Below are 57,671 nucleotides of genomic sequence, written 5' to 3' on the forward strand. Positions count from 1 at the left end.
TGAACTGCACCCTGTCAAGTAGACAGTGGAAATAATAAAAACTACTTAAGCGGCTAAAGCCCTAAATTCCAATGGGCTTAGGCCGTTTAATCTTTTTTGAAGTCTTTTAGTATTATAGAAGATAATATATTCATTGATTGCATTAGTCAGTTCTTCATATGTATGATATTTATGCAAATAGTACCTTTCACATTTAAGAGTACCCCAAAAAGCCTCCATTGGTCCATTGTCAATACATTTGCCCACACGTGACATACTTTGTGTCATTTGAGCTTCATCTAGCTTACGCTTAAAACCATAAGATGTATATTGAAAACCACGATCGCTATGAAGCATAGGGCTTGCGCCCGGATTAGCCGATAAGGCTAGGTCTAAGTTACTAAAAACAAGATCATTATTGTTAGAATGGTCAAGAACATATGCGACAATAGAGTTGTCATATAGATCAAAAATGGCACTTAAATAGGCCTTCTGAGAGTTACCGTATTTTAACTCAGTAACATCAGTAAGCCACTTCTGATTCAGCCTATCGGCTGAAAACGTACGATTTAGTAAATTTTCTGCTACCTGCTGCGGAGCAGACTTGACATAACGTTTCTTCTTTCTGCGAATTACAGATTGTAACGATGCCAGTCTCATAAGTCGATAGATGCGTTTATGGTTAAAGTTTTTATTTAGCCTATGATTTAAGTTCAAAGTCATTCTTCGATAACCATAGATACCATCTACTTCATCATAGATTTTAACAATTTCTGCAGTTAACATCGTGTTTTCAGTCTCTTGAACGCTTTTTTCACGCTTTGTCCACTTATAGTATGAAGAGCGTGGAATCATTGCTATTTCGCATAATAAAGATACAGAGAACTTCTCTTTTTCATGGAGCATTGAAATTGCAATATACTTATTTTCTTGTCTTATACGGCTTAATACCGCCTCCTTTCTAGTCCCTCCAATTTTTTTAGGAATGCATTCTCCGCCCTTAATTTTTCATTTTCAGCCTCAAGCCTTTTCATTTCAAGTTTTATTTTCTCTTCGGGTGTAAGCTCAGTTTCATTCTTCTTACCACGTCTATCCTGAAGTGCATTTTCTCCACCAAATTCATATTTTTTAACCCATTGATATACTTGCTGATAAGAAACATTATGCGTCTCAGCAGTATGCTGATAGTTATTTTTATGATCAATACAGTACTGTACAATTTCAATTCTTTCTCTAAAAGACGTACTTCTTCCTTTTGCCATAGATTTTCTCATTCCTTTCGGTATTGCCGTTACTTCTCTATGACTATTATAATTGTTTATCCATCTTTTCAACACTGATTTATCTGTTAATCCATATTTATTCACAAGTTCTCTTTGTGAATATTTTCCAGATAGATATTCAAGAACAACTTGTTCCTTTAGTTCTCTTGAATATTTCTTGTAAGTTTTTGACTCTCTCAATCCATCTACTCCATACTTCTCGTAGTTGTATCTCCACTTATAAAAAGCATAGGTACTAATACTGTAATTAATGCAGAGTTCTTGTATTGAGCTAGTTCCACTCTCATAATCCATTAAAATTTCGTACTTTTCCTCTGCTGTATATTTAGTTCTTCCGGACAAAAAAATACTCCCCTTTCCAGCAACAGATTTTTATTTTTTAATCTGTCTACTTTAAGGGGAGCATATCATTTCTGAATAATACGGTGTTTTAAATAATTATTAAGTTTTTGTTGTTTTGACGTTAAAAAAGAAATTTGTTTCCTAAATGTCTATGAGCAGTATATTTATTCTCAGTATGATTTAGCCTTTGTTTTATAAATTTTACACTATATTCATTTTATTAAATTATTATGTCCCAGTGCTTGAATATTTTTTTATATTATGTTTCCATACAGATATTGATATTATTAATGTAATACAGCATACTATAATTGATAATATATACAAGTATTTTTGGTCATACATTAATGCTTTAGCTGGATAATAGCTTATAAATGAAAATGGAATTATAATTGTAACTATGCCTTGAATAATTCTTGGGAAAATAGTTATTGGATATTTTACAACTTCTGAAAAACTAGTTACAAGTTTAATTGCCATCATTACTTCAGTGTACTTAAAACTAAAAGAACATATTATTAAACTAAAGGATGCTATAATTAAACAACCAATAATTGCTATAAAAAAAGAAATAGCAGTTGCTATAATTATATTTAAGATATTTAATTTTAATAATATAATTATTAAAATTACTATGTTAATAATAAAATTAGGAATTTCTGATTGGTTAAATGTTTTACTTATTATAAAAAATAATTCATTCACTGGTTTTATTAGAACTATATCAAAGTTACCTTTTTTCACATGATATTCTGGGGATGATACAAATGCACTAAAAAACAAGTTATAAAGACTTTGAGATAAACTTACCATAACATATAAGTATCCAACTTGATATGCTGTCCAGCCGTTTATATTGTTAATTTTATCGAATATTGTGAATATAAATGTTAGATTAGTTATTTGTAAAAGAAAATGAGTAAAGAGTTGCTAAATACATTCACGATAAAAAACTAATTTTACCATTATTTTGATTTCCTGCAGATTATTCTCGAGTGCTTCTCTAATCTCTATCATTGCTATCCTCTAATTAGATTATATAAATAATTTTTATTTCATAATAGTAATCAACAATGAGATATCCCAACATTTTTATACTAATTTAATTTTAATATGACCTTTAGCTTTTTTTCCAGTAGTTTCAATCCTCACATTTTTACTATCATTATTTGAAATTGATATAGTTTCAATAACACTTCCACTTTCTTCAAATAATATTTTATTATCGTTATAAATTTTAATATTCAAATCCCCACTCTCAATATTAGAGTCAATTTTCATGTTGTAAGTAGATTTTAAAGAACTTATCTCTCTTAAATCTGTTCCCTCAAGTACTTGAAATTTAACATCATAAATGTTATCTTGGGTATTATCAGTCCACCAATTTGCCGTTTCAGCATCCCAACTTACTTGACTTATCTTAAAGTTATTCTTTTTATTAATATTTACATATGAATAAATCCCTACAATACCAAATAAACAAATTAGTATACATCCACTTATAATTTTTTTCTTTTTTGTCATTGCTAATACTCCCCCTTATTAAACTTTTTTAACATTTATTTTAAAATTTTCATTAATTATCCTTAATTAAATTATAACAATTATTTTATAAATAATAAACAATTATAATATTTTCAAAATTATTTATTAAACCTCTCTTGTATGCTCTAAAATATAATTTTCTACAGCTTGTCTATATTCTGAGTTTGTTACATCATCAATAATATAAGTTTTATTTGTTTTTGGGTTCAATCCTCCATTCCTTATTCTTTCAGAAGCTATTCTTACAACTACAACATTGTAATCTTTTACAAAAAATATGTGTAATCCTGTGTTATCAAGTCTTACGTATAGTTACAAATACTAATACGACCTGAATTTTTGTATTAAAAAAGACACTAATTACTTAATGTCTTTTCTTTCACTTATGCTTTTTCTTAATCCTATAAGAACAATGTGATTTAACTACAACCGTTAATAATTCTTATTCTTTCAATGATGTAATTTTTGTTTATAATTTTCGTAGAATATATTTAGTGAAATCTTTTACTATATTATCATCAATTTGGTTTAAAACTTTGTTTTTTAAGAACAATGATAAGATTAGCAACCCACTAAAAATATTAATATATACATCTTTTAAGTCAAACGTAAAAAAATCATTTACTAATATGTAATCTAAACTACCGTTCCAAAAAATCTTGTCAATTAATGAACACATAGCACCAGAGAATATAAAAGCATACATAATATTAATAATTTTATTAGTCCCAAATTGCTTATTTAGATATTTATAAAACAGATATATTAATATACTCATAATTGCTACTAGTAAAATATGTGTATATTTACCAACGCCTAATTGTAACATAGAATTAAGCCATGAATATTGCCTATTAAACATAGGCTTAAAATATAGCAACGGAGGTAATATGGGAGATATTTTGTCAAAAAAATTGTTGTTAATTACTATTTTAATAACCTGATCTATTGTTACTAAAATAAGCACTGCTAGATATGTCTTTTTGTTTTGAATTTTCAAATTTATTCTGCACCACCTTATATAAATAATCTTCGCATAATTTAACAATTTCTATTTAAAATTGACTAACATATACATACTATAACATATTTTCAAATTCCAAACTATTAAGTTTTATAAGAAAAGTGCGTAGTAAAATTATATGCTAACGTTTTTTGTTCAAGACGCCTAGAAGCCTTGAACAACTACACTTGGCTTCTCAGGTGTGCTTTGCAAGCTTTTCATGTAAAGCAGATTTGAACAATTTATTAGCCAAAGTCCGTTACCATTATACTGGAATCTTTTAAAACCCCAAACCTTTCCTGCTCATTATAAGATGAAATAGATAGATTATGATTAGTTTTTAGTTTTTTTATCTAAGAATTCTTTCATCAATCCTCCTAAGAAAGCTATACGTGTAACTATCAAAATATTTTCCCCAAAATCTTAATGCAGTCGGATTAATCGCTTCATAATCCACCCCTAAACGTTTTATACCATCATTCTTAATTTCCAAATATCCTATTATTTAATTTTCAAAGAACATTGTTTGTATTTTTAATTTTTAAAATTATGTAATCTAATTTAAAATAGTTGAAGGTACAGCTTAAATTGCAAACAAACAAATACCGTAAAATTCATTTCTGAATAATACAGTATTTTCACATCACATAAGTGCTTTATATTTAACTGTATAATTGTTTTAACAAATAATATTAGAACTTTCCAAAAATTTCTCAGCTGTCATAACATCTGCAAACATCCCATGAACAGAGGCCATATATGTTGCATGTACAATTTTAGCTGGAATAGTATCTCCTTTCCATATTAAATCTTTTGTAGTGCAAGCATCTTCTATTAGAGTTACAGCAAGCCCTAGGTCCTTTGCATATCTTACTGTAGTATCAATGCACATATGCGTCATCATTCCACATACCACAATATGATTAATATTATTATCAGAAATAGTTTTAGCCAATCCAGTGTCAAAAAAACTATTAGGAACATGCTTTATAAAAACTTTTTCATCTTTATTTGGAGTCACAAGAGAATTGATTTCTACTCCAATACTTCCTTGTAAAAGGAATCCAGCTTTATTATCTAGATTTATATGCTGAACATGAAAAACAGGTAGATTTTTTTCTCTAAAGAAGTTAAGTATAGCCTTAGCATTATTTGTAGCTTCTATAGGGTGATTTAATTCAGACTTTCCACCCTCAAAATAATCGTTTTGAATATCAACCAATATTAATGCACTTTTCATTCTTATTACCCCCTATCATTAACTACATTATAGTAGTATTAGCGACAAAGTAAATTACTTACTTTTTTGTGGGTAATCAGTAGAATAAACGATTCCCTTTTCCTCTAAAAAAGCTGTCATTCCATGCTCAACCATATAGTCCACACCTATACTTTGTAATATTTCTAAAGCAGGTATAATCTTTTTTCCTCTCTCCTCAGTAAGAAAGTACTCTACATGTAATGGGTATCCATTAAAGTTTACTTTATCAACAAGACCAAATTCTTTCAGCTCTTTCAATTGTTCCAATAGCATTTTCTGACTAATACCTGATATATCATGTTCCAACTTAGAAAGGGATGTAGGTCCATATTTCAATTGCCACAGAATTATTGACTTCCATTTTCCTTTAATTATATCGTGTACTACTTCTAGGGGACATGTATACTCATCTCTTATTTTCAATTTATATCACCTCTAATAGAAAATCATTTCTTTATAGCCAACTTATAATATATAAGCCCATATATTATATTTATTTCAATCTTATCTACCATATTATCAATTTTTAAAGAAGGTTTCATATTTTTTCTTGGCTAAATTTACATAGTGAGACTTAATTTTATTAGTTATGTCACCTTACACATATTTTATAAAAAATATGTGTAAACCTATGTAATTAAGACTTTACATGTATTTACACGCAGTACCAAATACTAATACGACCTAAATTTCTGTATTAAAAAAACACTAATTATCTAGTGTCTTTTCTTTCTCTTATGCTTTTTCTTAATTCTTATATTTCTTCATTCTATATAAGAATATTCCATATTTATAACTTAATATAATTAGAACCCGCATTCTTCATTAACGATGAACAACTTAATTCTATCATTATCTGATTGCCCTTGGATTATTGAAAGACTATTGCAAACTCTTTCCTTTGATACACAATCTATGCACTTATTTAATGTTACACAGGGAGGATTAAACCCTGCCCGTTTTGCATTTAAAGGACAGGATATATTTTTTACTCTTCTTATTGCTTCGTCTACTGTATCTACAACCTTATTCTTTCCGATTACAATTATTACTTTATCTGGTCCAAAAGTAATTGCAGCTACTCTATTCCCACTATGATCCATATTAACAATTCGCCCATCAATGGATATAGCATTCGAACCAGTAATATACCAATCCCTTGTAAGTGCCTTCTTCTTTAAGGCTTTGCATTCCTCTCGATTTTTTGCAAGTTCTTTATCATATACAATATTTCCTCTTTCTATTAGAGAATTTGTAATATTTATCTTTTGGAGTGTAATTGAGTGTCCAATTCCAATAGTAGATTCAATAGGTACAGTATTTAATATACATGATTTAGCATCTTCTAAAGTCTCAAAATACTCTACTTCTATATTTCTTAATTTAAAGTTTTCCTTCAATCTATTAATCTTTTCTAGATTCATCTCTATCCACCACCTTTCATTTACTGCGCTATCATTTACTATTACAGTTTAAAATTTACTAATATATACATATTATAACACATTTTCAACTTCCTCCAAAACCTCGGGATCTAATGCTATATTTAAATTCTTTTTCTATTGTCCTTTTGTAATAATTTACATATATAATTCATGAAGAAGAAAAAGATATAAAAAGGCGAATCCTTGTTATAACAAGGATTCGCCTTTTATACAACTATATTTATTTTTTACTCTGCTACTAATCATAGTATCTGGTATTAAAATTTATGTATAGTTTGGTTCAAATTACTACTTTATTCATATCTTAAAGACTCCATAGGATCCAGCTTCGCTGCCTTTGATGAAGGCATGAATCCTGCTATTATACTTACAACCACACTTACAGATATACCGATAAGCATAGTTTGACCAGTTAGATCAATAAGCTTTGCTCCAAAACTATTGAACAACATACTATTTCCAATTAGGCTTACTATGATAGCACCTGTCACAGCTATTAAACCACTAAATAAACCAAGTAAAGCAGATTCGGAGAAGAAGATACGTTTTATATCTTTTTTCCTAGCTCCAACTGCACGTAAAATTCCTATTTCCTTTGTCCTCTCTACTACACTTATATAGAGAACCACTAGAATCATAATTCCCGACACAATAAGGGAAATCCCTGAAATTCCAGCAAGAGTTGCAGTAGCCATATTTAAATATGATGTAACTTGTTTCAGCATTTCCACCATTTGTGAACTTGCAAACCCTTTATCTTTTAATGTAGATTTAATATTTTCTACATGTTCTTTTTTATCAGTAAATGCATTTATTTGTGTTGGATTTAAAGTCAATCCCTGCTCTGAATATGTATTTTCTAAAGTTTCATATTGTACATAAGCAATAGTCATTCCCTGGGGTCCCATACCTTCTGCTTCATATATACCGGATACTTCTAACTTTTTTTCAATAATAATAGGTTTATTGTCTCCATTTACTTCATTCACATAAACACTTATTTCTTTACCAATCAAGGACTTGTATTCTTCCTCACTGGTTAATGCTTTCGCTAGACTTGTTGTTAACAGAACTTCATTTTCATTTGGAAGGTTTCCTTCTTCTAACTTGTCCTCTTTAACCGATTCTGTCATTGTAATAAATTGCATGATATCTGAACGTTTGTCCTCATATCCTGCACTACTTTTCATAGTAAAAGATGATACTTTCTCAATGCTGCTTACATTGTTGATACTTTTAATTTGATCAATATCTGATTGGTTTAAAGGTGTTCCTTCTGAGAACATAGACATTTGAGGACCTTGACCATTCGCTCCCTCCTCAGCATTTTTAGTAACCTCAATCATTAAGGGATTCATACTAGAACTGATTTCGTCATTAATAAAGCTTGTTACTCCACTACCTAAAGACAACATTAAAATTACGCTTAATATACCTATGGAACCACCTAAAGCTACTAATATGTTTCTTTTTCCATTCAATTTCATATTCTTCAATGCAAGCTTAAATGAAGATAGATAACTTAGACTTTTTGAACTCTCCTTTTGTACCTTTTTAGTAGATTTATAACCTTTCTTAAGATTAATGTCTTCTAAAATTATTCCATCATCAACTTTGACAATTCTACTACCAAAATCGGCAACCTTTTGAGAATGGGTTACTGCTATAACTAACTTTCCTTTTTTTGCTATGTTATCTAATAAATCTAATATTTGTTGACTCGTCTCTTTGTCTAAAGCACCTGTGGGTTCGTCAGCTAAAATGATTTCTGGTTCATTGGCCAATGCACGAGCAATTGATACACGTTGTTTTTGTCCTCCAGAAAGCTGATTTGGTCTTTTTGTCATGTGATCTTTTAATCCCACTTCAGTTAAAAGTTCTTTTGCTCTTTCGTTTTGTTCTTTTTCACTTTTACCAGCTACTTGCATAGCAATTGATACATTTTCTAACACGCTGAGGTGAGGTATTAAATTAAAGCTTTGGAATATGAACCCTATTTTACTTTTTCTGTAATCATCAAGTTCACTTTCCTTCATATTTTTTATATCCTTTCCTTCTACAAGGACCTTTCCCTCAAAGTCAGAATCCATCCCACCAATGATATTCATTAAAGTTGATTTACCACACCCTGATTCACCAAGTATGGATACAAATTCACCTCTATTAAAAGTTAGATTTACATCGTGAAGTATTTTAGTTTTTTCCTGTTTATAAATCGTATAAGATTTATTGATATTTTTGATTTCTAATAAATTCATTGTTAATCCTCCCGACAAAGCCCTTTTTTGAGCATATTAATTTCTAAAGTATAGTTTTTTATGGATTCCTCAAAGGGTAATTCCATTGCGAAATTTTGAATAAGATTTTGAAACGTCACTGCCATGATAATTTTTAAGACATGAAATATTTCTTGTTCTTTTGTAACGTTCAAATTTGTTGTATTTATTAATCCAATGATTTCTGAAAATTGATCATTGCACATTTTCTCGTTCACATTATGGGTCAATGTATTTTCTGTTTTATAGTTCATATTCAAAAAAATGTTTTTAAAAAAGCTGCGGTTTTCTTGGTTTTGAAAGTTTTTCATCATAGATTGAAACATTTCAATAAATGTCTCGAATATATCTCCATCTACTTTCTTTAAGCTCAAAATAAAATTCTTTTGCATTTCTTTACAGTGATTATCCAATAAAAAGTAGAATGCATCTTCCTTATCATCGAAATATTGATAAAAACTCCCTCTTGGTATCCCAGCTGACCTAACAATATTAGAAATCGATGCTTCAAATAATTGAACTCTTGAAAATTCTTTCATAGCCGCATTAATTAACGTTTCTTGTTTACCTACAGATAAATTAAAAAAGGTTTGTTTAGGCATTATTTATCCTCCAATCTAATTAACAAGTGACAACGTGTCGTAAACTAACTATACATGACAGTGTGTCATGTGTCAATAAGTAATATGACACACTGTCACAATATTTTTTATCCTCCTTGAGTTTCCTAAGTTTTTTACTGGAAATATAACCAATTTCAGATGAAAAAGCCTTGAATATAACTTATTTTACTAAGGTTATACTATAAAAAATAAGGTGTTAATGTATGATTAAAAAAATAAATTAATAGTAAAATCTAATTGCTTCCTATAAGTTATTCTTAGGGAAACAGTGTTATATATATTTTTTTTGACTTCAATGATTAATCCTAATGATAAGAAATTTAACCCTTATAGATTTTCAATTAAGGAAAAATTTATCAAGTTTTCACCTAATCAAATGGTAAGTTTTGAAAAAATTAAAGAAGATCTTAAAGTTGCAAGTATTAAATTCATAATAAAGCAAGCTGAAAAATCCGGTGATGAAGATAAATAAAAAACCTGTATCATATTGATTTGTAGAAAATCTTAATGATACAGGTTTTTATTTCTATTTTTTAGTTTTTTAATTTCCTCTATACCTAAGTCAGTTTTTCAAGCTATTGTTTCATCTCATTTTTTATTATTAACTATAAATATTTTTTAAATCCTCTTGATATATCACCATTAAATCCTAATGATTCATAAAATTTATGTGCTCCTTTTCTATCTACACGTGATAAAAGCATAAGAAATGAACATCCTTTTTTCATTGCTTCATTTTCAATATTATCCATTAGCATTTTTCCTATCCCCATGCGCCTACATTCATTTGAGACAATAACATTTTCTATTACCATGAATGTTTTGCAGTCCCTTATAAATTCTTTACATATAATCCCCATAAGTGAGCCAACTATATACCCATTATATTTTGCACATAAAACCATATAATTTGGATTATCTTTCATCAAATCATAGGTTTCATTCATCTTTTTGAAATCAGTAGCAGCTCCATCAAATCCATTATCATAAAGTATTCTTAATTCTTCTAAATCTGCTTTGCATATTGGCATAATAGTTATCATTTTGCCCCCCTAAGTATTGTATATTTCTTTTATTTCTAAAAAATTTAAATATTTAATTCTGTACCCGTTCTAATATATATAATCTTACTACCTAAAACATTTTTCAATTTCTTAAATGCTTTTTCCCCAGTACAATGACCTGTATAAACTTTTTCTATGTTTTCATCTAATATCTTATTTATAAGTGTATCAATTTCATTTTGTGATGCACTTGATGCCTTTATTAAAGGCATTCTAACTAAATGAAAACCACCTATTATTGCTTTTATTTTTAAATTTGGAAACCTATTTTGTACTGTTTCAATCATATTAGCTGTACCATTATGTGAACATCCAGTAAAAATAATTAGTTCATCATTCTCCTTGACAACCATAATTAGTTCATGTTGAAATGTATCCCTAACTACTTTATTTCTGTCTCTAACAAACAGATATTTATTTCCTTCTGGAGCTTCATATGGTTTTTCTATATCAGAAACAATATATATGTTATCCATTATTTCTGTAAATTTATCAACATATTCAAATCTATTTGGATATTGTGTAAATACTTCCTTGTTGATCCTAACACTTTTACTAAATAACATTGTACGAAAATAATAATCTTCATCTATATATCTTTTTGCATATACTTTTGCTTTATCATTTATTTTTAAGAAGGATAAAAGCCCCCCTCCATGATCACCATGACCATGTGAAATAATTGTAGCATCGATTTGCTCTAAATCTATTCCTAGCTTTTTTGCATTAATTATAAAGTTATTAGTTCTACCTGTGTCAAAAAGTATGCGTTTACCATTTGTTTCTATATAAAGAGATAATCCATGTTCACTAGTTAAATTCTTTGAACTATCTTTAGTATTTTCTATAAGTGTAATTACTCTCATATCTTATCTTTCTCCTTTTCAAGCCATGGGTTTTCCATTAAACATCAAAAATTCTTATAATTACTTTAAACTTTCTTGTAATTTAATCTTTTCGTGCAAGATATAATTCTACTGTATCATTAATAATTATTTCATCCCCTAATTCCTCAATAGTATCCCTAATAGCCTTAAATAATGGTATTCTTATTGATTCATCTAAAGCTATATGATCTGAATACGTGTTTAATAATTCTATATATTCAACTCCAGTCATTACTCTAGTATTGTGGTATGTTTTAAACTCAATATCAATAAATCCACACTTTTTTATTTCATTTATTATACTTGAGTACAAATATTTATCTTCATTATTAATTGCTTTCTTACTCCATTGTGGTAGGAACTCATCATAAATAGATTGTATATTTCTATGTACTATGTTGTCTTTATTCTTTACAGATGCTTTATTCCAAAACAAAGCCAGTGCTCCACCACTTTTTATTATTCTATATGATTTTTTATATCCAATTTCAGCTGGTATCCAATGAAAAGCTGTTGCCGAATATAACATATCAAATTTATTATCATCAAATTTGTAATCTTCAAATGCTGATATAATAACCTCTAGATTTGTATAGTCTTTAAATTTTTTCTTTGTATACAAGCCAAGATTTTCCCCTAATTCAACTGCTGTTATTCTACACTGTGTTTTTAGAAAAGGTTCTGTAGCTTGTCCAGTACCACATCCTACTTCTATTATTGATTTATCTTTAGTAAGACCTGAATAGTTTATAATATCTTGAAATACTTTACTTCCATAGTTTGGGCGTCTCTTTTCGTAATTTAAAACTATCTTATCAAATAAGTATTTTTTATCCAAGCTATCCTCTCCACTCCTCATAAAATCTACTTTATTAATTATCTAACCACTTATAGCTTATAATCTTTTTTTATTATGGCTAACATAACATCATCCACAACTTTCCCCTTCATAAAGGTTCTTTCTCTAGAGATACCCTCTTGAACAAAGTTAGCTTTCTTTAAAGCTTTTATAGATGCATCATTACCAAGAGTTACAATAGCTTCTATCCTATTAAGACACATAATCTCAAATCCGAATTTCACTAAAGTTTTTATAGTTTCGGTTGCATATCCTTTATTCCATTCACTACACTTAAATCCATATCCAATCTCACTTCTTATTGAATCATCATCAAAGTCACCTAAATTGCAATAACCAATGATTTTATTATCATCCCTTCTTGCCACACCCCATGTAATCTCTTCTTTATTTTCAAATTCACTTGTATAGTTATTTATTATAGAAAGTGCTTTATCCCTAGTGTTAATTGGTTCATACCAATCATACTTAGCAACTTCAGGATCACTATAAATTTTAAATATATCTTCTAAATCTTCTGAATTTACCTTTCTATATATCAATCTTTCAGATTCTAATTGTGGAAATTTATCAAAACAAGATCTGTCTATTTTCATATCCTTATTTGTCACTTGCTTACCACTCCTCTCAATCTTTAATTTAAGATTTACCCAAATATTTTCTTAAATAGTATCTCTTATGCCCTAATGGATAATCATCTAATATCCCATCTATATGGTATCCATGCTTAATATAAAAACCTTATTCACCTATAAACTTTTCAAATCCATTAGCATATTTAGTAGGTAAAAACTCAACTATTTCGTATTCTGCAATTTCTTTAATGTAAAATGGATCTTCTTTAATTATTCTTTCTACTTTTTCTCTATTGTTTTCCTTACAAAGAATTACTCCACCTGTCCTTGGATTTCTTCTGCCAGAACAAATAAATTTTTGTAAAGCATAATACTTTTCTAAATACTCTACATGTGCCTTTAACTCCTTCTCAACTTCCTCAAGTGGTTTTATATATTTTAACATCAAAATAAACATTATCAATTTCTCCTTTTAAATACTATTGTATATATATTTTTTGAATTGCCTTTTGTGTCAAATTAAAATTTATTTTTTCTTCATCTAAAACACCATACTTGTTTCCTAACCTGTGAGTTTTTACAAAATAGTTTATTTTCATTTTTTGTCTTCCCTCTTATTATGCTAATTCTGCTTTATAATAATATTATAGTGTGAATCTTTACTTTTTTTATTGCCTTTACTGCTATAAATATTGCAAAGATGCTCACAAGTAATATATGTACATAGTACTTGTGAGCATACATGTATAAAAATCAAGTTTAATTATCTTACATACGCCTTCATTATACGCTTGATAAACTTAATTGTACGACATAATAGTTATCTATCGTATACTCTTCAAAACAAAAATATCAACAAAATTATAATTATTTATCAAAAATAACCCATTCATCTGCTAACATTGCATACTCATATGTGTCATTCCAAATAGGATTTCTCTTTTCATCATATTTAAAGAATATATTTTTAAATAAATGTCCTTCTCTACGCATATTTAACCTTTCTAACACTTTCCATGAAGCTGTATTTTCTGGATTACACATAGCGATTATTCTACGTGCTTTTAATTCTTCAAATCCATAATTTAGAATTGATTTACAGCTCTCTGTAGCATAACCGTTTCCATAGTACATAGGATTAAAAACATAACCTATTTCCCATGTAAGAAATTCTTCAGGCTCCTGTTTCTGAAAATACACATTACCTATTAATTTCTTATTATCTTTTAAACAAACCGCCCAAAAGGCATCTTCTTTCGAACGATATAATGCCTCTTGTTTGCATTCATCTTCTGTTAAAGCATTATATGGTTCATATTTAACCACTATTTCTTGTGAAAGATACTCATGCAAACCTTTCCAATCATCTTCTGAGAATTTCCTTAATATTAATCTTTCTGTCTCTAAAATCTTCATCACACCACTCCTTAAATTCATTAGATTGATTTTTAAGTGAATTTAACTCTTATCATTTATTACTTCTTAAATTCTGTGTTTATCAAACCATACACATACATATCTTTACATTCCCCAGTAACATTATGACATTCAAACTGTCTTAAATATCCTTCTTCTTTAAAGTTAAACTTTTTTAAGATCTCTTTCGAAGCTATATTTTCTTCACATACAAAGGCTTGAATTCTTGTTAAACCTAATCTTTCAAAACCTAATGATAGTATTCGTCCTATTGCTTCTGACATAATTCCTTGACGCCAATAATTTTCTGATAATTCATATCCAATCTCAGCTCTTTTACCTTCAAATTCACTTAAGAAAATAGTTCCTATAATTTTATCTGTTAATTTATCAGCTATTGCAAAACGAATAATCCATCCACTAATATATCCTTTATTCCATATGTCTATAACTTTATAGCTTTTCTCTGATGTCTCAGGTCCATTCCAATCAAGATACCTATATACGTTTTCATTTGAATAATATTTTAATAATTCATCAGCATCTTCTTTTTTTAACTGCCTTAATCTAATTCTTTCAGTTTCTATTACTGGAAACTCTTTTAATATTTTTGTGAAATTCATTTTATTCTCCTAACCATATATAAAATTAATTATTTAAATTTAAACTATATAATAATTCATCATCAATAATTTTACCTGTATCCTTAAATCCAAAAGTTTCGTAAATATGTTTACCTATTTCATTTTCAGGATCAAAAGATAAAAATATTTCATTGCAACCTTTAAACCTTTTCATTTCTTCAATAATTCTCGCTAATGCTGCTTTTCCATATCCTTTTCCTTGATACTTATAATCTATCATAAGTCTACATATCTCATAAAAGTTATCTTCATGACAATATCCATACATTGTAAATCCAATCATCTTATCTTCATCATATATTGCTTTAGTAATCCAACCTTTTTCTACTTTTGATTGAGCTAGTGACAAAGCATTTGATGCCACAAACTCTTCACAAAGAGAATGCTTGTTTTCTTTATCGGTAGTCAAAAATATGCACTGAATCCAATTTTCTTTATTAATATCTTTAAATTGTATATTCATATTTTACTTCCTTTCAAATATATCTCGTGTATATAACTGGCAAGATACGTATTTATAATATTTTATACATAGACTATATATAAACAATGTAGTCTACAATTAACTTGTTTTATGATTATAATTAGTAAACAATTTAAGAATATTGTGTTTGTTAAAATTAATGCAGATTATGATTATTTTATTGGCTTATACCTGTCACCATATTTTTCTTTTGCCTTTCCTGTATATTTTAAAATAAAATCAGATTTTGCGTTTGTATAGCCATCTCGGTCATGCTCATATTTCTCTATCAGCCCTAATTTAAGTTTACCATATTTATCAGCAACTTCTTTATGCTCTACAAGGTAATCTCTAAAATATAATTCATTCCAATTGCCGTAGTAACGAATATGCAAATGATATACTTTTTCAGCAAATCCTTTTTTTGTATACCCTTTACAGAATGATAGTTGGCTGTAGGGATTTTTTTGAGAGGACATCAATCCCCAACCGTTTTGCGTTAGAATACTTGTCAACTGTTCAATGTCTGTTTTATTATCTATTTCTAATAAAATATCTACTGTTGGTTTAGTGATCAAACCTTCAACTACACTGCTTCCTATGTGATTAATTCGCTTAATATTTTTTATATCAATATAATTTAAAAGTTCTTGTTTTTCAATTTCATACCAGTCTTTATAGTGAACATTATGTTCTTTTAAGATGATAGGAAATAATTGCCACAACTCTTCCAGTGTCATTTCTGACAGTTCCTTTCCCATATATACCTCCATTATAAATAATATTTTACTTAGTTTGCATTATTGTATTTATTAACTTATATCAAAATAATCATTTTCTAATATTGCATACCAATATTCATCTATCCAACTTCCATTATGAAAATTACCTTTCCTAAAGACAGCTTCCCTTTTCATATTTAATTTCTCTAATAAATTAGAGCATTGATTATTTCCCATCACAGTAGTAGAAAAAATCCTGTGTAGCTTCAAGGTTTCGAATCCATATTTTATTAAAGCTTGTCCTATTTCTATGGCATATCCTTTCCCCTGATAATTTTTATTAATTATCCACCCAAGTTCATATACATTATCATATCCATAAGGATGATATATAACATGTCCTATGACTTTGTTTGTTGAATTTTCTACTAATGCATATACCCTTGGATTTTCACAAGAAATTTTATTAATAAATTCTTCAGTTTCTTCATATGTAAATGGATCTTCAATATATTTCATTACATCCTTATCACTTAAATATTCATATACATCTTTGCAATCACCTTTATAAAACCTACGCACTGTTAGCCTTTCAGTGTGAATTTGTTCAATCATAGTTTTACCACAACCCCATATACATTATTTTGAATTTAATGTTATAATTAGTATATAGCTAAAGCATAATTCAGTAAATACTTTTTAAATTTGAAAATTAATTTTGAAGGCATATTCTATATGAAAAATAAAAAGACTTAAAGAAATCAATAAATACTATTGTCTCTTTAAGTCTTTTTTATTTGTTACCACATCTATATTATTAATTTTGATTAATTTCTATATTTCCTGATCTAGTCTCTACATTTATTTTCTTATATGGTTCGTTTCCTATCTTAGCTGTTGCTTCATTTCCCTTTTTATTTTTATAGTTTACATCAAAATCTGTATCTATATTTCCTGAGGTACATTGTCCATAAAACTCAAAGCTTATATCTTTTGGAAGATTTAACTTTATATTTCCTGAACTTGCATTTGCCTTTAATTCTTCCCCTACTTCTCTGTAACCTATCTTTATATTACCTGAGCTTGCATATACTTCACCTGAACCTGAAAGTGTTTTTATATCTACGTTTCCAGAAGATGTTTTTATTTTATATAATTTAGTTATTAGTGTTTGTGCTTTTATATTACCTGAACTAGCTTCTAAATTAACTTCATTAGCAGTTATACTTTCTTTACTATTGAAATTACCTGAACTTTGCGCTAAGTTTACCTTATCTAAATTCATGACATCTTTTACGTCTATATTACCTGATCTAGTCTTTACTTCTAAATTCTTATTATATTTCTTTGGTATAAAAAGCTCTATTTCATTGTTAAAACTTCCAAAGTTAAATATACCAAATTCATGTTTTGATTTACCTTCTTCGATTGCAATAGTATTATCATATTTTGAAAAAGAAAACTTTTCTTCCTCTTTTAATGTACTACTAGATTTTTGAACAACCCTAAGATTTTCATCATCTGTGGATGATATCACCACATCATAACTAGAAAAATCTAAAGTAATATTTTCACATTTATCAAGTGATATATTATCTTCCTTTTGCACAGTAGTTTTAGTATTTCTTAAATTAAATACCAAGAAGTTTCCACTCTCTTCATTATCATTTACAATTGCATATATAAGAAAGATTGTAAGTGATATTGCAATAATTCCCCATATTGCAATGCTTATTTTCTTTAATTTTTTATCCATAATATTACTCCTTCATCTGGAAAATCAAAGTAATTATTTTCTCTATTGCAGCTGATATAATAAATATAATCCATGAATATCTCCAACTATTAAATCCAAAACTTATAAGAAGGTATATAGCTACAGTAATTGTCCACATTATAGATTTTATCGATGTCATGATTTTCTGTTTCTCTGTATTTGTAGATTTCCATTCTTTAAAATCTTCTACTAAAGTATCATCTGATTTTACATATTTAGTATGAGATTTAGAATTATATATTATAAGCCCCGTTGCTATAGCAACCATTGTAAGCATAACGCATACCGATATCTCTCCTGAAATATGGAAAACTTCAGTAAACAGTATTAGAATTACAACACTCATTATATATAAACCTACTGAAACAGATAAAATCAAAGCAGATTTTTGTTTATCTTTTTTCATTTCTTCATAGTTAAAGACATCATTTTTTCTAAGTGCACTTATAAGTTCATCTACATCTCCAACCCCTGCAATAGCCTTTTTAATAGCTTCTTCTTCACTTTTTCCTTCAGATATTAAATCATTATATCTATCTATAAGATTTGCTAGAACCTCTTCTTTAAGTTCATTTGCTCTAGCCGTCCTTGGTGCATCTTTAAAAAGCTCATCTACCTCTTTACGTAATTTTTCATACATTTTTAACTCACCTCATTAATTAATTTGTCTATTAATTCTTTTGCTTCATTCCAATCAACCTTGTTTTGTTCTAATGCCAAAAGTCCCAATTTCGTTATAGAATAGTATCTCCTTCTAGCTCCAGTTGTTTCATCCCCCCAATATGAAGTTATCATAGAAGCCTGCTCAAGCCTTCTAAATGCTGAATATAAAGTAGCTTCCTTCAATTCATATTTATTGTCTGTCTTCTTTTGTATTGCTTTGTTAATTTCATAGCCATAACTATCTTTTTCAGATAAATTTGCTAAAATTATAGTTTCTGTATGACCTCTTATTATGTCCGAAGTTATAGACATTTTACCACTTCCTAATTATATTTCTTTATTTCCCTATTTATGTATATATTACTCTATATATACCTCGCCTGTCAATGTATATTTTTTAAAAATGTATCTTTAAGAGAGAAGTATATTTTTTATCTAATGACTACCCCCTAGATGAACTTACTTTCAACATTATTTGTGAAATTATTCAAGCTGAAATAATAATCAAATAAAAAATACTTAATACATGACCTTATTAGTTAAATAAGATTATAGTATTAAGTATTTTACCTTTTCATTTTATTCTAAATAGTTTACCTTTTTACCTATTTTTATGGCATAGTCTATTTCGCTTTTTGTACTTTTCCCTATATATCCACCTTTATTAATTACAAATATTTCATCAGCCATATCAATTTTTCTCTTATGCATATCATCAAGCATTATTTTTATATCAGTAGTAATAATATTTTCATAATCACCATCAGCATGTCCAAATAATCCTACTGAAATCACTATGTTTCCTTTTAGTGTTAATTCCTTTTGTACTTGTAAAAACTCTGTCTTAAACTTTGTACTTCCACAAAGAGTTATTACTTTATATTTTTCCACCATTACTAACTCCTTTTTTCTCTATTATTTAAATAGTATTATTACATTCTAAAATGAAATCACCAAATTGTTCCATCTATATTGTTGCCCAATTTTTGTAATCGTTTATTGTTTTGTGATAATAATTTATCTGCCATTTTAGATATAATAGTTTTTTAAATTTATAGCTCTAACAACTCATTTAATGACCTAATTATAGGATATTTGCTATTAAGGTCTTTTCTATTATACCTATCAATTAATATTGGAACCATTCCAAATTCCTCTGCTGCTATAAGATTTGATTCACCGTCATCTACAAATATCACCTCTTCAGGCTTAACATTTAACTCTTCAACAGCTATTTTAAACAAAGTCTTTTCGGCTTTATACGAACCATAAATAGATGACATTATAAAGGTTGAAAAATATTGTTTTAACCCCTTATTGATAAATACTCTTTCTAATGATGGCCATGTATCTGAAACTACGCCTAATAAATATTTTTCTTTTAAATTGATTAAAGCTGGTTCCACATCATCAAAGAACAAAAATTTTTCATCATTATATACATTGTCCCTTGCTAAAAGCTCAATAATCTCTTTATTAATATTAGGATAATTGAGCTCTTTTAATACAATTTCATAAAACTCTTTAAACATAGAGAATTCATGCTCTTCAGTTTCAACTAATAGAATTTTATTAATATGATCGTAAGCTTTTCTCATTGCCTCATACATCTCTTCTTCAGTGCAATGAAATTGTGAATTTTTAATAATATTCAAAAAATTAGGTGTAATAAACCAATGTCCTGTTCTCGGTACGTTTAGAGTACGACCTGAATCAAATAAAATTGCCTTTATGCCATTAATATTCATTATATTTCCCCCTTAGTTACTAACCTTATTACACTTATTGTAATTCATTTTTTTCATACAATTGTGTAAATTAACTACCACTACAAGCTCTACCTATAATTTTAATACAAATTCATTTCTTTCTAAAATTAGAGTATTACAGGCACACTGTATAAAAGGGCCTAAATTTTTAAGCCATTTTTTATTTTCATATGATTTGGCAAGTATAGGTGACTGCCGTATTTCTACTGCCTTCTGTAGAGTGTCACTCCAACCATAATTACAGTTATCTATTATCCATTTTGCAGAATTCGTCTTTCCATTAATTTCTAATGTTTTAAGCCAATAAATTGATTGGCTTATTAAAAATAACCAATCTACAGAATGAATATCTTCATTAGCAACTTGTGCATATTTTATAATTGTTTCTATCATGGAATCTACCTGAGACAACATTTCTTCATCTCTTGGATATGGTAATTCTTTTCTTAAATCTTTTCCATAAATTAAATACCCTTTATTTATCAGCCCTCTTAATGAAAATCCAGATAATCCATACTTTTTATTCAACCTATCTTTTGATGTACCCCAATATATTACATTGGATTCTATATCATTTTTAATTGAATGTTGAGAAATTATTTCTCCTTCTAATACAGAAAAACAAGGATGCTTTGAGGCCTTTAGCTCAGTTCTCCATGATGAAAATTTTTGAAATTCCTCTTCACTTATTATTTTATTAATGATAATAAAAAAGTCCAAATCACTATATCCACTATGAAAATCATCATAAACCGCTGAACCAAAACAATAAGCAGATAATATACTATTGTTTAAAATCATATTTGATTTATTTACAAATTCTTTAAGTGATTTTATTATTAGATCATCCATTACTCAACCTCCCTAAACCTCATCACTCTTTACTTAGTTATGTTATATACCAAGGCAAATAAATCTAATTAAATCCACTATTTAACTTTTTATAATTTCATTTACTATAGGAATTTTTTGTTCAATTCTCAATTTACTTTGCGAAATATAATTTTCCATCCATTGATTCATATTAGAAAAATCAACACTACGTTGCAATCCTATATAAACAATAAGCTCTCTTAGTTGAAGAAAAATAGGTATTTGTTTTAACCAATATTCATCTATATAATTTTCTTTATAGTAACCCTTCATGAAATTTTCCATAAAACCATATGTTTGAGCTTGTCTCTCTTCTATGCTATCATCTAAAAATACATAAATAATATAAAATAATTGAATAGCTATATCTTCTACAAACCAACTATATTGGCACTCATCAAAATCAAAAATATTAATTACTTTGTCACTTAACAGAAAATTTCCAACATTAATGTCTCCATGTATAAGTCCAAATGAATCTGACTCTTTATTGAGCTGATTAATTCTATTTACTATAGACTCATAACTTTCATACACCTTATGCTGGTCATCAGGAATATATTTCTTTATATTTTTCAAATAGTAATTTTCTCTCCATTCATGTCTTTGAATTTCTTTTGATGATGGTCTATATTTCTTAGATAAGAAATGTATTTTTCCTGTTGCTCTACCACATTCCTCAAATAATTCGTCATTACTAAGACATTCAGGATATCCAATCTTCTTGCCCTCAGCTTTTTCAAAAGAAGTAGCAATAAAATAGGAATCATCTATATCAATTTTCTCTGTTAATTTGCCATGTATGGAATAGACAGGCCTTGAAGCTGATACTCCATTATTAACTAAATATAAGATCCAATCCAGTTCACCCTTCACAAGGTCCTCTTTTCGGTGTGAGCTATGAGTTAACCTTAAAATATATGATTTGTTTTGTCTTTTATATTCATAAACATAATTTTGGAAACTTCCAAGTAAATTTAGTGTAGAAGTATCTATACCAAATCTACTTGCAGATTCTTCTAAAATTTGTTCATTAAATAAGTTCTTTACTTCCTTCTCCAAATTCTCCACTTCCTTATTAAAATAATCAGGTTTTTAACACTAAAATTTTCAGCAAAATTTTTAAACTCTAATCCTTTTTTACAATGAATTTATCTAAAAATTCTGATATATAGCAACTTAAAATAACTAATAAGATATCACTTACAATCCTTATAATAGACCCAATTAAAGTCCCTTTAAAAATAAATGGTATAAAGATAATAAAAACCGTCCAATTAACACCAAATATTATAATTCCAAATTTTGTTGCACTCAAAAAGGCTGATGATGATTTAGTTACTTTACCTAATAACAGATAAGTTACTCCTATACAAGCACCCATTAATAAAGTCCAAATAAAAGTAAAGTATGGGCTTGACTGATAACCAGATTTTATAATATTTGTAAAATAGCAAAGGTAACGTCCAACTAAAAATACAGTAGAAAAAATAAATATAGATAAAAACCTTCTATTACTACTAACTGTATTTTCAATGTTATTTTCTTTAGTTGTGAATTTCCCCAATAATAATCCCATTAATAAAATAGGTATAGCGTCACAAATACCAGTGAAAAACTCATTTATTAAAAGATTACCTGAAAGAGAAACTCCTTCTATCATACCTCCTAACCAAAGAATACTAATTGAAATACCATAACGTAAACCCTTTATGCTACCTACTCCTGGAAGCCTATCTTCAAACCTATAAAAAATAAAAGCAATACTACCAAAAGCAATTAAATACCATAATATTAGTGTTAATGACAATCCTAAAAACTCAACAAAAAAACTCCAGTTTGCTACTTTGGGAGTAGTGCTATAATTTGATGCCATTACATGCAAGGTCATAGAAAGTATAATACTAAAAAAAACTATAAATATATATTTAACCTTTTGATTACACTTCATTACCAAAATCCCCCCATTAATACACAGCATGTCGATACGTAATACAATTGAAAGAACGAACTTCTAAAACAATTTTTTTATGTGGATATAGGTTTTTACACTGATTCTTTACTATTTTCATTAATGTCTTTCCTAGTCCTTGTCCACATAGACATGTTTTTAGTCCAATCCCAATAAGAATATACTCATCTTTATTCATTAATCTCATATATCCACATAAGCAATTACAATCATCAACTACAGAATAAAATTCATTTTTTCTCTTTTGTTCTATTGTAATACTCCTTTTTTCATTAGATATTTGTTCCCATGATGGGTAATTGTATATACAATATTCCCCTTTATATCCCCAGTTACAAATTTCTTTTGCATGTGCTTCTGTAAGCTCTTTTACACTTAAATTCATTGATACACCTCTACAATATACTTCTCTTAATTTTTTTATAACTTTAGATATTTTATCTTAGTTTCAACGGTGTATTTTACAAAGAACAAATCAAACCATACCACATTATACCATTTTCCATTTTCATACTTCAAGTTTCCATGTCTATAAAAATCATTAAACACCTTTTTTATTTAATGTTTATTAATCTCTTTAGTATACCAACTTTCATATATTATAATATATTTAATATAAGGTAACACTTAAACTAAAGAAAAAATATAGAATATAACTTTCTATAGGGGTTGAAAATTATAATATTGATAATAAAAATGTGACAGCAGCAATATTTTTACTTGACCAAAAAATTGATGCATTAGAATTTTTACAAAGAATAAAAGCAATAGCTTTATTTTTCCAAGCATTAAGTGATACGGAGATGAAAGCTATAAAACATTGGATTAAAAATACAACACGAGAACAATTAGCAGATTCAGCTATTAAAATATTAGATGCTAAAAAGGAGGTAGCAACTGTTGTTAAAACAATAACAAAATGAAGAAAAATTAAAAGCTAAATATAAAACTGCTGGTGGTCATATAAGATATATAGAAAAACCTATAAAAGAATTATCAATGAAAGGAGATGAGAATAGTGAAAATAACAATGAAAGCAATATTAATAAATGAAACAGAAGAGCAAAAACAAATTATTAACAGTATGATGTTAGTATTTTGCACTGCTATAAGGTTTTCTTTTAAAAGACTATTAGAAAATAAAAGAAATGCTTTATTAAGTAAATTAGATAAAAGACAAAGAAAGGCTAATTATTTTAAAAAATTCATTGATACAAATACTGTTCCACCAGTAACTTTCGGTACAAAAGAAATGTTTATTAGAAGGTGTAAAGGCTTAATATCTAAAGAAGAATGGACTGATTGTAGAAATAATAGATTTTATAGCCGTGGAGATAAGAGTAAAAATGGCAATCCAAACTTAAGAGTTATTATTAAAAATGAAATTAGTTATTTGGAAATATCTACGTTTGAAAAAACATCAACTAATAGAGCAATTAAAATACAAGTTCCAATATATTTGCCACAAAAATTATCTAAGAAAACTGGTAAAGTGAATGGAATAAATTACAAAGAAATATTTTTAAGTCATTTAGCTAGTGGTGAAACTTATCAAGTGAAAATATTGAAAAGAAATAATAAATATTATTGTCATATCACTTTTGAAATGCTTAAAAAAGAAATTATTTATACATGGCATAATGGGATTATAGGAATAGACACCAATCCAGATGGTTTTGCTTTAACTATGATAGATAACAAAGGTAATTACAAATGGCATACTTATTTAAAACAGCATGAATTGTCATATGCTAGAGCAAATAGACGTGAAAACCTATGCGGTGAATTAGCAAAACAAGTTATATTAATAGCCAAAATTTATAACTGTGGAATTGCTATAGAGGATTTAAAATTCAAAAATGACAAAGATATTCATGGTAAATTTGCTAGAATAAAATATCAATTTATATATTGTAAATTATTAACTATGCTTGAAAGTGCTTGTATTAGAGAAGGAATAGAGATAATAAAAGTTAAACCTCAATTTACAAGCAAAATAGGATTATATAAATATTGTCATCAATATGGAATGGTAGTTCATAATGGTGCTAGTATGGTTATAGCAAGAAGAAGCTATAATTTTAAAGAAAGAGTACCTAAGATTTTAAAAGATAAATTAGTAAAAGATTTAGATAGATTTAATAAGAAAAATGAATGGTCAAAATGGAATGAAATAAATAAAAATCTAAAAAGAAAGGTAGGTGAAAGACCTGATTTATGGTTAGTAAATAGGAAGAAAATACTTGGAGTAGTAAGTTAATAATAACTTTAATATAGATTTTAACTGCCAAAGTACACCTAGTAGGAAAGGCTTTGGTAGATTACAAATATTAGGGGCTGAGTAACACTCGCAATTCTGTTGTACTTTATAAGAGGATAAAATTATAAAGGCTAATATGGAATTTTAGTATTATGGTACTAACCTAAGTAGTTGAATCCTGTGATACTACCGCTTTATATAGTTAATAAAGTGAAAAATCATACAGAATAGTTAATGTTGCTATTTGTCATGATTTTAGAAATCAGGATGTGGAGCTAATGATTGCTAGTAATGCTTTTATATTAGATGAAATGAAAGAAAAAGCTAGAAAAGACGGTATTGGCCAAGGTCTTAAAGAAGTCATTGAAAAAGGTATTGAGCAAGGTCTTGAAAAAGGCATTGAGCAAGGTTCTCACCCAAGGTAAAAATTTAGGTAAAGCAGAATTACTTATAAAGCAATTAAGAAAGAAATTTAAGTCTTTACCTAAAGACTATGAAGATAAAATAATAACATTACCAGAAAATATACTAGAAATAATTGCTGAAGAAATATTTGGTATGGATAATGTAGAAGATTTAGAAAAGTATTTCAAATAAAATATACTATCTTACAACAAGAACAGTCCATATATTTTGTATGCCAAAGTATGTGGACTGTTCTTTAATTAATAATCATATATCTTCATTCTAAATTTAAAATACAGTTTTTCTAAATTCACTTTGCCTTTTAATATGACTACTTTCAACTTTTTTTAATACTCAATATGTGTTGGTTCGTATAATAAAAATGCACATTGAAACTTTACAATACTTGTACATATGTGTGCTCTGCAAAACAGGCAATATCAACAAAATTATTTCTTTCATATAATTTTTTAGCACCAACATTTGATTTTGCAACTCGAAGCCTTATATTTTTAATTGATTTGTTTAAGTTCATATTTCTAATACAGTGTGCTAATATATAACTTCCATATCCTTTATTTTGAAATATCGGCTTCACAACAATATCAGTAATGTAGTTCTGTTCAAAAATATATGCACCTACCAATTCATTGTTTAGCCAAAATGAACGTACTTGACTAAATTTATTCAATTCATTAAGTTCTTGATGAAATTTCTCTTCATTTACAGCATGGCTATTTATTTTCCAACCGTTATCTATATTTAACTGATAGTATGAACTATCAAATAAATCAACAAATTCTTTTGACATACTGCTTTCAAAGCCTTTATCAGTCAAGTTATAATTATTTAATTGTGGCAGTTCTTCACCAATATATTCAAGGTGGTATCCTTCCATATCTGCTTTAAAACCTAATTTTCTTACTAAATTAATTATTTTTAGATTATTTCCATATACGTTAAAACATATTTCTTTTGACTTTATTTTAGAAACATATTCTTTAGTTTTATTATTTATTACTTCTAAAATTTGTTCCACATTATTTTCGTTAAGAAAAGAAGCATAAAAAATGCAACAATCATCATTGTTAACTATTATAAATACTCCCTTATTTTGCTCTGTTGATATGGAGTATAACACCTCAACTTTATTATTTTCAAATGCTTTGTCTACATAATCTTTTGCGTGAGGAGATATATTTTCTATTAACATTAATATTTCTTTATTATACATTCTATCAATCCTTTCATATCATCTCTGATTATTTATGATAGTTCCCTTATCTTATGATGAATGCCTCCATCTAAATAACAATGTTTACATGATTGGTTACATCCGTGTGTTATTTCGAAGTATAACGTCCTAATTTTTAAATTCATCCTCTCCTCCTTTTGGATATTTTTTATTACATTAATTATATTTATTTATCCCATACATCTTTTGTTATCTCCAAATATATATCATTTTGCTCAAGAAATTCAGGTCTTGGTTTACTTATAAAACCAAGTTTTTTATAAAGTTTCCACGCTTTTTTGTTTTCTGGATTAGGTTCAACATAAGCCTTAGTTGCTAAATTATTTTCAAACACTTTATTAATTGCATAACTTAACGCATACTCAGCAATGCCTTTCCCCTGTGCTATAGGAAGTAGTTTTATGTCAAGTGTGGCTAAATCATGTTCAAAATCAATAGAGTAATATGTTTCACCGCAATAACCAGTATTCTCAGCATAAATACTATAATGGCGACAACTTTCATTTTTATTAAATCGATTTAACCATTGTTTCAGTTGTTCAATGGTAACATTAAAACCCTTAGGAAAACCAACATAAAACATTACCTCACCATTATTCCAGAGATTTATTATATTCAACAAGTCATTTTCATCCGTTGCTTTAATTGTTATTTTACCTTTATACATAATATGTCTCCTATTTTTTATAAAGACTAAAGTTTAATTTCTAAATGGACACAGTAAATATTACCCCTTCATATTCCCCCTGTTAGTTGTTGAAAATCCTATTTACTCATTTTAAATAATATTTCATTATTTTGTTTTGATATTTTTTATGTTCCTCTTATATTTTTGTTATGCTTCCAATATATCCTCTTGAGCCATCACTTGCTGTTGAAATAAATAATAATTTAGGATTTGGAACTTGTGAAAAATGAGCAATAACTTTGTCAATTTCTATAGTTTTATTTAATCTTAATTCACTCCCCCTCTTCTTACTAGGTGAGGGACATATGTTTTTTATTTTAAATGCTTAAATCTATTCCAAAATACTTCTTTATTCAATTTAAAAGTTAAATTATCATACATATTTCCTCTAACTTCTCTAAAATTAATTTCTCTGTCTACCAATTCAAATCCACACTTTTCAGCAAGGTTTATCATCCTATCGTTTCCCGACCATGTTTGTGTGTATATATCTAACATATATTCAGATTTTAGCAAATAGGATATAAATAGTGAAACTGCTAATTCACCTAATTTTTTACCTCTGAATTTATTATTTATAATATCAATTCCTATTGCAAACTTTTCTTTATCTCCATCAATATAATATGATGAAACCCATCCCATATGAATTCCATTTACATTACATATTTCTAAACGTTTACGAATTATAGGTAATTCTCTATTTAATCTTTGAGATAACTGTTTTTTTAATTCTTCTATATTTTCATTTTCTTCTTTTTCCCACGGAGCATCCCAATCTTGCCATTCAATCTCAGTCGTATTCCAAGCTATATAATCATCAATATCTTCACTAATCATATCTCTCAAAAGTATATCTTGATTGTAAATTTTAAATACATTTTCACTAAGTTCATTTTGCATATTAATATCCCTCATTTTTCACTTATTTCAATACCCAATATAAGAATACTGTGAACCATATTTAATAAAGATAATATCCATACTCTTTATCATTTGGCCAAAATACTCGCTATGATATCTGCTAACGCCTCGTGGTTTTCAACCATTGGCATATGACAGGAATCCTCAACAAATCTGAAGTCTATTTTTGCAACAATATCATCATCAAGGCACAAATCATTAATCCTATTGTCATAGCATTTTTCACCTCTATCTCCATATATTCCGTAAACTTTAGAATTTATTTTCCTAATATAATCTGTATAATCAAAATCCTCCTGCAATGTTTTCTTTAAACTATCACTATAGTACTTTGCCTCTCCCTTTATCATGGAAATAATTTTTTCACCATATCTCTCCATGTTGGAGGGAAGCATCAAATTTCGATAAAAGTTTTTCGCAGGTTTCAAATTTGACTCTATAAAAATCACTTTATCACATTTTAACTTGAAATCTACAACTAATTCTAATCCAATAATTCCACCCATACTATGTCCGAGAATAAAATCGAACCTTTCTTCTCTATAAGTTGCATATATCCACTTAGTAATATCTGAAACGTTGTTTGCTTTTTCTGTAATATTATGCGGATATTCTACAAATGTAACATTATGTGCTGTTAATTCACTCTTCAGTGTATCCCAAACATCCAATGTACAGTTTGCACCATACAAAATCAATCCTCTCATTAGAAACTCCCTCCTCAATTCATAAATCCTCTTAACTCCGTCTTATAGTATGATCTAAATATTTTGTCCAACACCCTAAGTCTAAAACAATAACATTGTTTCCTAATGGACTTTTAATAACTGTTTCGTCATTAGGTTCAGGTAACCCAATAGTCAAATATACTTCAACTCTTTCCAATACCAATCTCCAATTTTGAAAGAGTATATCCCAAAGTTCTCTGTTAAAGGGTTGAAAATCCACCAAGCACTGCTTAACTTCATCATAAAGCCTTTGAACATTTTCTATATTGTCAGATGATGGCTTGTTAAAAATATTTTTACCTTTAAACTCACCTTGACCAACAGTCTAATAAATCCAATGGTTCTTGAACTTATCAATATTTTCCCCAGCTAAATATGAATCAATAATTTGTGTTTCCAAATTCATTTTATCACCCCAATCAATCTACTATTTTATATTCCAACGCATAATCAGGAACAACATAATCTGTACACACTCTTTTTTCATCATTTAGATACAGAATTTCTATATGTGGCCATCGCTCACTATATGGTATCTTTAAATCATCATCATATCCCCAACTATCTAAAACCCAAAATCTATGCATAATCTCTCTACCATTAGTATCAATATAAAAATCAGATACTTGTCCATCACAAGCTATTAATACTAACCGTATGGTATCAAAAGCTCTTTCACCTATAACAACTTTATATCTACCAACAATATCATAAGTGCCAGGTGTTATTTGTTTGGTTCATTTTCTTTTCAAACAACACTATATTCACAGAACCAACCATATATTCTTTTAAAATAGTATATCCCACTTTTTTATAAAAATAATGATTTCTCTTTTTATCCGCAGGTGTTTCCAAAGTCCAAATAGTTGCACTTGGAAATTCACTTTCAACAAACTTAATGGCTTCTTGTCCTATTCCTTTATTCTCATAATCTGGTATCACACAAATACCACCAAGATAATAAGTGCTATCATGATTATCTCTAACAATAATGTTACCTACTATTTGATTATTACAGATTATTTTATATGTTATCCTATTTAAAACAATACGGGTCATACTTTCTTTAGAATGATTATACCCAGGACATTGGCCATATTTAACGTAATCTACATAAAAACTTTGATTTTGTACATCAATAAGCTTATCAACATCATCAACTGTTGCCCTTGCAAATTCAATTTTCACCATACAACATCCTTTCACCGTATTATTCATTTTCCAACGTAGCATCCCAATCTTGCTATTGAACCTCAATTGTATTCCAAGATATATAACCATCAATATCTTCATATATCTTGATTGTAAATTTTAAATACATCTGCACTAAGTTCATTTTGCATATTAATATGCCCCACTCTCCACTTCTTTCAATATACAATATAGAAAGAATACTAATTTTTTTATCTACAGATTATGTTCATAATCTATATTTTCCATTAAAAAATAATGCCAAATTTCTTGAGCCTTTCATAGCCTTTATGTCATCCTTAGATGGAATATTATTAGTATTATGGCTATAAACAATAGGTGCAATATCTCTGGAGTTCATATGGTGTAAAATTGTGCATGCTGTCTTATAAGCATTTTTAGTACTTCCATCTCCACCACCTACTAATATAACTCCACCTTTTTTTTCATTCCTAATAGGCATCTCATTCCTAAAAAATCTTGCACAAAAATAAGTTTGCAGTCTACTTGTAACTGCCAACAACTGCCCTGTCAGTTCAGAAAAATAAAGCGGAGATGCAATTAAAATATTATCGCATTCTTGGATATAGTTATAAACCATCTGCATTTCATCATTTACACAACACCCATCATTCTCCCAGCAATATCTACAATCAATACAAGGCTTGATGTTGCATTCATAGGCGTCTATTATTTTATATTCACCCTCTAAGTGATTAATAAATTCATTTACTAAAGCCATAGTATCACCATTTTTTCTTGGCGAACCACTAAAAATAAGTGTTTTCATTAATTGTTCTCCTTCATTTAATAATTCGTAGCGTTATTTGTTTAGAAGTAAATATTTATATAATTATGAAAATTAATAATTCCTTTTTGTTTTAATACACTTTATAAATAAATATAAAACTATCTTTTTTAATAAATTAATATTGTTGTTACGTTAAATAAGAATGTATCTCTCAACTATAATATTACAGATTAGATTTATTTTACTTATAAAATCTATACTTGATATACTACTTCAAAATCTTCAAAAATCACTGGCATATCATCCCTAAACTCATACCCAAGTTCCTTTCCTTCTTCTTTGAAAAAATGCATAGTTCCTACACGCCAAGATTCCAATGTATCATCTTCACCCTCACGCTTACAAATATCATAAGTAATATCTAAAAATGGAATAACTTTTACTGCAGTCGTTTCAATAACACATCGTGGTACCCCTTCCCAATCAGTGACAATGCTTAAATCACCTAACTTAGGCACACGCTCACCTTCAATTTCATATCTCCATAGACTACTTGCTGTAGCCTTCTTTTCGCCAATTAACACCAAATTCAATAATTCATTAGCCCACTTTTCAGTTAATTCAAAATGAAATACCTCTAAATACTTTGTTGTTTTATCTCTGTTAGTTTCCCCTAAAAAATTCCCCCAAAATATATCAATTTTTTCTTGTGAATATTTTTCATTTTCCATTACTGGTACCTCCCTCAAATTTTATACTAGATATTTCATATTATATAAATAATCTTCACTGCACATAATTTTACTATTACACATTAACCTTTTATTTGTATTGCCACATAAAAATAACATGAAACTTATTTTTCAAAGAACGTTATTTTCATATTTTAAAATTCATTAGCTAATCCTTAATATATGTTATTTTGATTACAAGTTAAAAGCAATCTGTTTTTCCTTAATGCAGTACTCTTTCTTTAATATGGAAAGCATCATCATATCATGGCAACTACTTCTCCAATAACTACGTTCTCTTAAAATGCCCTCTTTAACAAAACCTAACTTTTCTAATACTCTAATTGATGCATTGTTTTTAGTATACACTGCAGCTTCAATTCTATTAACATGAAGGGTTTGAAATGCAAAATCAATTATTGCATTCAATGTTTCAGTCATAATTCCCATATTCCAATATTCAGGTGTTAAATCATATCCTAAATCTGCTCTTACTTTGGGAATTTCAATTTCACACTTACAGAATCCAATAATTTCAGGCTGATTTTTTAAAGAAATTCCCCAGAATATGGCTCGTCTTTCTTTAAATTCATTATTAAACCATTTGAGTATATCTTCTGCTTGCTTTATATTTGTAAATAGTTCAAACGTATCATGTTTTATAACTTCAGGATTACTTAAAAGTTTATATATACTTTCTGCATCTTCCTTTTTTATCTCTCTCAAATTCAACCGTTCTGTGCTAATCTCTGGAAACACATTAAATATTTCATCTTCCATAACTTTATATACCTCTACCACTTAATATAAATAAGATAAATCATTTAATTTTCTTATGATTTTTATGCCATTATCATTTTTCTTAAGGAAAGAAACTCCCCCAGATATTCCTTGAAATTCTATATTTTCTGTACTACTTATATCATTATTGAACCACATGGTAAAAAGCATACTCAATGTTCCTCCATGTGCTACAATAATTATATTTTCTTCTGGTGAATTTTCAATTTCATTTACAAAAGGCAAAAGTCTATTATACAAATCTCGTTTTGACTCTGCATCTGGTAAGCATTTAAAATCAAGTACTGAAATATCATTAGAATGTTCATTTTGGTTCTTATGTAACCATTCAATAGATTTTCCAGTTGCACTTCCTAAGTTTATTTCTCTCAATTCTTTTCTATATATAGGGGTTAACTTCAAATGCTTTGCCACAATTTCAGCGGTTTGTTTTGCTCTCAATAAATCTGAAGAATACATTGTATAGTTTTTTGTATCACTTAATTGTCTGTTTAATGCTTTACCAATAGCATCTGCTTGTTGTTTGCCTAAATCACTTAACTCCCAGTCAGTCCAAGCACCAATCATTCCATTTGTATGATGTATAGATTGTGTGTGTTGAATTGTGATAATATTTTTCATTTTTCTCCCCCTGTTATATTGATAATCTTACAAAATCATTTATTGTTTTGCACCCATATCCTAGCCTTTTTATCTATTTCTTTTATATAATTATCTTTGCCATCGCAATATCCATCAATATTATATTTAAATTTCACAGCTAACTCCTTCTTTAAATCTCCATAACATTCTGCTTCATTAGGATGAGCTATCATGTAATCTCTAAAATTTAAATGTCTTTCTATTTCAGGATTTCCTGTCTGAAAAACATGGATATGATGTGTTCTATTGTATAACCCCTTCATAAAAAATCGTCTACCCTCTATTCCAAAGCTACCTTTTGCTATATATCCTATATCCTCCATATCTTTATTGTAAATATCTACATTTTTTATATCATTTACTTCAATTAAAATATCTATTACTGGCTTTGCATAAATTCCTGGAATAGATGTACTTCCTATATGATGCATTTTAATTATTTCTTCATTCATTATATTTCTAATTTTCTCAGCCTCTTTTAAGTATTCTTCTTTCCATTTAAAATCATATGAAACTACTTCTATTGTTCTAATTTGCTTTTCTTTATTCATGTATATTTCCCCCTTTATCTGATGAATCCCACTTGTAACATCCTAATCCTCTTTCAATGTGTTTTCATATACAAATTTCATTATAAGTAATTCAATTCTCTTAATATCTGTTCTTCATTCTGTATTATATTCTCTTTGAAAACTATGCTATCCGCATTACTACCATACCATTCAAAAGCCTTTTTTAACCCTATTTCAAAATCAGTCTCAATATTATAAAGTTTATTTATTTTTGATACATAAAGTACATTATCATAGTTATATTCCACTACTATAGGTTTTTAACCATTATCAAACATGGATTTTCCTTTCCCCATATTTCATTTATCTCTTCTAATGGATAGAACCCAGCATTCTTATAAAACTCTCTCGTAATTTTATAGTTTTTATCTGAATGTGATTCACCTAATGTTTTCACCATTAGAAATCTAACTTTATTTTTAATTAATTCTTTCTGTGATACCTCTAATAATTTTTTACCAATTCCTAAATTATGATTTTCTTTTAACACTCCAATAACATATATCTCTGATGTATATTCATTATTTGATTTTATACTTATAAATCCAATGGGTTTGTCCAAATGATATGCTACATAGAAATCAGTATTTCTCACCCCATTAACATATTCTACTATTGCTTCTTCAATGCCAAACCATTGAGGCAAGTTTCTTAATATTTCATCTGCAATCTTTAACTTTTCTTCATCATTTAATAGCTTTTTAAAAGCAAACATATATCTTCCACCTACTTATTAAATATAAATTAAAAATCATCTTTTCTTTGCATTTTGTATTCTACACATTAACCTATTTAATTAAGATTATTAATAAATTCAATTACATAAGGCATCTCACTATATTCAAAAAACTCTTTTTTCTTAAGCATTCTTTCTACCTCATGCAAAGATACCCATTTTATTCCACTTACTTCCTCTACCTGTAATACTGCTGATGAAAGATCAAATTCCTGTAAAACTATATAGTTATCCATAATTACCTTTTCACCAACTATTCTAGTTAATAGCTTCATATCTTTAGGCTGTATCACAATACCAATTTCTTCATATGCTTCTCTTATACATGCATCTAAACTATTTTCTCCTGTACTTACGCAACCTCCATGAACTGCCCATATATCAGGATAAGATCTCTTCAACTTAGATCTTTTCTGTATTAATATTTCAAGATTACTATTAATAATCCAAACATTTGTAGCTAATTGGTATTGACCCTTTTTTAAAGCTTCTCCTCTAAAAAACACTTCTCCAGTTTTATTACCACTAACATCATAAACATCACATAATTCAGCCATTATATCACCCTATCCTTTACATGAAATTAATCTTGCGTTTAAAGTCTTTTTACTTAATGTTTTTATATTCTTTTTTATAATTCCTATTTATATTCTTCTCAAATTTCCTCATATATATTTCTGAAAATTCCTCTGCTGATATATTAAATCTATTGAGAACATCCATAAAATACATAATTACATCTCCCAATTCCTCTATAAAATGTTCTCTTATCTCTTCTTCATCCATTATGCTTTCTTCGCCCTTTTTCTTTATGATTACAATTGCTTCTCCTATTTCTTCAATCATATAAAGTATAAATGTCTTACCATACTGTGGCTCCATAGGTGACCAAGAATCTTTATGCTTATCCCATAATTTATATGAAAGTTCTAGCATTTCTGAAACTCTTAAATCAGTTTTATTTGTGTCCATATAATAACCTCTCCTTATGTCTATCATATGAAAATAGTTCATCATCTCCTCTTTTTATTAAAGTTACACCCTAAAATATATCTTTTTTGAAATATTCTTAGAAAAATTCTTTAATTTTCTCTAGATTTATCATTTCTCTCCACTCCTTTAAACCTTAACTTGTACCAAAATCAAAAAATTATTTTCTTACAACAAAGTGATGATATCCATCTGAGCTATTTTCTCTTTCAACGGAAAACTTTACATAATTAAGCAATTCTCTAACTCTTTCAATAGTTGGATAATAATGATATCCTCCCTCATGGGCATGTTCTCCTTCTATAACTGGTAGTCCCATTTCACTACCTATTCTTAATGCCTCTTCTCGTTCTTTCTTATCAATTATTTCTACTGTAAAATATAAATATCCATCTTTTCGTAATGCTTTATAGAAATTTTTAAGAACATTAATCCAATCCTCAGGAAACACATTCTCCATTGCATCTATACACATAATTCCGTAGAATTCATCATTGTAATTCATTTCCTGAAGTCCTAACTTTTTAACATCTATATTAGGATACTTATAAATTGCACTATCTATCATTTTCTGTGACTGATCAATTCCCAAAATGTGAAAACCTTCTGATATTATTATTGACCAATACTTACCCGTTCCACATGCCGCATCTAATATTTTTGTTTTTTTAGGAAGCAATTTTAGAAAATATAATAAATTATCTTTGTGCTGCTCCTCCATTCCTCCCCATTTATCGTCATAATCAATTGCAAAAATAGCATCATATCTTTTTTCTGCCATACTTCTTTTTTCTTTTAACCACTGTTCTCTATCCATTTGTTTCCTCCTTTAATAACTTTTATTGATCTATTACCAAAATAATATTTTCAAATTTCAAATTTTCAATCTATTCATTCTATTATAAATCAAAATATAGAATACCTTCCCTCATTATTGGCATTGATTTTATAATTTCTCCATTAATATTAAATACAGTAGCTCCACCATAACACTTGTAAAAATGATTTTTAGAACCTATATAATTAGTCATAAATGTAGTTTTACCAATATGCTTTATCCTCTCACTATATTCCTTTATCTCATTTTTCCATTGAAGATTCTTATCAATACTATTATTATCAAATGATATAGCAACTGGATATAATAAATAGTCAAATTTAACCTTTTCTAACCCACTTCGTATTTTTTCATAAAATAAATCTCCGCATATCAATGATGAAAATACTCCAATATCAGTATTAAATAATTTATAATTTTGTCCACATTTACATATATTTCTATTATTATCCCATAAGCTAATTCTTCTATATTTGCTTTGCAATACACCATTTTCATTTATAAAAAACAAACTATCATAAAATATCTTGTCCTTATTTTCTAATACTCCTATTGCAATATTAATTTTATACAACTTTGCAAGTCTACATAAACTTTTTATAAATACATCATTTTCTGTATTTGAGTCATTATAATAGGTACTATCGTTATATTCTTGACCTATTCCATTTACAGTACATTCAGGAAATAATATAAGTTTTGCTTTTTTCTTATATGCCTTTCTTACAAATGAAAGTATTTTTCTTTTATTTCTATGTATATCATTTGTTATTTTAGGAACTATTAATGCTATTTTATACATATCTACACACCTACTTTATAATATAAAGAATTTAAAAATGCCCTTGATTTTGCACATTTCATGTATAATAATAAAATTATAACATTTTTTCCATTGAATAGTGAATTGTTTTGTAATATACTGCACTTATCAAATTTTTATTTAGGAGAATTTCATATGAATACTTTTGAAATTATAAATGGATCTTATGGTATTGGAGATAAATTAATGTGTAGAGCTTTAGATTGGCTTGATTTTAATAACTGTAAATCCAAAATTATAGGAGTTGCTGAAGGTAATGACAGTGTAATTAAATTTTATGAAAAATATGGTTTTTACACTAAAACAATTATTTTACAGCAACTTAAAGATTAAATTAATAGAGTATTATGTTTTTAAAATCTGTATATCATAAAAAGCTTAGAAGGAATATATTACCATATGCCTTCTAAGCTTTTTATCAACTTATCATTCTTAAAAATTTGTCACGCCCTAATATTCCTACTACTTAACTCTTGTTCATTATACAATAAATTCCTTATAGGTTTTCATCCATATCCTTTATTAAATTTACCATTTCTATAGCTGTAACTGCTGAATCATATCCTTTATTTCCTGCCTTTGTTCCTGCTCTTTCAATTGCTTGCTCAATTGTATCTGTAGTTAAGATTCCAAAAACTACAGGTTTTTCTGAATTTAATCCAACTGTTGCAATTCCCTTTGAAGCCTCTGCACAAACATAATCAAAATGTGGAGTTGATCCTTTAATAACTGCTCCTAAACATATAACTCCATCATACTTATTGCTATTAGCCATTTTTTTAGCTATTAATGGAATTTCAAATGCTCCTGGTACATAAGCAACATGAATATTTTCTTTTTCTACCCCATGTCTTTTTAATCCATCTAATGCTCCACCTAATAACTTGGACACTATAAACTCATTGAACCTTCCAACAACAATACCAATCTTTATTCCCTCTGCCACTAAATTTCCTTCAAATGTTTTCATATTAAAAACCTCCAATTATATTTATATATTTTTTATAAAAATTGTAATAATAATTCTATTCGCCTTAACGCTCCACTTTTAACTTATCACTAAATAATGCTTGCCACTTATATGATCTTACAAAATATTAAATCCGACACTCTTAATTTATCACTTATAAGACTTGTAACTTTCTTAACCATTTATCATTAAAAGCTAGTAATTTCTAACTCATTTGCCCAGACTTGTCATTAAATAGAGCTTGTCACTATTTATAAAATATGTCCCATTCTTTCTTGTTTTGTTTTTAGGTAAAATTCATTATTCTTATTAGAATTTATTTGTAATGGAACTCTTTCTACAACCTTAATGTTATATCCTGATAATCCCTTTATTTTTCTAGGATTGTTAGTCATAAGCCTAAGATTCTTAGCTCCTAAATCTTCAAGTATTTGAGCTCCTATTCCATAATCTCTTAAATCTGCTGGAAACCCTAATTTAATATTTGCCTCTACTGTATCAAAACCTTCATCTTGTAGTGCATAAGCTTTCAATTTATTTATAAGTCCTATGCCTCTTCCTTCCTGCCTCATATATAAAAGTATTCCACAGCCTTCTTCACTTATTTTTCTCATAGCTGCATCATACTGTTCTCCACAATCACATCTTCTTGATCCTAGAGCATCTCCTGTTAAACATTCAGAGTGTACCCTAGTTAATACTGGCTTGTCTCCTTCTACATCTCCCATAACCAACGCTACATGATGCTCTCCATTTAATTTATTTATATAGCCATATATTTTAAAATCTCCATATTTTGTTGGCATATTTGTTACTACAGCTCTCTCAACAAGCTTTTCAGTTTTTCTTCTATAGGAAACTAAATTAGCTATAGTTATAATTTTCAAGTTATGTTTTTTTGCAAATTCTATTAATTCTGGAGTTCTTGCCATGTTTCCGTTATCACTCATTATTTCGCATATTACACCTGCTGGTTTTAACCCTGCTAATGCACTTAAATCAACTGCTGCTTCAGTATGTCCCATTCTTTTTAGAACTCCACCTTCTTTAGCCATTAATGGAAAAACGTGACCCGGCCTTCTAAAATCTTTTTCCTTAGAATTTTCATCTAACACCTTTTGTATTGTTAATGCTCTTTCATAAGCTGATATTCCTGTTGATGTTTCAAAATAATCTATTGATACTGTAAAAGCTGTCTCATGATTATCTGTATTATTTTCAACCATTTGATGAATCTTTAACTCTTTAAGTCTGTCCGCTTTCATTGGCATACATATAAGCCCTTTTCCATAGGTAGCCATAAAGTTGATATGCTCCATGGTAACTTTTTCAGCTGCCATCAATAAATCTCCTTCGTTTTCCCTATCCTCATCATCAATTACTACAACCATCTTTCCTTGTTTTATATCCTCTATAGCTTCCTCAATACTATTAAAGTTAAACATTTTTACACATCTCCCCATCTATATTTTTGTTTTTACATAAATCCATTACTTCTAAGAAATTCTTCATCAATTGAAGTTTCTTTTTCATTGTCCTCAATATCTTTAAACCTTAAAAGTCTCTCAACATATTTTCCTATTACGTCACACTCAAGATTTACTAAATGTTTTTCACACTTTTCAAGTAAAATTGTTTCTTCCCCAGTGTGTGGAATTATACACACCTTAAAAATTTCATCATCAACATAAGCTACTGTTAAGCTAACTCCATCTATTGCAATTGACCCTTTTTCAACAATGTATTTTAATATGGATTTATCTGCTTTTATGGTAATCCAAACTGCATTGTCTTCTCTTATCAACGAAACTATTTGTCCTGTTCCATCTATATGACCACTTACTATATGGCCTCCAAGTCTTTTATTTATACTTAATGCTCTTTCAAGATTAACCCTATGTCCTATAATAAAATTCCCTAAATTGCTTCTTCTCAATGTTTCAGCCATAACATCAGCATGAAAATAATTTTTTTCTATATTAGTTACAGTAAGACAAACACCATTAACAGAAATACTGTCTCCTAAAATTGTATTATTTAACACCTTATTTCCATTTATAATAAGTTCTGATGATTTGTCACCTTTTTTTATAGCTTGAACTACTCCTATTTCCTCAACTATTCCAGTAAACAAATTTTAATCACCTCTTTTTATATAATTGCTAACACCCAAATTCCTAAATATAAGGCACATGAAAGAAAATACCAAGTCCAAGATGCCATGTATATTTTGTGTCAGACAAGGAAGTGATATTAGTTCATAGTACAAGCTATGGGCTAATATTACTGACGCAGTATGATACAAAATAGACTAGCATACTGACTTGTTATTTTTTTGAATGTGCCTAAACACTGGTGTACTGACATATAAATTTTTCTAAACTTCACTGTTGATTTTAAACAAACTTCATATAAAACTAAAAATTACTTAATATATCCTTCAATAAATATATCCTGTCCTATAAGTGATAAATTCATGTTTTCTATTTTAAAGACATCCTTTAAATTTTCTATTCCCTTTCCACCTACAGGAGTTTTAGAATTTTCTCCTCCAATAATTTTAGTTGCAATATAAACTTGTATTTTATCTACTATGCCTTCTTCTAAAGCTGAAAAATTCAATGTAGACCCTCCTTCTAAAAGCAAGCTATCTATATTCATTTCTCCTAGTTTAGTCATTAAATCATCTAAATCCACTCTATTATTTTTAGATTTTGTAAGTAATATTTCTACTCCCTGTTTTTTTAGTTCTAAACCCTTTTCATTATTTAATTTCTCAGTACAAGCAATAATGGTTTTAACCTCATTGGCACCTTTTATGACCTTTGAATCCCTTGGAATTCTAAGTGTACTATCTACAATTATCCTTATTGGATTTTTTCCGTTTTCAATTCTACAAGTAAGCTCTGGATCATCTTTAATTACTGTATTAACTCCAACCATAATTGCACTTACTTCATTTCTTAACTTATGCACCTGTTTTCTGGACTCTTCTTTAGTAATCCATTTCGATTCTCCTGAAGATGTAGCTATTTTTCCATCTATGGACATGGCTGTTTTCATAATTACAAAAGGCTTTTTTAAGGTTATATATTTTATAAATACCTCATTTAGTTTTTTACATTTCTCTTCTAAGACCCCTGTAACAACTTCTATTCCTTGTGATAAAAGTTTTTCTATTCCTTGTCCTCTAACAATTGGATTTGGATCAACCATTCCAATTACAACTCTACTAATTTTTTTCTCTATGATTTTTTCCACACAAGGAGGAGTTTTGCCATAATGAGAGCATGGTTCTAATGTTACATACATTGTAGCTCCTCTTACATCCTCTAAAGCATTATTAAAAGCGTTTACCTCTGCATGGCTTTTCCCATATTCTTCATGATATCCCTCAGCTATTACTTTTCCATCTTTAACAATAACTGCACCCACCATTGGATTTGGATTAACTTTACCTGCTCCTTTTTTAGCTAATGCTAAAGCAATTTCCATATATTTTTCATCCAATAAAATCACCCCTTATAAAGTAAAATAGTGGCTAAGCCACGTTTTAAGTGACGAGTAACAAATTGTGGTTGCAACTTGTCACTAATTTAAAATCTCTTTAAATGTAGATTCTATCAACATTTTAGAATACTAAAACTTCTATAAATCCCCAAAAATTAAAGCCCTAAGTTAAAATAACTCAGGGCTTGAAGTTCTTTATAATATTTAAATTTATTTAGTAAATCAAGACTTTTTATAGTATTCATGAATCTATATTTATTCTTCTTTTTATTGTATATTTTCAATATATTAAATTCACCACTTTTTATTAAAAGTTATTACTTTAAATTAATTTCAACTTGTAACAAAGATGGTTACACCTTTTTTCAAGTGGCAAGTTATGAGTTACAAGTGACAAGTTGTGGTTGAAAATCACAGATTTTCTTTAATAATATTTTTATTTTAGAAATCTTTCTGAGAAGACTTCATCCTCAACTTGTAACTTATCACTTGCAACTTGTAACTAATTAAAAATATACTGAAAATAAACAAAAAAGCTCTGAAATACATAATATTTCAGAGCATTGTACACAAAATAAATATAGTTATACTTAAATTACTAAATTCATTTAAATTTATCTTCTTTCATCCAGACTTTACTGTCGGCTTCGGAGTTTAACCGAATCTGCCATTAAGGCTCGCGGGCTTTACCGCCGGTAGGGAATCTCACCCTGCCCTGAAGATTTATTAAGTTTATAGTTTTATATTATTCCTTTTTTTTCATCCTGTCAACTAATATTTACTCCATTACTATCATTTATTCCATATCTAGTGTCTCTAAGGCACATAAAAGAAAATAACAAGTCCAAGATGCCATGATATTTTGTGTCAGACAAGGAAGTGATATTAGTTTATAGCATAGGCTATGGGCTAATATCGCTGACATTTATATATAAATGCCACTCAATAACTATAAAACATGAGCTATTCTATCTAACTTATCATGATTTTCTACTTTTAAAACCTTATGGCTTGCATATTAGCATTTGTTAAACTTTAACTCGTTCAGTTATAATATAAATAATTTCATAGAACCAAGATAAATAGTCAATTTCTCTGTTTTCATTTATAGAACTTTTTACATAGTCAACCATTTCTACATCATCAGTAATAATATTGTCAACACCCATATAAATTGCATCTTCTATTCTAGAGTCATCATTTAAAGTCCAAACATGCACTTCTTTACCTAGAGCATGCATTGCATAAACTAACTCTCTTTTAAGCATATCATATTCAATAGATAGGAAATCAACATTTAATTTAGTAAAATCTCCAACACCAAAAGATAATATATATCCTACTGTAAGTGCTGGATCATATTTTTTTATTTCCTGTAATGAATCATAATTTAATGAAGAAACCACAACTTCATTTGTCATTTCATACTTGTTTATTAATTCTGCAACCTTTTTCTCTAATAAGTCATCCCTTTTATTAGGCTTAAGTTCTATATTAAGCTTGATTTTACCCTTTGAATATTTTAAAACCTCATCTAACATTGGTATTTTCTCATCTTTAAATTCACTTGAAAAATATGATCCATTATCTACTGTTCTTACCTCTTCTAAGGTCATGTCCTTAATAGATCTATTTGTTCCATCAATTCTTTTCAAATTATTATCATGAAATACTACTACATTACCATCTAAAGTTGTCATAACATCGATCTCTGCGTAATCTGCTCCCTCTTCAACAGCTTTTTTTATTGATGACATACTGTTTTCTGGTGCTTTAAAACTACTTCCTCTATGTGCCGTTACCTTAACATCCTTATTAACTATTTCACTAAAAATTTCATTTATTGGACTAATTAAAAGCATTGATATAAAAACAATTAAAACTATAGTGTTTATTAATGCCTTATATTTGAGAACTGTATTATATACCCTGTTATTTATGTATTTTTTATAATCATCAAAAATCCTCTCTTCTGCATCATAATTTCTATAGCTATAATAAACTTCAACTGTAAATGATACAAAGGCAGGAATAGCTATTAATGAAATGAGTACATATATTATAAAAAATAATGCTACATATATCCACATAAATATGTCGGCAGCTACACTATTAACACCCATTAATTTTATTACAGTAGTACCAATTGTTACATATAAGAATAGACCTACTATATTTATAATTGAAGTTACTAATATCCATAATATTAAATATCCAAGTATTCTCCACTTGTCTCCCCTATATATTTTAATACTATTTTTAATAGCTTTATTTATCTTTACCTTTTCTATAATAATAGAAGGTATTGCTAGTATCCATCTTAAAAGTAGTACAATTAAAATAAATATAAACACCCCAACTATCATTTTTCCACTTGATGTCTTAAATAACTCAATGGTAACAAAGGATGGAATTTTTAAATTCTTAATTAAAGAGCTATAAAGACCTACTCCTGTTAATGGTCCTATTACTCCTACCACTAGCAAAATAACTATAATTCCCATTCCTAGTGTATCAGGCATTATCTTAATACTATTTATGACAGCTTCCGATATTTTAACCTTTACTCCATTATGAGATTTAGCTGCTACATAGGTCAAAACTGCCATTTCAATAAATATTGCTATAAAAGAAACTATCATTATTAACCCAAAATAAAAGGCTCCATTAAAGGTTAATCCAAATTTCAACAAATCCTTATTGGTTATATTATACACTCCTATATTACCCATAAATTTATTTAAAATAAATAAATTCAATGGAATAAATAAAAATAATGTTATTAATCTATAATATATCTCAAAAGTTGCAACCTCTTTTATATTAAAAATAAAATTTTTATAGGTTTTTCTTATTATTTTCTTTGTTTCGCTTTTTTCCTTCATATTATGCCTCTTTTTCTAAAGTTTATTTTCTATGTATTAAACGCAAACTAATTATAGTTGAAAACAAGTTACCATGTCCACTATGATTACTTCTTTCCTTTATTTAAAATTTCTTATTAAAATCTCTAAGCTTTGCCTTATTATCTACAATGTATAATATTACAATTGCCTATAACCACTAACTAAACCATTTAACTCTAATCTGTAACTCTTAATTTGCCACTTGTCACCATTGTACCTATATTAACAGCAAAATATCAACTACTTAATAAATTCTTAATATTGTTTAAAACTATTGTTCCTACTATTTTACTTATAACTTTAAGTTCAATAATTAGTTTTACCAACTAGATTTTTAATATTAGTTTATATATACGCAAAATTGATTTTCCCAAATGTAATATAAAGTGGATATAGAAATGCCTCTTAATCATATTAAAATAAAACCTTCATTACATTTAAATAATTGATATTCTAACTTTTATAGTTTAGATTTCTTATACAACAAAAAAAGTGGATTCTTATAGAATCCACTTAGTTTCTTTTGCATTTTAATTAGTTATTAAGTATTATAAACTTGCTTCCTTATTTTCCTCTACTTCTTCAAAATCTTTTTTCCTTGTATATGCCATAAATATTACTAGTAAAATTAAAGCAAATAGTGCTCCTATTATATTGGATACTGAAGCATTTAATTTTAACCCCTCTGGTGCTTGTAAAATATATGCACTAGTAACTGCTGACATAAATACTGCTGGTATGGCACACATTAAGTAATTTTTTTTAGCTTGTACCATGTACGCTGATGCTGCCCATAACATTATCATTGCAAGAGTTTGGTTTGCCCAAGAAAAATATCTCCATATTATAGTAAAATCTATCATAGTAAGGCATATTCCAACTGCAAATAATGGAAGAGCTATTTTAAATCTATTACCTATTTTATTTTGTTTCATTGATATTGCATCTGCAATTGTTAATCTTGCACTTCTAAAAGCTGTATCTCCTGATGATATAGGACATGCTACAACTCCTAGTATAGCTAGTATTGCTCCAACTTTACCCATTAAAGTATTAGAAATTGTATTTACAACTGCTGCTGGTCCACCATTGGTAATAGCTGTTTGTAATCCTTCTGTTCCACCAAAGAATGCCACTGCTGCTGCAGCCCATACAAGTGCTATAACCCCTTCTGCAACCATTGAACCATAAAATATTTTTCTTGCTTCGCTTTCTTTTTGTACACATCTAGCCATTATAGGTGATTGTGTAGCATGGAATCCTGAGATTGCTCCACAAGCTATTGTTATAAATAGATATGGGAATATAGGTGTTCCTTTTGGATGAAAATTATTTAATGTAACTTCTGGGATATTATAATCTCCAACTACTATTCCTATTCCAATTCCTAATGCCATTATAAGTAAACAGGCTCCAAATATAGGATATATTTTTCCTATTACTTTATCTATTGGAAGTACTGTTGCGGCTATATAATAAATAATAATAACTATTATTAATATGTTTCTATCTATACCCGTTAATGTTTTTAATAAATCAGCTGGTCCAGTTAAGAATACTACACCTACTAATATTAATAATACAACTGAGAATACTATCATTATTTTTCTAGGAATCTCACCTAAATACTTACCTACTAACTCAGAAACTGATGCTCCACCGTTTCTTATTGAAAGTACTCCTGTAAAATAATCATGTACTGCTCCTGCAAAAATACATCCTAAAACAATCCATAAAAATGCTGCTGGTCCCCATAAAGCTCCTGAAATTGCTCCAAATATAGGTCCTAACCCTGCTATATTTAAAAATTGAATTAAAAATATTCTTGGCCATTTCATTGGCACATAGTCTACCCCATCTTGCATTGTCTCAGCTGGGGTTAAATTTTTGTCATCTGTACCAAATGTCTTGTCTACAAATTTACCATATACAAAGTATCCAACTATTAATAATACTAAAGACGTTAAAAATGAAATCATTTGCATTCATCTCCTTAAAATACTTATTATTCCTACGTTATCTTTATTATATTTAGTATTATTAATTTTAAAAATATATATGGTACTAAGTGTATATTGTCGACATGAATTGCTATATATAGGTATGAAATGATATACATTTCTACAAATTACATGCTTAATAGCCTTCTAAATTCCTTTATATTTCCTCTACTAACTGGAACTTCCTTGTTTATATCCTTTAGTCTCAACATAAACGTACCATTAAACCAAGGCATTACTTCCTTTACCTTGTCCAAATTAACTATATAAGACCTATGGCATTTATAAAACCCATCAGGATTTAGTTTAGTGGTAATTTCAGATATTTTATTTTTAGATAAAAACTCTCCATTTTTAGTAACAACCTTGATTTGTTTACCATTTGCTTCTATGTAATATATTTCTTCTGTATTTATTACGTACATTTTTTCATTATCTAAAACAGTTATTTTATCTACTGTTACTTCAGATTTTAAATTCTCCTTAAGACTTTCCTCAATCCTTTGTAATGATGATAAAATTCTTTCTTCAGAATATGGTTTTAAAAAATAATCAAAGGCTTGGATTTCAAAAGCATCTACTGCATATTCTTTATATGCAGTTATGAATATAATCTTTATTTCACTGTTCATTTTATGCACTATCTTTGCTAAACTTATACCATCTAATCCTGGCATACTTATATCTAAAAAGGCAACATCTATTTCATAACTTTCAATATATTTTAAAACATCTATTCCATTATCAAATTCTTTAACAATTTCTAAGTTGCTAAACTCTTTTATAAAGTATTTCAGCTCTTCTCTTGATGGAAATTCGTCATCTGCTAATATACACTTCATAACATCACCCCACCTTTTGTTTTATTGTAAAACTTATTCTTGTACCATGTTCAAGTCTTTCTATTTTAAGGCCTTTTCCATATATAAGCTTTACTCTACTATGAACATTATGTAATCCTATTTTATTTTCATCTATTTCATTGTTATAAATTTTATTTATAATTTTATTTTCTATACCACACCCGTCATCCTCTATAGTTACTCTAAATCCATCATTAAGTTTATTAGCCATTATCCATACATTTTTCCCATATACACCGTTTGAAAGACCATGTTTTATAGAATTTTCAACTAATGGTTGTATAATAAGTGGAGGAACCTTTATATATTTTGCCTCCTCATCAATATGATAATGAACGTTAATTTTATCTCCAAACCTACATTTTTCAATGTAAATATAAGACTCTACCTGATGCATTTCATCCTGAAGCTCCACTAACTCTTCTTTAAATTCTATATTGTATCTTAGATAATTTGCTAAATTTATTATAAGTTCCCTAGCTTTATTTGGATTTATTCTTACAAATGAAGTTATTGTATTTAATGAATTAAACAAGAAATGAGGATTTATCTGAGCTTGTAGTGCATGAATTTCAGCTTTATTTGCCATTTCCTTTAGGTTTTTTATGTTTCCAAGCTGTATTTGAATTGATATTAAATTACTTAATCCTAATATAAGATATTTTTTTCTTTCTGTAACATCACTATCTTTTGTAAAATAAATTTTAAGTACTCCTATAATTTCCTTGTCATATTTAAGTGGAGCTATTATTCCAGATCTTGTTTTCAATCCATTTATAAATTTATATGGCTTACACACTAGTTGATCTGATATAAACATAGCCTCTCCAGTTTCAATAACTTTTTCAGTGTGGTCACATATTTTTTTATTTCCTATTTTAAAATTTTCATCTCTTGAGTCATATGCTAATACATGCTTTTTATCAGTAATTATTACTGCTTCTCCATGAAGTCTAGTCCTTATAATTTCACATACCTTTTTTAAAGATTCTCCATTTAAATCTTTAAAATAAGGAAGGGTTTCATTTGCAATCTCTAAAGCCAGTTTAGCTTGCCGACCTGCAATTTTCTCTTTTTCTTTTAAAATATTATCTATAATACCTATTACCATAACTACCCCTAATACATTTATAATTGCCATAGGAATATAAATTACCTTTATAATTTCACTACCATTAGGAGTTATTATTCCTATTAAAATCATACTAAGACTTTCAACAATTATGGCAGAGCCTGCTCCAATTATATGTTTATTGCTATAATTATTTTTTTTACATATATATCCTGGCATAACTCCAGCTACTAAAGTAGTTATTGCACAAGGTACTGCCGTTGCAGACCCCATACCTATGAAAATTCTATGTATACTTGCAATTAAACCTGAAATTCCACCAATTAAAGGCCCACACATAATTGAAGCCACTATTATTCCTATATTTCTTATATTAACTATTGATTCATAATAATTAACTCCAAAATAAGTTCCTAAAATACCAAGACATGAAAAAATACTAGATAGTATGAAGATATCTTTTGGCGTATAAATCTTATGTTCCAATGACTTTTGAAAAGTTTTACTCTTAGATATAGTAAATGCAATTAAAACAATATATCCCAAATTATTTATAAGGGCATTTGTTAATGTCCACATTATCTTTAATCTCACCTCCACTTATTTAATCATCAAGATTTTATATTTATATAATGGCTTTTTGAATGTGCCTAACTTGCAAATCTTGTCACTATATGCTTATTATAGCTTAATTTTTCTTTTTATTAAACCTTAGTAATACCACATAAAAAGAGACCTACAACCTTTAAGTAAGTCTCTTTTCATAAAACTTAATTTACTTATGAATTACGCTATTCGTCAATTTTCTTCTTGTTTCTACCTCTTGTGCTACTTGTAATATTCTTACACATGCACTTATACATCCACTTTTTAAAAACTAAATAATATTAAATAATTATTCCATTTGTAACTATTATGATAATTAAGGACGTACCATCTAACTCTTGCAACTTGTTTGTCACTATTTAAAAAGTTTTAACTTACAAAACAAATTGTTCTAATAAACTATAAATATTAAGCATCAATTTTAAAAATAGTATCTCTTATATTTAAATCTATATCCGAAATGCTACTTTTAGCTTTGTCTGTATTATTTTCATGTGATTTCTTAATTGAATAAAAATATTCTACTAATATTTCTTGTTCTTCCATTGGAATAATTGGAATTAAAATATTTTCTAAAACTTTCAAATCCATATCCTTAACCATATTTGCTCTTTTAGCTTCAGTTAAATATCTTTGCCCCAATGCTAACTGCAAGAAAAGCTTTACATAGTAAGGGTTTATATTTTCCTTAAATCTTATACAAAAGACATGAGAATCAATTGTTGTAGTTCCTTCTTCTCCTTCAAAAACTGCTATATTATCATGTCCATCATTGGAACATACCAAAACATCCCCTTTTTTCAGCATATAGCACTCATAGTCTTTTATGTTAAAAGTTTTAATTTTTTTTAAAGTTCCATAGGAAATTTTATTATTACTAATCTTCTCTCTAGTAATTACAGAAATGTTGCCTTTTTTGGTATATGGCTGCAGAAAATGTCTGCCGTTATATAAGGTGTGTTTTATTTTTCTTATTGGTAATTTCTCTATATTGCTTTTCATAAAATTGAAAACCTCATCATTATTTCTATTTAAAATAACTTCAGGATTCCAGTTTTTAAGTCCCATTAAAACCCTTTTGTCAACTAATTGCTCTTTTAATAGCTTAAAATTTCCACCATATCTTGTATAAGTCATAAATTTTGTTTCACTTGGTACCTTACCCTTTCTATAAAGTTCTTGTGATTTTATTGATACAAAATAGGTTTTCATAGTTCTTTTAATAATATGTTCCTTATCTGTACACTGAACTATTTTATCCACATGTGCTTCTTTTAAAAAGTATTGTCTAGCTTTTGAATCGTTAATATTACAGACTAACCCACCATGAGTAATAGCATGAATTACACTTACTTTTCCTATAGAATATCCAATATCATCTAACCCATGTTTGCTCCAATTTTTTCGATTTGATAAGTCTAGCACATAACTAACTCCCTTTTTAATAGACTTACATGAATGCTCAGTTTCTACTATTTCAACATTTTTCATTTCTAAAAACATTTTTTCTGCTTTTTTTCGTAATATCCTATCTGTAACAGTTATATAATATTTTTTATTAGAATCTATATATTTCTCAAGAAGATGTATTACATAATCAGCATAATAAATTAATATACATTGTTTATTCTTTGCATCATCACTATTTAATGCTAACCCTAAAGTAAAATCATCAATGTTTAAGTTATTTCTCATGAGTCACCCTCCTAAAATATTTATTTTAATTTATTAAAACGTTTACTAACGGTTGTAAATACTATATAGTGTTATATTTTAAACCGGTCCTATAAGTTAATATTACCACATCAAATAATTAATTTCTTTAAATATTTAAGTTTCAAAGAGTTATATAAAGGGATTTACTCAATTTATCTAACTATTCTTACATTATTTAAAGTATACATGCAAATTCCTATGGATATGAATTTTTGTGTGATTTTACAATAGAATGATTTTCTATTTATTTTTAAACTAGGAAATATTTAAATAAAACATTATAATATATACATATGAATAAATTTTTACTATTTTGTACTAAAAGGAGATATTATTATGGCAAATTTATTGGAGATAGTAACAATAGGTAATCCTGTTTTAAAAAACACTTCAGAAGAAGTTGTAGATTTTAATAGTGTAAAAGAACTTTGTGAGGATATGATTGAAAGTTTACCCTCAAACGGTGTTGGACTAGCTGCTCCTCAAGTTGGACAAAACCTAAAAATATTTGTAGCAAAATTGAATGATGTAAAACGTGTGTTTATTAATCCAAAAATTTTAGAGAAATCTGATGAATTTATTGATGGATATGAAGGTTGTTTAAGTATCCCTGGATATCTAGGAAAAGTTAAAAGACATAACTGGGTAAAACTTGGCTATTATACCTTGGAAAAAGAATATAAAGAAGAGGTTTTTGAGAATTTTCAGGCCAGGATAATGCAACATGAATATGATCATTTAGATGGTATTGTGTATCTTGAAAAGGTTTCCCCTATTAATAGTCTTTCCACAGAGGAAAGTTTTGTAAAGTACATAAAAAAATCTCAACCCAAAACATAATCCTTCTTATAGAAAGCCTATCTTATTGGACTTTTAAATTTAAAAGCCATGAAATATAGATTAAAATCTTAATTTTATGGCTTTAGTTCTCTTCATTGTTTATAATAACATACTATAAAAACTATTTTATTTATGAACTATTAAATACTAAAGATAATTATTTAATCTATACTGTTTATACTTTTCTTTTTTATATAAAATAGCATTTTTAGGACAATTATGTATGCATTTAGTACACATCATGCAATTCCTTTTAAAAATTATTCCATTCTCATTAAGAACAATATTATTTTGTGGACATTGTCTTACACAAAGTCCACAACGAATACAATCATCATCTACTGAGAAATTTTTTCCCATAAACTTAGCCATAATTGAAAAAGTCTCAGCTAATAGATCTTTTCCTAATATACCCCGTGTCTTTACCTCGATTTCTTTAAGAGCATTATTATTTATATCTATAACTAATTCTTCAATTTGATTTTCTACATTTTTAACCATAGTTTTAATTTCTTCTTCTGTATTCTCATTGTACTTGCCAAAATAAAAACTTTTTGGCATTACGTAGGTTTCCTTAGATAAAATGTCATATCCCTTTTTACTTAATTTTGCCCCTAATGAATGAACTCCATTGGCATTCATGAGTCCAGCTGATGTAGAATAAACTATTGCCTTTGTATTTTTCTTTGTTTCAGGTACATTTTTCATTACCCATCTAATTAATTTTTCTGGTACATTTCCTGCATAAATAGGACCCCCAATTATTAATAAATCCGTATCCTCTTTAAGATTTGTTTCACTATTAATATCTAAGCTTAATACATTAAAATTTATCTTTTCAAGTTTATCTTTTAACTTCTTTGCTATGTATTCTGTGTTACCACTACCTGAAAAATACACTATTGAAACCTTCATTTGTTCTCCTCCATATTAATGAAATTATCATTTGTTGCTTAAATTCTTTTTCATTTGATTTAATGTTTCTAATGTTATTGCAAGGTCGTCTTCCTCTATATCCTTTACCATGTGTCCAAATATTTCTTGTAAAACCCTACTGATTCCAACAAACTCATCGTAAGCGACTTCCTTTAGTATAATTTGTTTTTTTCTTTGATCATTTTTATTTTGTATTATTTCTATAAAACCCTTATCACTTAATTTGGCAAGATTCCTACTTATATTTCCCTTATTAATCTTCATTTCTTCAACTAACATTTCTTGGCTTATAGGTTCATGTCCTTTAAGTCTCATTAAATTCATAACAGTTAATATTTGTCCTTGTCCAAGATTACTATCTTTAATTCCTTCATCCATACGTGTCTTAATTTCTTTAGAAATTAAATAAATTAAATCACCAATTTCTGTGTACTTATTCATATCTATTCTCCTTATTAATTTAATTATATCCCAAATTAGTTGTGCACGCAACTAATTTGATAATAAAAACATGTGTGAATTTACCTAATAACTCTAATTCTTTTATCTTTTTATTCTTAATATTTATTCTTCCTTATATAAAGTAACATCTAAAAAACTCATAAATATAATAAACAATGGGGGTGATATATCAAAATGACAAATACAATTATTGAAATTCTTTGTTATTTAATAATATTAATATATGGACTTATATTATTTTTATATCCAGAAGAGATGGCAAAAAAAAGCTTACATCTAAAACCACAAAACAAAATCCCATCAAAACTTGCTATAACTTTAAATAAGTATGGTGGATTATCTATTATAGTTCTTATAACCATATGTATAATACTTACTTTCCTATAACTTTTACATTAGTTCCTACATTTCCTCATAATAAAATTTCACCTAAACCTAAGAATCCTTGATAAATTTAAAATAGGTATACTAGTAAATTGGTATACCTGTTTTTTTATTATTAGTTGTATAAAAAACATTAAAATGTCTATCCATAAAAATTCCTGCACGATTCCTATTTTATTTATTCCCATAAATGTTATATATTTATTATTTAATGTATAATACAAATATAATATAGGATAACTTACTATTATTAATATTTTATGAGGGGTGTAGCTTATGGACGCAAAAAAAAATGAGGTCTTATTAAACTTTATGACTATAGGAATGGTAATTGGCTTACTACTGGGATTATCTCTAGGAATTATATTCTATAATACTATTTGTATTGGTGTTTCTTCCGGAATAGGGATGTTCTTAGGAATATTCCTAGGAGCATTATTATCAATAAAATATAAAAAATGAATTATATAAAATAAATAGTGTAAGTAGATTTGTTTTTACACAAATTTACTTACACTATTGAATAATACTTTTCTGTTTTCTATATATTCTATCAAGTTTTTAATGCTCAAACTGACTCTTATAAAGTTTTTCATAAAATCCATTCTTAGCCATTAATTCTTCATGATTTCCTTGTTCTATAATTTTACCATCATCCATAACAAGAATTAAATCTGCACTACGAATTGTAGAGAGTCTATGAGCTATAACAAAGCTTGTTCTCCCCTTCATTACATTTTTCATAGCCTTTTGAAGTAAAAGTTCTAATCTAGTATCTACAGAACTAGTTGCCTCATCTAAAATTAATATTGATGGATCTGATATTATAGCTCTCGCTATAGTTAGTAGTTGCTTTTCACCTTGAGATATATTAGATGCTTCTTCATTTAAAAACATGTTATATCCATCTGGAAGAGTTTTTATAAAATGATGTACATTTGCTATTTTAGCTGCCTCTATAATCTCTTCTTTAGTTGCTCCTAATCTTCCATACTCTATGTTTTCATAAAGTGTTCCATTAAACAACCAAGTATCTTGAAGAACCATTGCAAACATAGAACGTAAATCTTCACGGTTCATATCTCTAGTATCTACACCATCTATTTTAATAGCTCCACCCTTAGGATCATAAAAACGCATCAATAGGTTTATTAAAGTTGTTTTACCTGCCCCAGTTGGCCCAACAATTGCTACCATCTGTCCACTTTTTATCTCCGCACTTAAATCTTCAATTAAAATCTTATCTTCAGCATATCCAAATTTAACATGATCAAATGTAACATCTCCACGTACATTTTCTAGTTTTACTGGATTTTCAATATCCTTAGATTCTTCTTCTTCATCTAATATTTCAAAAACACGTTCTACAGCGGCAAAAGCTGACTGTATTGCTGCTGACAATTGAGTCATTTGAGAAAGTGGTTGATTTATTTGCCATATATAACGGATAAATGCTTGAAAGTTACCAACAGTAACGATTCCTCTAATAACATAAACTGGCCCAACAAAAGCCATAGCTGCAATACCTAAATAGCTTACTAATGAAACTAAAGGCATCATCATACTCGATACAAACTGTGCTTTAAATCCATTATTACAAAGTTCATCATTTATTTTTTTAAATTCTTCTATTGAATCCTGTTCTTTTCCATATAGCTTTATTTCATTAAATCCTGTGTACATTTCTTGCACTTTACCATTCAATTTTCCTAAAGCATTTTGCTGCCTTTTAAAAGATTTCTGTGATTTTTTCACTATAAATCTAGACACCAAATAGCTTAATGGTATTATAAGCATAGCCAAAATTGCCATAGTTACATTGATAGTAAACATCATTGCAATGGCCAATGTAACAGCTAAAACTGAATTAATTACCTGGCTAAAACTTTGTTGCAATGCATTGGAAATAGTATCTATATCATTAGTAATACGACTTAATACATCTCCATAACTATTCTTATCAAAATAACTTATAGGAAGTCTTTTTATTTTATTCTGAACAGAACCTCTTAAATCTCTCATAGCACTTTGAATAGCATTAGTTAACATAAATCCTGCTGCACATGTTAAAATCGTGTAGGCTGTATATAAACAAGCTAATACTGCTAATACCTTTATAATATAATTAAAGTTTACAGAAGCACCAGTAACTCCTTTAAAGATTTTAAGCGCATCATTTGTAAGTTGAGTTATTACTAATCCTTCAGTTCTTGGGGCAATGGCATTAATAACTGCTGCTATTATTATAAATAAAACAGCTACAATAAATGACATTTTATATGGACTTATATATGGAGAAAGCCTTTTAATATTTGATTTGAATTTTTTTATTTTACTCATTATGATAGCTCCTCCTTTGTAAGTTGGGATGTAGCAATTTCATGATATATTTCACAATTTTTTAATAGTTCTTTATGCTTGCCAACCCCTACTACTTCTCCTTCGTTTAATACTATAATCTTATCTGCATCCATAATTGAACTTATTCTTTGGGCAACTATTAAGACTATAGATTCTTTTGTTTCTTCTTTTAATTTAGCTCTAAGAACCGCATCAGTCTTAAAATCTAATGCTGAAAAACTATCATCAAAAATGTATAACTCTGGTCTTCTTACTATAGCTCTTGCTATTGAAAGTCTTTGTTTTTGACCACCAGATACATTAGCTCCACCTTCACTTATTAAATCATCAAATTTTTTAGGTTTTTTTGATATGAACTCATATGCTTGAGATATCTTTGCAGAATTTTCAAGTTCTAATTCATCAGCACCTTTTTTACCAAATCTAATGTTAGTTCCTATACTTCCAGTAAAAAGTAAAGTTTTTTGCGGTATAAAACCGATTTTCTTTCTTAATGATTTTAAATCGTAGTCTCTAACATCCACACCATTTATCTTTATGCTACCCTTTGTAACATCATAAAATCTTGGAATTAAGTTTATAAGAGTACTCTTTCCACTACCAGTACTTCCTATAAATGCTACAGTTTCTCCTATCTTTGCTGTAAAAGATATATCCTTAAGTACAGGTTCCTCACCATCTGGATAGATGAAAGTAACATTATCGAATTCTATATGCCCCTTACCTTTTGTATATTCAATTCCATTTTCAGGATTTTTTATTAATGGTTCTTCATCTAGTACCTCTTGAATTCTATCAGCTGAAACTTGTGCCTTTGGATACATAACAAATACAAAAGAAAAAAGCATAAGAGAAAACATAGCATGGAACAAGTAATCTAAAAAGGCAACTAATTGTCCAACTTGAAGATCTCCTGTATTTATCATATTGCTTGAAATCCAAAATATAGCTAAAACAGCTAGGTTCAATAAGAAAAAGAAACCAGGCTGAGCAAATACCATTAATTTGAAAAGCCTTTTAGAAACATTAGTATACTCATTATTGGTTTCTAAAAAACGTTTTGTCTCATGTTTATCATTTCCAAAAGCTCTAATTACCCTTATACCCGTTAAATTTTCTCTAGATATACGATTTAGCTTATCTAATCCTTTTTGTTGTTCTTCTGAAATTGGATGAGAACGCTTTGCTAAAATCACTACTCCAACAACTATAAAAGGTACTGTTATTGCTAGCACCAAAGATAGTGACACACTTGTTCTAATTATCATT

General features: G+C 28.1%; 68 protein-coding genes and 1 riboswitch (1 of these 69 running past the window's edge). Of the genes, 9 read left to right on the plus strand and 59 right to left on the minus strand.

Annotated features, from left to right (window positions below; genetic code table 11):
* Positions 1–45 precede the first annotated feature (45 nt).
* The 9 genes from BM119_RS20585 to BM119_RS08970 form a co-directional block, all read right to left on the minus strand.
* A protein-coding gene (locus BM119_RS20585; RefSeq protein WP_423231001.1) for an IS3 family transposase occupies positions 46–1,556 on the minus strand; the annotation gives its coding sequence in 2 pieces (ribosomal slippage) (positions 46–944 and positions 944–1,556; 1,512 coding nt in all).
* Positions 1,557–1,832: 276 nt separating this feature from the next.
* Positions 1,833–2,507 (minus strand): ABC-2 family transporter protein, encoded by a 675-nt coding sequence (locus BM119_RS08930; protein ID WP_090040732.1) that lies wholly within the window; start codon positions 2,505–2,507, stop codon positions 1,833–1,835.
* A 189-nt stretch (positions 2,508–2,696) separates the two neighbouring features.
* A complete protein-coding gene (locus tag BM119_RS08935; protein ID WP_090040734.1) occupies positions 2,697–3,128 on the minus strand; it encodes a hypothetical protein in 432 nt (143 codons plus the stop codon).
* Between the two features lie 490 nt (positions 3,129–3,618).
* Positions 3,619–4,149: a signal peptidase II gene (locus BM119_RS08945; protein WP_177199370.1), complete on the minus strand. Its 531-nt coding sequence runs from the start codon at positions 4,147–4,149 to the stop codon at positions 3,619–3,621.
* A gap of 682 nt (positions 4,150–4,831) precedes the next feature.
* Positions 4,832–5,392, minus strand: a complete 561-nt coding sequence (locus BM119_RS08950) for a cysteine hydrolase family protein (RefSeq protein WP_090040741.1) — start codon at positions 5,390–5,392, stop codon at positions 4,832–4,834.
* A gap of 54 nt (positions 5,393–5,446) precedes the next feature.
* Positions 5,447–5,836 (minus strand): winged helix-turn-helix transcriptional regulator, encoded by a 390-nt coding sequence (locus tag BM119_RS08955; protein ID WP_090040743.1) that lies wholly within the window; start codon positions 5,834–5,836, stop codon positions 5,447–5,449.
* A 383-nt stretch (positions 5,837–6,219) separates the two neighbouring features.
* The gene (locus tag BM119_RS08960; protein ID WP_090040745.1) at positions 6,220–6,837 is read right to left on the minus strand and encodes a lactate utilization protein; all 618 of its coding nucleotides are present in this window, start codon (positions 6,835–6,837) and stop codon (positions 6,220–6,222) included.
* 314 nt (positions 6,838–7,151) lie between these two features.
* A complete protein-coding gene (locus tag BM119_RS08965) occupies positions 7,152–9,116 on the minus strand; it encodes an ABC transporter ATP-binding protein/permease (protein ID WP_090040747.1) in 1,965 nt (654 codons plus the stop codon).
* A 2-nt stretch (positions 9,117–9,118) separates the two neighbouring features.
* The gene (locus BM119_RS08970; RefSeq protein WP_090040750.1) at positions 9,119–9,736 is read right to left on the minus strand and encodes a TetR/AcrR family transcriptional regulator; all 618 of its coding nucleotides are present in this window, start codon (positions 9,734–9,736) and stop codon (positions 9,119–9,121) included.
* Positions 9,737–10,052: 316 nt separating this feature from the next.
* Here BM119_RS08970 and BM119_RS19835 point away from each other — a divergent pair, with 316 nt between their 5' ends.
* On the plus strand, positions 10,053–10,229 hold the full coding sequence (locus BM119_RS19835; protein ID WP_177199371.1) for a hypothetical protein: 177 nt from the start codon (positions 10,053–10,055) through the stop codon (positions 10,227–10,229).
* A 133-nt stretch (positions 10,230–10,362) separates the two neighbouring features.
* Here the strand turns inward: BM119_RS19835 and BM119_RS08975 are convergent, their stop codons facing one another.
* The 19 genes from BM119_RS08975 to BM119_RS09065 form a co-directional block, all read right to left on the minus strand.
* Complete coding sequence (locus tag BM119_RS08975; protein WP_090040752.1) at positions 10,363–10,800, minus strand: GNAT family N-acetyltransferase; 438 nt, start codon at positions 10,798–10,800, stop codon at positions 10,363–10,365.
* Between the two features lie 44 nt (positions 10,801–10,844).
* Entirely contained in the window at positions 10,845–11,687 is an 843-nt protein-coding gene (locus BM119_RS08980) for an MBL fold metallo-hydrolase (protein ID WP_090040754.1), read from the minus strand.
* Between the two features lie 82 nt (positions 11,688–11,769).
* Positions 11,770–12,546, minus strand: a complete 777-nt coding sequence (locus BM119_RS08985; RefSeq protein ID WP_177199372.1) for a class I SAM-dependent methyltransferase — start codon at positions 12,544–12,546, stop codon at positions 11,770–11,772.
* Between the two features lie 50 nt (positions 12,547–12,596).
* Complete coding sequence (locus BM119_RS08990) at positions 12,597–13,178, minus strand: GNAT family N-acetyltransferase (protein ID WP_090040758.1); 582 nt, start codon at positions 13,176–13,178, stop codon at positions 12,597–12,599.
* A gap of 130 nt (positions 13,179–13,308) precedes the next feature.
* Positions 13,309–13,599 (minus strand): YciI family protein, encoded by a 291-nt coding sequence (locus tag BM119_RS08995; protein WP_090040760.1) that lies wholly within the window; start codon positions 13,597–13,599, stop codon positions 13,309–13,311.
* A gap of 410 nt (positions 13,600–14,009) precedes the next feature.
* Complete coding sequence (locus tag BM119_RS09000; RefSeq protein ID WP_090040762.1) at positions 14,010–14,558, minus strand: GNAT family N-acetyltransferase; 549 nt, start codon at positions 14,556–14,558, stop codon at positions 14,010–14,012.
* Positions 14,559–14,617: 59 nt separating this feature from the next.
* Complete coding sequence (locus BM119_RS09005; RefSeq protein WP_090040764.1) at positions 14,618–15,181, minus strand: GNAT family N-acetyltransferase; 564 nt, start codon at positions 15,179–15,181, stop codon at positions 14,618–14,620.
* A gap of 25 nt (positions 15,182–15,206) precedes the next feature.
* Positions 15,207–15,665: a GNAT family N-acetyltransferase gene (locus BM119_RS09010; protein ID WP_090040767.1), complete on the minus strand. Its 459-nt coding sequence runs from the start codon at positions 15,663–15,665 to the stop codon at positions 15,207–15,209.
* A 173-nt stretch (positions 15,666–15,838) separates the two neighbouring features.
* Positions 15,839–16,426 carry a GrpB family protein gene (locus BM119_RS09015; RefSeq protein WP_090040768.1) on the minus strand — a complete coding sequence of 196 codons (588 nt, stop codon included), beginning with the start codon at positions 16,424–16,426 and terminating at the stop codon, positions 15,839–15,841.
* 51 nt (positions 16,427–16,477) lie between these two features.
* Positions 16,478–17,002: a GNAT family N-acetyltransferase gene (locus BM119_RS09020; RefSeq protein ID WP_090040770.1), complete on the minus strand. Its 525-nt coding sequence runs from the start codon at positions 17,000–17,002 to the stop codon at positions 16,478–16,480.
* A gap of 202 nt (positions 17,003–17,204) precedes the next feature.
* The gene (locus tag BM119_RS09025) at positions 17,205–18,143 is read right to left on the minus strand and encodes a DUF4097 family beta strand repeat-containing protein (protein WP_090040772.1); all 939 of its coding nucleotides are present in this window, start codon (positions 18,141–18,143) and stop codon (positions 17,205–17,207) included.
* A gap of 4 nt (positions 18,144–18,147) precedes the next feature.
* Positions 18,148–18,804, minus strand: a complete 657-nt coding sequence (locus BM119_RS09030) for a permease prefix domain 1-containing protein (RefSeq protein WP_090040774.1) — start codon at positions 18,802–18,804, stop codon at positions 18,148–18,150.
* A gap of 2 nt (positions 18,805–18,806) precedes the next feature.
* The gene (locus BM119_RS09035) at positions 18,807–19,139 is read right to left on the minus strand and encodes a PadR family transcriptional regulator (protein ID WP_090040776.1); all 333 of its coding nucleotides are present in this window, start codon (positions 19,137–19,139) and stop codon (positions 18,807–18,809) included.
* A 267-nt stretch (positions 19,140–19,406) separates the two neighbouring features.
* Entirely contained in the window at positions 19,407–19,721 is a 315-nt protein-coding gene (locus BM119_RS09040; protein WP_090040778.1) for a hypothetical protein, read from the minus strand.
* Between the two features lie 158 nt (positions 19,722–19,879).
* The gene (locus BM119_RS09045; RefSeq protein WP_090040780.1) at positions 19,880–20,575 is read right to left on the minus strand and encodes an HAD family hydrolase; all 696 of its coding nucleotides are present in this window, start codon (positions 20,573–20,575) and stop codon (positions 19,880–19,882) included.
* A 93-nt stretch (positions 20,576–20,668) separates the two neighbouring features.
* Positions 20,669–21,448, minus strand: coding sequence for a nucleotidyltransferase domain-containing protein (locus tag BM119_RS09050; protein ID WP_090040782.1), 780 nt, complete (start codon positions 21,446–21,448; stop codon positions 20,669–20,671).
* A gap of 81 nt (positions 21,449–21,529) precedes the next feature.
* Positions 21,530–22,540, minus strand: a complete 1,011-nt coding sequence (locus tag BM119_RS09055; protein ID WP_423231003.1) for a phosphotransferase enzyme family protein — start codon at positions 22,538–22,540, stop codon at positions 21,530–21,532.
* 58 nt (positions 22,541–22,598) lie between these two features.
* Positions 22,599–23,420 carry a hypothetical protein gene (locus tag BM119_RS09060; RefSeq protein WP_090040786.1) on the minus strand — a complete coding sequence of 274 codons (822 nt, stop codon included), beginning with the start codon at positions 23,418–23,420 and terminating at the stop codon, positions 22,599–22,601.
* 16 nt (positions 23,421–23,436) lie between these two features.
* Positions 23,437–23,826, minus strand: coding sequence for a GNAT family protein (locus tag BM119_RS09065; RefSeq protein ID WP_090040788.1), 390 nt, complete (start codon positions 23,824–23,826; stop codon positions 23,437–23,439).
* 313 nt (positions 23,827–24,139) lie between these two features.
* Here BM119_RS09065 and BM119_RS09070 point away from each other — a divergent pair, with 313 nt between their 5' ends.
* The 4 genes from BM119_RS09070 to BM119_RS09080 all read left to right on the plus strand — a co-directional run bounded on the left by BM119_RS09070 (position 24,140) and on the right by BM119_RS09080 (position 26,298).
* Complete coding sequence (locus BM119_RS09070) at positions 24,140–24,364, plus strand: hypothetical protein (protein ID WP_090040790.1); 225 nt, start codon at positions 24,140–24,142, stop codon at positions 24,362–24,364.
* A gap of 86 nt (positions 24,365–24,450) precedes the next feature.
* Positions 24,451–25,701 carry an IS200/IS605 family accessory protein TnpB-related protein gene (locus tag BM119_RS09075; protein WP_242948383.1) on the plus strand — a complete coding sequence of 417 codons (1,251 nt, stop codon included), beginning with the start codon at positions 24,451–24,453 and terminating at the stop codon, positions 25,699–25,701.
* 278 nt (positions 25,702–25,979) lie between these two features.
* Positions 25,980–26,126 (plus strand): hypothetical protein, encoded by a 147-nt coding sequence (locus BM119_RS19840; protein ID WP_177199373.1) that lies wholly within the window; start codon positions 25,980–25,982, stop codon positions 26,124–26,126.
* Positions 26,101–26,298: a DUF4351 domain-containing protein gene (locus BM119_RS09080; RefSeq protein ID WP_242948384.1), complete on the plus strand. Its 198-nt coding sequence runs from the start codon at positions 26,101–26,103 to the stop codon at positions 26,296–26,298. Before BM119_RS19840 ends, BM119_RS09080 begins: the two co-directional genes overlap by 26 nt.
* Positions 26,299–26,503: 205 nt before the next feature.
* On the opposite strand, the gene BM119_RS09085 is transcribed toward BM119_RS09080, so the two are convergent.
* The 18 genes from BM119_RS09085 to BM119_RS09160 form a co-directional block, all read right to left on the minus strand.
* Complete coding sequence (locus BM119_RS09085) at positions 26,504–27,340, minus strand: GNAT family N-acetyltransferase (RefSeq protein WP_090040796.1); 837 nt, start codon at positions 27,338–27,340, stop codon at positions 26,504–26,506.
* Positions 27,341–27,527: 187 nt separating this feature from the next.
* Entirely contained in the window at positions 27,528–28,028 is a 501-nt protein-coding gene (locus tag BM119_RS09090; protein WP_090040800.1) for a GNAT family N-acetyltransferase, read from the minus strand.
* A gap of 333 nt (positions 28,029–28,361) precedes the next feature.
* Entirely contained in the window at positions 28,362–28,952 is a 591-nt protein-coding gene (locus tag BM119_RS09095; RefSeq protein WP_177199374.1) for a GNAT family N-acetyltransferase, read from the minus strand.
* A gap of 89 nt (positions 28,953–29,041) precedes the next feature.
* On the minus strand, positions 29,042–29,680 hold the full coding sequence (locus tag BM119_RS09100; protein ID WP_090040805.1) for an alpha/beta fold hydrolase: 639 nt from the start codon (positions 29,678–29,680) through the stop codon (positions 29,042–29,044).
* Between the two features lie 31 nt (positions 29,681–29,711).
* The gene (locus tag BM119_RS19845) at positions 29,712–29,858 is read right to left on the minus strand and encodes a hypothetical protein (protein WP_177199375.1); all 147 of its coding nucleotides are present in this window, start codon (positions 29,856–29,858) and stop codon (positions 29,712–29,714) included.
* 262 nt (positions 29,859–30,120) lie between these two features.
* A complete protein-coding gene (locus BM119_RS19850) occupies positions 30,121–30,288 on the minus strand; it encodes a hypothetical protein (RefSeq protein WP_177199376.1) in 168 nt (55 codons plus the stop codon).
* Positions 30,289–30,409: 121 nt separating this feature from the next.
* On the minus strand, positions 30,410–30,919 hold the full coding sequence (locus tag BM119_RS09105; RefSeq protein WP_242948386.1) for a GNAT family N-acetyltransferase: 510 nt from the start codon (positions 30,917–30,919) through the stop codon (positions 30,410–30,412).
* A 202-nt stretch (positions 30,920–31,121) separates the two neighbouring features.
* Positions 31,122–31,682 carry a flavodoxin family protein gene (locus tag BM119_RS09110; protein WP_090040809.1) on the minus strand — a complete coding sequence of 187 codons (561 nt, stop codon included), beginning with the start codon at positions 31,680–31,682 and terminating at the stop codon, positions 31,122–31,124.
* A gap of 215 nt (positions 31,683–31,897) precedes the next feature.
* Positions 31,898–32,374: an ASCH domain-containing protein gene (locus tag BM119_RS09115; RefSeq protein WP_090040810.1), complete on the minus strand. Its 477-nt coding sequence runs from the start codon at positions 32,372–32,374 to the stop codon at positions 31,898–31,900.
* A 195-nt stretch (positions 32,375–32,569) separates the two neighbouring features.
* Positions 32,570–33,154, minus strand: coding sequence for a GNAT family N-acetyltransferase (locus BM119_RS09120; RefSeq protein WP_090040812.1), 585 nt, complete (start codon positions 33,152–33,154; stop codon positions 32,570–32,572).
* Positions 33,155–33,175: 21 nt separating this feature from the next.
* A complete protein-coding gene (locus BM119_RS09125) occupies positions 33,176–33,796 on the minus strand; it encodes a histidine phosphatase family protein (protein ID WP_090040813.1) in 621 nt (206 codons plus the stop codon).
* Positions 33,797–33,831: 35 nt separating this feature from the next.
* Complete coding sequence (locus BM119_RS09130) at positions 33,832–34,368, minus strand: GrpB family protein (RefSeq protein ID WP_090040815.1); 537 nt, start codon at positions 34,366–34,368, stop codon at positions 33,832–33,834.
* A gap of 80 nt (positions 34,369–34,448) precedes the next feature.
* Positions 34,449–34,637 (minus strand): hypothetical protein, encoded by a 189-nt coding sequence (locus BM119_RS09135; protein WP_090040817.1) that lies wholly within the window; start codon positions 34,635–34,637, stop codon positions 34,449–34,451.
* 2 nt (positions 34,638–34,639) lie between these two features.
* A complete protein-coding gene (locus BM119_RS09140; protein ID WP_090040819.1) occupies positions 34,640–35,104 on the minus strand; it encodes a GNAT family N-acetyltransferase in 465 nt (154 codons plus the stop codon).
* A gap of 77 nt (positions 35,105–35,181) precedes the next feature.
* Positions 35,182–35,682, minus strand: a complete 501-nt coding sequence (locus tag BM119_RS09145; RefSeq protein WP_090040821.1) for an NUDIX hydrolase — start codon at positions 35,680–35,682, stop codon at positions 35,182–35,184.
* 49 nt (positions 35,683–35,731) lie between these two features.
* Complete coding sequence (locus BM119_RS09150; protein WP_090040824.1) at positions 35,732–36,097, minus strand: MazG nucleotide pyrophosphohydrolase domain-containing protein; 366 nt, start codon at positions 36,095–36,097, stop codon at positions 35,732–35,734.
* Positions 36,098–36,275: 178 nt separating this feature from the next.
* Entirely contained in the window at positions 36,276–36,932 is a 657-nt protein-coding gene (locus BM119_RS09155) for a class I SAM-dependent methyltransferase (RefSeq protein WP_090040826.1), read from the minus strand.
* Between the two features lie 82 nt (positions 36,933–37,014).
* Positions 37,015–37,755 carry a carbon-nitrogen hydrolase family protein gene (locus tag BM119_RS09160; RefSeq protein ID WP_090040828.1) on the minus strand — a complete coding sequence of 247 codons (741 nt, stop codon included), beginning with the start codon at positions 37,753–37,755 and terminating at the stop codon, positions 37,015–37,017.
* Between the two features lie 156 nt (positions 37,756–37,911).
* Here BM119_RS09160 and BM119_RS09165 point away from each other — a divergent pair, with 156 nt between their 5' ends.
* Positions 37,912–38,109: a GNAT family N-acetyltransferase gene (locus BM119_RS09165; protein ID WP_090040830.1), complete on the plus strand. Its 198-nt coding sequence runs from the start codon at positions 37,912–37,914 to the stop codon at positions 38,107–38,109.
* A gap of 163 nt (positions 38,110–38,272) precedes the next feature.
* On the opposite strand, the gene ribH is transcribed toward BM119_RS09165, so the two are convergent.
* From ribH to BM119_RS09210, 9 genes are all read right to left on the minus strand, one after another.
* A complete protein-coding gene (ribH, locus tag BM119_RS09170; protein ID WP_090040834.1) occupies positions 38,273–38,746 on the minus strand; it encodes a 6,7-dimethyl-8-ribityllumazine synthase in 474 nt (157 codons plus the stop codon).
* A 251-nt stretch (positions 38,747–38,997) separates the two neighbouring features.
* Positions 38,998–40,191, minus strand: coding sequence for a bifunctional 3,4-dihydroxy-2-butanone-4-phosphate synthase/GTP cyclohydrolase II (locus BM119_RS09175; protein ID WP_090040836.1), 1,194 nt, complete (start codon positions 40,189–40,191; stop codon positions 38,998–39,000).
* A gap of 32 nt (positions 40,192–40,223) precedes the next feature.
* Positions 40,224–40,880, minus strand: a complete 657-nt coding sequence (ribE, locus tag BM119_RS09180) for a riboflavin synthase (protein ID WP_090040838.1) — start codon at positions 40,878–40,880, stop codon at positions 40,224–40,226.
* A 290-nt stretch (positions 40,881–41,170) separates the two neighbouring features.
* Positions 41,171–42,256: a bifunctional diaminohydroxyphosphoribosylaminopyrimidine deaminase/5-amino-6-(5-phosphoribosylamino)uracil reductase RibD gene (ribD, locus tag BM119_RS09185; RefSeq protein WP_090040840.1), complete on the minus strand. Its 1,086-nt coding sequence runs from the start codon at positions 42,254–42,256 to the stop codon at positions 41,171–41,173.
* 612 nt (positions 42,257–42,868) lie between these two features.
* A riboswitch (FMN riboswitch) is annotated at positions 42,869–42,983 on the minus strand.
* A gap of 301 nt (positions 42,984–43,284) precedes the next feature.
* Complete coding sequence (locus BM119_RS09190) at positions 43,285–45,141, minus strand: glycerophosphodiester phosphodiesterase (protein ID WP_090040842.1); 1,857 nt, start codon at positions 45,139–45,141, stop codon at positions 43,285–43,287.
* Between the two features lie 569 nt (positions 45,142–45,710).
* Positions 45,711–47,141 (minus strand): carbon starvation CstA family protein, encoded by a 1,431-nt coding sequence (locus BM119_RS09195; RefSeq protein ID WP_090040844.1) that lies wholly within the window; start codon positions 47,139–47,141, stop codon positions 45,711–45,713.
* A gap of 149 nt (positions 47,142–47,290) precedes the next feature.
* Positions 47,291–48,004 carry a LytR/AlgR family response regulator transcription factor gene (locus tag BM119_RS09200; protein WP_090040845.1) on the minus strand — a complete coding sequence of 238 codons (714 nt, stop codon included), beginning with the start codon at positions 48,002–48,004 and terminating at the stop codon, positions 47,291–47,293.
* 4 nt (positions 48,005–48,008) lie between these two features.
* Positions 48,009–49,676 carry an ECF transporter S component gene (locus BM119_RS09205; RefSeq protein WP_090040847.1) on the minus strand — a complete coding sequence of 556 codons (1,668 nt, stop codon included), beginning with the start codon at positions 49,674–49,676 and terminating at the stop codon, positions 48,009–48,011.
* 435 nt (positions 49,677–50,111) lie between these two features.
* Positions 50,112–51,398 carry a restriction endonuclease subunit S gene (locus tag BM119_RS09210; RefSeq protein ID WP_090040849.1) on the minus strand — a complete coding sequence of 429 codons (1,287 nt, stop codon included), beginning with the start codon at positions 51,396–51,398 and terminating at the stop codon, positions 50,112–50,114.
* A 357-nt stretch (positions 51,399–51,755) separates the two neighbouring features.
* Here BM119_RS09210 and def point away from each other — a divergent pair, with 357 nt between their 5' ends.
* Positions 51,756–52,259: a peptide deformylase gene (gene def / locus BM119_RS09215; protein WP_090040851.1), complete on the plus strand. Its 504-nt coding sequence runs from the start codon at positions 51,756–51,758 to the stop codon at positions 52,257–52,259.
* A 147-nt stretch (positions 52,260–52,406) separates the two neighbouring features.
* On the opposite strand, the gene BM119_RS09220 is transcribed toward def, so the two are convergent.
* Positions 52,407–53,174 (minus strand): EFR1 family ferrodoxin, encoded by a 768-nt coding sequence (locus BM119_RS09220; RefSeq protein ID WP_090040853.1) that lies wholly within the window; start codon positions 53,172–53,174, stop codon positions 52,407–52,409.
* Between the two features lie 27 nt (positions 53,175–53,201).
* The gene (locus BM119_RS09225) at positions 53,202–53,636 is read right to left on the minus strand and encodes a MarR family winged helix-turn-helix transcriptional regulator (RefSeq protein WP_090040855.1); all 435 of its coding nucleotides are present in this window, start codon (positions 53,634–53,636) and stop codon (positions 53,202–53,204) included.
* Positions 53,637–53,831: 195 nt separating this feature from the next.
* On the opposite strand from BM119_RS09225, the gene BM119_RS09230 reads away from it, so the two are divergent.
* Positions 53,832–54,044 (plus strand): hypothetical protein, encoded by a 213-nt coding sequence (locus tag BM119_RS09230; RefSeq protein WP_090040857.1) that lies wholly within the window; start codon positions 53,832–53,834, stop codon positions 54,042–54,044.
* A 273-nt stretch (positions 54,045–54,317) separates the two neighbouring features.
* Positions 54,318–54,503, plus strand: coding sequence for a hypothetical protein (locus tag BM119_RS09235; RefSeq protein WP_090040860.1), 186 nt, complete (start codon positions 54,318–54,320; stop codon positions 54,501–54,503).
* A 99-nt stretch (positions 54,504–54,602) separates the two neighbouring features.
* Here BM119_RS09235 and BM119_RS09240 read toward each other — a convergent pair whose 3' ends face one another.
* Together BM119_RS09240 and BM119_RS09245 are read right to left on the minus strand one after the other, a co-directional pair.
* A complete protein-coding gene (locus tag BM119_RS09240; RefSeq protein WP_177199380.1) occupies positions 54,603–56,372 on the minus strand; it encodes an ABC transporter ATP-binding protein in 1,770 nt (589 codons plus the stop codon).
* Between the two features lie 8 nt (positions 56,373–56,380).
* Positions 56,381–57,671, minus strand: the 3' portion of a protein-coding gene (locus BM119_RS09245) for an ABC transporter ATP-binding protein (protein ID WP_090040865.1). 437 nt of this gene lie beyond the right edge of the window; the window shows 1,291 of its 1,728 coding nt (coding positions 438–1,728); the start codon falls outside the window, past its right edge — the gene reads right to left on this strand; its stop codon occupies positions 56,381–56,383.

This window comes from Clostridium frigidicarnis (assembly GCF_900111985.1).
GTDB lineage: Bacteria > Bacillota > Clostridia > Clostridiales > Clostridiaceae > Clostridium_Z > Clostridium_Z frigidicarnis.

What these genes read in the sequence shown, in the direction of transcription:
- BM119_RS09085 (WP_090040796.1), bottom strand. Translation starts at nt 27,340, where the DNA reads ATGTATAATAAAGAAATATTAATGTTAATAGAAAATATATCTCCTCAC.
- BM119_RS08960 (WP_090040745.1), bottom strand. Translation starts at nt 6,837, where the DNA reads ATGAATCTAGAAAAGATTAATAGATTGAAGGAAAACTTTAAATTAAGA.
- BM119_RS09145 (WP_090040821.1), bottom strand. Translation starts at nt 35,682, where the DNA reads ATGGCTGAATTATGTGATGTTTATGATGTTAGTGGTAATAAAACTGGA.
- BM119_RS09205 (WP_090040847.1), bottom strand. Translation starts at nt 49,676, where the DNA reads ATGTGGACATTAACAAATGCCCTTATAAATAATTTGGGATATATTGTT.
- BM119_RS09220 (WP_090040853.1), bottom strand. Translation starts at nt 53,174, where the DNA reads ATGAAGGTTTCAATAGTGTATTTTTCAGGTAGTGGTAACACAGAATAC.
- BM119_RS09015 (WP_090040768.1), bottom strand. Translation starts at nt 16,426, where the DNA reads ATGGGAAAGGAACTGTCAGAAATGACACTGGAAGAGTTGTGGCAATTA.
- BM119_RS08965 (WP_090040747.1), bottom strand. Translation starts at nt 9,116, where the DNA reads ATGAATTTATTAGAAATCAAAAATATCAATAAATCTTATACGATTTAT.
- BM119_RS09165 (WP_090040830.1), top strand. Translation starts at nt 37,912, where the DNA reads ATGAATACTTTTGAAATTATAAATGGATCTTATGGTATTGGAGATAAA.
- BM119_RS09005 (WP_090040764.1), bottom strand. Translation starts at nt 15,181, where the DNA reads ATGAATTTCACAAAAATATTAAAAGAGTTTCCAGTAATAGAAACTGAA.
- BM119_RS09065 (WP_090040788.1), bottom strand. Translation starts at nt 23,826, where the DNA reads ATGAATTTAAGTGTAAAAGAGCTTACAGAAGCACATGCAAAAGAAATT.
- BM119_RS08970 (WP_090040750.1), bottom strand. Translation starts at nt 9,736, where the DNA reads ATGCCTAAACAAACCTTTTTTAATTTATCTGTAGGTAAACAAGAAACG.
- BM119_RS09195 (WP_090040844.1), bottom strand. Translation starts at nt 47,141, where the DNA reads ATGATTTCATTTTTAACGTCTTTAGTATTATTAATAGTTGGATACTTT.
- BM119_RS09115 (WP_090040810.1), bottom strand. Translation starts at nt 32,374, where the DNA reads ATGGAAAATGAAAAATATTCACAAGAAAAAATTGATATATTTTGGGGG.
- BM119_RS09230 (WP_090040857.1), top strand. Translation starts at nt 53,832, where the DNA reads ATGACAAATACAATTATTGAAATTCTTTGTTATTTAATAATATTAATA.
- BM119_RS09225 (WP_090040855.1), bottom strand. Translation starts at nt 53,636, where the DNA reads ATGAATAAGTACACAGAAATTGGTGATTTAATTTATTTAATTTCTAAA.
- BM119_RS09090 (WP_090040800.1), bottom strand. Translation starts at nt 28,028, where the DNA reads ATGTATAAAGGTAAAATAACAATTAAAGCAACGGATGAAAATGACTTG.
- BM119_RS09130 (WP_090040815.1), bottom strand. Translation starts at nt 34,368, where the DNA reads ATGAATAAAGAAAAGCAAATTAGAACAATAGAAGTAGTTTCATATGAT.
- BM119_RS09100 (WP_090040805.1), bottom strand. Translation starts at nt 29,680, where the DNA reads ATGAGAGGATTGATTTTGTATGGTGCAAACTGTACATTGGATGTTTGG.
- def (WP_090040851.1), top strand. Translation starts at nt 51,756, where the DNA reads ATGGCAAATTTATTGGAGATAGTAACAATAGGTAATCCTGTTTTAAAA.
- BM119_RS08995 (WP_090040760.1), bottom strand. Translation starts at nt 13,599, where the DNA reads ATGTTTATTTTGATGTTAAAATATATAAAACCACTTGAGGAAGTTGAG.
- ribH (WP_090040834.1), bottom strand. Translation starts at nt 38,746, where the DNA reads ATGAAAACATTTGAAGGAAATTTAGTGGCAGAGGGAATAAAGATTGGT.
- BM119_RS09095 (WP_177199374.1), bottom strand. Translation starts at nt 28,952, where the DNA reads ATGCAAAATGAACTTAGTGAAAATGTATTTAAAATTTACAATCAAGAT.
- BM119_RS09235 (WP_090040860.1), top strand. Translation starts at nt 54,318, where the DNA reads ATGGACGCAAAAAAAAATGAGGTCTTATTAAACTTTATGACTATAGGA.
- BM119_RS09050 (WP_090040782.1), bottom strand. Translation starts at nt 21,448, where the DNA reads ATGGATGATCTAATAATAAAATCACTTAAAGAATTTGTAAATAAATCA.
- BM119_RS09155 (WP_090040826.1), bottom strand. Translation starts at nt 36,932, where the DNA reads ATGGATAGAGAACAGTGGTTAAAAGAAAAAAGAAGTATGGCAGAAAAA.
- BM119_RS09200 (WP_090040845.1), bottom strand. Translation starts at nt 48,004, where the DNA reads ATGAAGTGTATATTAGCAGATGACGAATTTCCATCAAGAGAAGAGCTG.
- BM119_RS09060 (WP_090040786.1), bottom strand. Translation starts at nt 23,420, where the DNA reads ATGAAGTGTAATCAAAAGGTTAAATATATATTTATAGTTTTTTTTAGT.
- BM119_RS09105 (WP_242948386.1), bottom strand. Translation starts at nt 30,919, where the DNA reads ATGAATAATACGGTGAAAGGATGTTGTATGGTGAAAATTGAATTTGCA.
- BM119_RS09045 (WP_090040780.1), bottom strand. Translation starts at nt 20,575, where the DNA reads ATGAATATTAATGGCATAAAGGCAATTTTATTTGATTCAGGTCGTACT.
- BM119_RS09040 (WP_090040778.1), bottom strand. Translation starts at nt 19,721, where the DNA reads ATGGTGGAAAAATATAAAGTAATAACTCTTTGTGGAAGTACAAAGTTT.
- BM119_RS09030 (WP_090040774.1), bottom strand. Translation starts at nt 18,804, where the DNA reads ATGTATGAAAAATTACGTAAAGAGGTAGATGAGCTTTTTAAAGATGCA.
- BM119_RS09000 (WP_090040762.1), bottom strand. Translation starts at nt 14,558, where the DNA reads ATGAAGATTTTAGAGACAGAAAGATTAATATTAAGGAAATTCTCAGAA.
- BM119_RS09020 (WP_090040770.1), bottom strand. Translation starts at nt 17,002, where the DNA reads ATGATTGAACAAATTCACACTGAAAGGCTAACAGTGCGTAGGTTTTAT.
- BM119_RS09150 (WP_090040824.1), bottom strand. Translation starts at nt 36,097, where the DNA reads ATGGACACAAATAAAACTGATTTAAGAGTTTCAGAAATGCTAGAACTT.
- BM119_RS08980 (WP_090040754.1), bottom strand. Translation starts at nt 11,687, where the DNA reads ATGAGAGTAATTACACTTATAGAAAATACTAAAGATAGTTCAAAGAAT.
- BM119_RS09175 (WP_090040836.1), bottom strand. Translation starts at nt 40,191, where the DNA reads ATGTTTAACTTTAATAGTATTGAGGAAGCTATAGAGGATATAAAACAA.
- BM119_RS19840 (WP_177199373.1), top strand. Translation starts at nt 25,980, where the DNA reads ATGATTGCTAGTAATGCTTTTATATTAGATGAAATGAAAGAAAAAGCT.
- BM119_RS09160 (WP_090040828.1), bottom strand. Translation starts at nt 37,755, where the DNA reads ATGTATAAAATAGCATTAATAGTTCCTAAAATAACAAATGATATACAT.
- BM119_RS09025 (WP_090040772.1), bottom strand. Translation starts at nt 18,143, where the DNA reads ATGGATAAAAAATTAAAGAAAATAAGCATTGCAATATGGGGAATTATT.
- BM119_RS09010 (WP_090040767.1), bottom strand. Translation starts at nt 15,665, where the DNA reads ATGAATATACAATTTAAAGATATTAATAAAGAAAATTGGATTCAGTGC.
- BM119_RS08950 (WP_090040741.1), bottom strand. Translation starts at nt 5,392, where the DNA reads ATGAAAAGTGCATTAATATTGGTTGATATTCAAAACGATTATTTTGAG.
- BM119_RS09075 (WP_242948383.1), top strand. Translation starts at nt 24,451, where the DNA reads ATGAGAATAGTGAAAATAACAATGAAAGCAATATTAATAAATGAAACA.
- BM119_RS19835 (WP_177199371.1), top strand. Translation starts at nt 10,053, where the DNA reads ATGATTAATCCTAATGATAAGAAATTTAACCCTTATAGATTTTCAATT.
- BM119_RS09120 (WP_090040812.1), bottom strand. Translation starts at nt 33,154, where the DNA reads ATGGAAGATGAAATATTTAATGTGTTTCCAGAGATTAGCACAGAACGG.
- BM119_RS09140 (WP_090040819.1), bottom strand. Translation starts at nt 35,104, where the DNA reads ATGTTTGCTTTTAAAAAGCTATTAAATGATGAAGAAAAGTTAAAGATT.
- BM119_RS08935 (WP_090040734.1), bottom strand. Translation starts at nt 3,128, where the DNA reads ATGACAAAAAAGAAAAAAATTATAAGTGGATGTATACTAATTTGTTTA.
- BM119_RS08975 (WP_090040752.1), bottom strand. Translation starts at nt 10,800, where the DNA reads ATGATAACTATTATGCCAATATGCAAAGCAGATTTAGAAGAATTAAGA.
- BM119_RS09190 (WP_090040842.1), bottom strand. Translation starts at nt 45,141, where the DNA reads ATGAAGGAAAAAAGCGAAACAAAGAAAATAATAAGAAAAACCTATAAA.
- BM119_RS09125 (WP_090040813.1), bottom strand. Translation starts at nt 33,796, where the DNA reads ATGAAAAATATTATCACAATTCAACACACACAATCTATACATCATACA.
- BM119_RS09210 (WP_090040849.1), bottom strand. Translation starts at nt 51,398, where the DNA reads ATGAGAAATAACTTAAACATTGATGATTTTACTTTAGGGTTAGCATTA.
- BM119_RS09110 (WP_090040809.1), bottom strand. Translation starts at nt 31,682, where the DNA reads ATGAAAACACTTATTTTTAGTGGTTCGCCAAGAAAAAATGGTGATACT.
- BM119_RS19850 (WP_177199376.1), bottom strand. Translation starts at nt 30,288, where the DNA reads ATGCATAGATTTTGGGTTTTAGATAGTTGGGGATATGATGATGATTTA.
- BM119_RS09035 (WP_090040776.1), bottom strand. Translation starts at nt 19,139, where the DNA reads ATGTCTATAACTTCGGACATAATAAGAGGTCATACAGAAACTATAATT.